Source organism: Kitasatospora sp. NRRL B-11411 (assembly GCF_000721345.1).
Lineage (GTDB): Bacteria > Actinomycetota > Actinomycetes > Streptomycetales > Streptomycetaceae > Kitasatospora > Kitasatospora cineracea.
Map to the genome: position 1 here is coordinate 112,018 of NZ_JOGH01000001.1, position 56,726 is coordinate 168,743.

Annotated in this window: 49 protein-coding genes (2 of these 49 only partly in view); 16 read left to right on the forward strand and 33 right to left on the reverse strand. The window is 74.9% G+C overall.

Translation table 11 applies throughout. The features are described 5' to 3' along the window. A protein-coding gene (locus IH44_RS0100530) for a sensor histidine kinase (RefSeq protein WP_030457341.1) crosses the window boundary here: on the reverse strand, positions 1-381 show its 5' portion. 765 nt of this gene lie to the left of the window's left edge; 381 of the gene's 1,146 nt are visible here — the first part of the coding sequence; its start codon is at positions 379-381; its stop codon lies off the left edge, out of view. Positions 382-569: 188 nt separating this feature from the next. Here IH44_RS0100530 and IH44_RS0100535 point away from each other — a divergent pair, with 188 nt between their 5' ends. Both IH44_RS0100535 and IH44_RS0100540 read left to right on the forward strand, forming a co-directional pair. Then, a complete protein-coding gene (locus IH44_RS0100535; RefSeq protein ID WP_030457342.1) occupies positions 570-1,478 on the forward strand; it encodes an ATP-binding cassette domain-containing protein in 909 nt (302 codons plus the stop codon). Next, complete coding sequence (locus tag IH44_RS0100540) at positions 1,475-2,215, forward strand: ABC transporter permease (RefSeq protein WP_030457343.1); 741 nt, start codon at positions 1,475-1,477, stop codon at positions 2,213-2,215. Before IH44_RS0100535 ends, IH44_RS0100540 begins: the two co-directional genes overlap by 4 nt. A gap of 164 nt (positions 2,216-2,379) precedes the next feature. Here IH44_RS0100540 and IH44_RS0100545 read toward each other — a convergent pair whose 3' ends face one another. After that, positions 2,380-3,651, reverse strand: coding sequence for a DUF6350 family protein (locus tag IH44_RS0100545; RefSeq protein WP_030457344.1), 1,272 nt, complete (start codon positions 3,649-3,651; stop codon positions 2,380-2,382). Positions 3,652-3,777: 126 nt separating this feature from the next. Here IH44_RS0100545 and IH44_RS42285 point away from each other — a divergent pair, with 126 nt between their 5' ends. Then, on the forward strand, positions 3,778-5,280 hold the full coding sequence (locus IH44_RS42285; protein ID WP_051816398.1) for a LuxR C-terminal-related transcriptional regulator: 1,503 nt from the start codon (positions 3,778-3,780) through the stop codon (positions 5,278-5,280). 122 nt (positions 5,281-5,402) lie between these two features. On the opposite strand, the gene sucD is transcribed toward IH44_RS42285, so the two are convergent. The 5 genes from sucD to IH44_RS0100575 form a co-directional block, all read right to left on the reverse strand. Continuing rightward, positions 5,403-6,293 (reverse strand): succinate--CoA ligase subunit alpha, encoded by an 891-nt coding sequence (gene sucD, locus IH44_RS0100555; protein WP_030457346.1) that lies wholly within the window; start codon positions 6,291-6,293, stop codon positions 5,403-5,405. Positions 6,294-6,312: 19 nt separating this feature from the next. Continuing rightward, a complete protein-coding gene (sucC, locus tag IH44_RS0100560; protein WP_030457347.1) occupies positions 6,313-7,485 on the reverse strand; it encodes an ADP-forming succinate--CoA ligase subunit beta in 1,173 nt (390 codons plus the stop codon). 344 nt (positions 7,486-7,829) lie between these two features. Continuing rightward, complete coding sequence (locus IH44_RS0100565; protein ID WP_030457348.1) at positions 7,830-8,963, reverse strand: VWA domain-containing protein; 1,134 nt, start codon at positions 8,961-8,963, stop codon at positions 7,830-7,832. An 80-nt stretch (positions 8,964-9,043) separates the two neighbouring features. After that, the gene (locus IH44_RS0100570) at positions 9,044-11,491 is read right to left on the reverse strand and encodes a DUF5682 family protein (protein WP_030457349.1); all 2,448 of its coding nucleotides are present in this window, start codon (positions 11,489-11,491) and stop codon (positions 9,044-9,046) included. Positions 11,492-11,502: 11 nt separating this feature from the next. Further along, entirely contained in the window at positions 11,503-12,600 is a 1,098-nt protein-coding gene (locus tag IH44_RS0100575) for an AAA family ATPase (RefSeq protein WP_030457350.1), read from the reverse strand. Between the two features lie 254 nt (positions 12,601-12,854). Between IH44_RS0100575 and IH44_RS0100580 the strand changes: the two genes are divergently transcribed. From IH44_RS0100580 to IH44_RS0100610, 7 genes are all read left to right on the forward strand, one after another. Then, positions 12,855-13,535: a hypothetical protein gene (locus IH44_RS0100580; protein WP_030457351.1), complete on the forward strand. Its 681-nt coding sequence runs from the start codon at positions 12,855-12,857 to the stop codon at positions 13,533-13,535. After that, on the forward strand, positions 13,532-14,329 hold the full coding sequence (locus tag IH44_RS0100585) for a hypothetical protein (protein ID WP_030457352.1): 798 nt from the start codon (positions 13,532-13,534) through the stop codon (positions 14,327-14,329). The genes IH44_RS0100580 and IH44_RS0100585 overlap by 4 nt, the downstream gene beginning before the upstream one ends. Next, positions 14,314-14,877: an SMI1/KNR4 family protein gene (locus IH44_RS0100590; protein ID WP_157852044.1), complete on the forward strand. Its 564-nt coding sequence runs from the start codon at positions 14,314-14,316 to the stop codon at positions 14,875-14,877. Before IH44_RS0100585 ends, IH44_RS0100590 begins: the two co-directional genes overlap by 16 nt. Positions 14,878-14,920: 43 nt before the next feature. Further along, positions 14,921-15,451: an SUKH-4 family immunity protein gene (locus IH44_RS0100595; protein ID WP_030457354.1), complete on the forward strand. Its 531-nt coding sequence runs from the start codon at positions 14,921-14,923 to the stop codon at positions 15,449-15,451. Positions 15,452-15,516: 65 nt separating this feature from the next. Then, the gene (locus IH44_RS0100600; protein WP_030457355.1) at positions 15,517-16,830 is read left to right on the forward strand and encodes an SWIM zinc finger family protein; all 1,314 of its coding nucleotides are present in this window, start codon (positions 15,517-15,519) and stop codon (positions 16,828-16,830) included. Between the two features lie 200 nt (positions 16,831-17,030). Then, a complete protein-coding gene (locus tag IH44_RS49025) occupies positions 17,031-17,165 on the forward strand; it encodes a hypothetical protein (RefSeq protein ID WP_255358029.1) in 135 nt (44 codons plus the stop codon). After that, on the forward strand, positions 17,162-18,739 hold the full coding sequence (locus tag IH44_RS0100610) for a DUF5691 domain-containing protein (protein WP_030457356.1): 1,578 nt from the start codon (positions 17,162-17,164) through the stop codon (positions 18,737-18,739). The genes IH44_RS49025 and IH44_RS0100610 overlap by 4 nt, the downstream gene beginning before the upstream one ends. A 102-nt stretch (positions 18,740-18,841) precedes the next feature. On the opposite strand, the gene IH44_RS0100615 is transcribed toward IH44_RS0100610, so the two are convergent. The 6 genes from IH44_RS0100615 to IH44_RS0100640 all read right to left on the reverse strand — a co-directional run bounded on the left by IH44_RS0100615 (position 18,842) and on the right by IH44_RS0100640 (position 27,312). Further along, the gene (locus tag IH44_RS0100615) at positions 18,842-19,246 is read right to left on the reverse strand and encodes a cobalamin B12-binding domain-containing protein (protein ID WP_030457357.1); all 405 of its coding nucleotides are present in this window, start codon (positions 19,244-19,246) and stop codon (positions 18,842-18,844) included. Between the two features lie 169 nt (positions 19,247-19,415). Then, positions 19,416-22,085, reverse strand: a complete 2,670-nt coding sequence (pcrA, locus tag IH44_RS0100620) for a DNA helicase PcrA (protein WP_030457358.1) — start codon at positions 22,083-22,085, stop codon at positions 19,416-19,418. Positions 22,086-22,186: 101 nt separating this feature from the next. Beyond that, complete coding sequence (locus tag IH44_RS0100625; RefSeq protein ID WP_051816400.1) at positions 22,187-23,374, reverse strand: hypothetical protein; 1,188 nt, start codon at positions 23,372-23,374, stop codon at positions 22,187-22,189. 133 nt (positions 23,375-23,507) lie between these two features. After that, the gene (locus IH44_RS47090; protein WP_051816401.1) at positions 23,508-24,806 is read right to left on the reverse strand and encodes a glycosyltransferase family 39 protein; all 1,299 of its coding nucleotides are present in this window, start codon (positions 24,804-24,806) and stop codon (positions 23,508-23,510) included. Positions 24,807-25,262: 456 nt separating this feature from the next. Continuing rightward, entirely contained in the window at positions 25,263-25,940 is a 678-nt protein-coding gene (locus tag IH44_RS0100635) for a response regulator transcription factor (RefSeq protein ID WP_030457361.1), read from the reverse strand. Next, positions 25,933-27,312 carry an ATP-binding protein gene (locus IH44_RS0100640; RefSeq protein WP_030457362.1) on the reverse strand — a complete coding sequence of 460 codons (1,380 nt, stop codon included), beginning with the start codon at positions 27,310-27,312 and terminating at the stop codon, positions 25,933-25,935. The genes IH44_RS0100635 and IH44_RS0100640 overlap by 8 nt, the downstream gene beginning before the upstream one ends. Before the next feature lie 134 nt (positions 27,313-27,446). Between IH44_RS0100640 and IH44_RS0100645 the strand changes: the two genes are divergently transcribed. Both IH44_RS0100645 and IH44_RS0100650 read left to right on the forward strand, forming a co-directional pair. Further along, a complete protein-coding gene (locus IH44_RS0100645) occupies positions 27,447-29,003 on the forward strand; it encodes a PspC domain-containing protein (protein WP_030457363.1) in 1,557 nt (518 codons plus the stop codon). Beyond that, positions 29,003-29,230, forward strand: a complete 228-nt coding sequence (locus tag IH44_RS0100650; RefSeq protein ID WP_030457364.1) for a hypothetical protein — start codon at positions 29,003-29,005, stop codon at positions 29,228-29,230. Before IH44_RS0100645 ends, IH44_RS0100650 begins: the two co-directional genes overlap by 1 nt. A 7-nt stretch (positions 29,231-29,237) precedes the next feature. Here the strand turns inward: IH44_RS0100650 and IH44_RS49610 are convergent, their stop codons facing one another. From IH44_RS49610 to IH44_RS0100710, 12 genes are all read right to left on the reverse strand, one after another. Beyond that, entirely contained in the window at positions 29,238-30,239 is a 1,002-nt protein-coding gene (locus tag IH44_RS49610; RefSeq protein ID WP_063759527.1) for a Rieske 2Fe-2S domain-containing protein, read from the reverse strand. Between the two features lie 139 nt (positions 30,240-30,378). Next, complete coding sequence (gene guaA / locus IH44_RS0100660; RefSeq protein WP_030457366.1) at positions 30,379-31,965, reverse strand: glutamine-hydrolyzing GMP synthase; 1,587 nt, start codon at positions 31,963-31,965, stop codon at positions 30,379-30,381. A gap of 747 nt (positions 31,966-32,712) precedes the next feature. Beyond that, entirely contained in the window at positions 32,713-34,266 is a 1,554-nt protein-coding gene (locus IH44_RS0100665; protein WP_030457367.1) for a zinc ribbon domain-containing protein, read from the reverse strand. A 64-nt stretch (positions 34,267-34,330) separates the two neighbouring features. After that, positions 34,331-36,091, reverse strand: a complete 1,761-nt coding sequence (locus IH44_RS0100670) for a GMC oxidoreductase (protein ID WP_030457368.1) — start codon at positions 36,089-36,091, stop codon at positions 34,331-34,333. Positions 36,092-36,110: 19 nt separating this feature from the next. Then, positions 36,111-37,718, reverse strand: coding sequence for a succinic semialdehyde dehydrogenase (locus IH44_RS0100675; RefSeq protein ID WP_030457369.1), 1,608 nt, complete (start codon positions 37,716-37,718; stop codon positions 36,111-36,113). A 95-nt stretch (positions 37,719-37,813) separates the two neighbouring features. Continuing rightward, positions 37,814-39,520 (reverse strand): serine/threonine-protein kinase, encoded by a 1,707-nt coding sequence (locus IH44_RS0100680; RefSeq protein WP_030457370.1) that lies wholly within the window; start codon positions 39,518-39,520, stop codon positions 37,814-37,816. A gap of 156 nt (positions 39,521-39,676) precedes the next feature. Beyond that, the gene (locus IH44_RS0100685) at positions 39,677-40,759 is read right to left on the reverse strand and encodes a protein kinase (RefSeq protein WP_107066450.1); all 1,083 of its coding nucleotides are present in this window, start codon (positions 40,757-40,759) and stop codon (positions 39,677-39,679) included. 53 nt (positions 40,760-40,812) lie between these two features. Then, a complete protein-coding gene (locus IH44_RS0100690; protein ID WP_030457372.1) occupies positions 40,813-42,492 on the reverse strand; it encodes a serine/threonine-protein kinase in 1,680 nt (559 codons plus the stop codon). A 253-nt stretch (positions 42,493-42,745) separates the two neighbouring features. Beyond that, complete coding sequence (locus tag IH44_RS0100695) at positions 42,746-43,864, reverse strand: GuaB3 family IMP dehydrogenase-related protein (RefSeq protein ID WP_030457373.1); 1,119 nt, start codon at positions 43,862-43,864, stop codon at positions 42,746-42,748. A 163-nt stretch (positions 43,865-44,027) separates the two neighbouring features. Then, on the reverse strand, positions 44,028-45,530 hold the full coding sequence (gene guaB, locus IH44_RS0100700; RefSeq protein WP_030457374.1) for an IMP dehydrogenase: 1,503 nt from the start codon (positions 45,528-45,530) through the stop codon (positions 44,028-44,030). Between the two features lie 240 nt (positions 45,531-45,770). Beyond that, the gene (gene shbA, locus IH44_RS0100705) at positions 45,771-46,493 is read right to left on the reverse strand and encodes an RNA polymerase sigma factor ShbA (RefSeq protein ID WP_081966661.1); all 723 of its coding nucleotides are present in this window, start codon (positions 46,491-46,493) and stop codon (positions 45,771-45,773) included. A 195-nt stretch (positions 46,494-46,688) separates the two neighbouring features. After that, positions 46,689-47,300, reverse strand: a complete 612-nt coding sequence (locus IH44_RS0100710) for a response regulator transcription factor (protein WP_014136228.1) — start codon at positions 47,298-47,300, stop codon at positions 46,689-46,691. A 534-nt stretch (positions 47,301-47,834) separates the two neighbouring features. Here IH44_RS0100710 and IH44_RS0100715 point away from each other — a divergent pair. After that, complete coding sequence (locus IH44_RS0100715; protein ID WP_030457376.1) at positions 47,835-48,161, forward strand: WhiB family transcriptional regulator; 327 nt, start codon at positions 47,835-47,837, stop codon at positions 48,159-48,161. A gap of 85 nt (positions 48,162-48,246) precedes the next feature. Here IH44_RS0100715 and IH44_RS0100720 read toward each other — a convergent pair whose 3' ends face one another. From IH44_RS0100720 to groES, 3 genes are all read right to left on the reverse strand, one after another. Next, positions 48,247-49,248, reverse strand: coding sequence for a LysR family transcriptional regulator (locus IH44_RS0100720; protein ID WP_030457377.1), 1,002 nt, complete (start codon positions 49,246-49,248; stop codon positions 48,247-48,249). A 239-nt stretch (positions 49,249-49,487) separates the two neighbouring features. Further along, entirely contained in the window at positions 49,488-51,122 is a 1,635-nt protein-coding gene (gene groL, locus IH44_RS0100725) for a chaperonin GroEL (RefSeq protein ID WP_030457378.1), read from the reverse strand. A 114-nt stretch (positions 51,123-51,236) separates the two neighbouring features. Continuing rightward, complete coding sequence (gene groES, locus IH44_RS0100730; RefSeq protein WP_014136232.1) at positions 51,237-51,542, reverse strand: co-chaperone GroES; 306 nt, start codon at positions 51,540-51,542, stop codon at positions 51,237-51,239. Positions 51,543-51,835: 293 nt separating this feature from the next. Between groES and IH44_RS0100735 the strand changes: the two genes are divergently transcribed. From IH44_RS0100735 to IH44_RS0100745, 3 genes are all read left to right on the forward strand, one after another. Continuing rightward, the gene (locus IH44_RS0100735) at positions 51,836-52,174 is read left to right on the forward strand and encodes a hypothetical protein (protein ID WP_030457379.1); all 339 of its coding nucleotides are present in this window, start codon (positions 51,836-51,838) and stop codon (positions 52,172-52,174) included. Positions 52,175-52,242: 68 nt separating this feature from the next. Further along, complete coding sequence (locus tag IH44_RS0100740) at positions 52,243-52,566, forward strand: hypothetical protein (protein ID WP_157852045.1); 324 nt, start codon at positions 52,243-52,245, stop codon at positions 52,564-52,566. A gap of 30 nt (positions 52,567-52,596) precedes the next feature. Continuing rightward, positions 52,597-53,775, forward strand: a complete 1,179-nt coding sequence (locus IH44_RS0100745; protein WP_030457381.1) for a class I SAM-dependent methyltransferase — start codon at positions 52,597-52,599, stop codon at positions 53,773-53,775. Here the strand turns inward: IH44_RS0100745 and IH44_RS0100750 are convergent. From IH44_RS0100750 to tsaB, 5 genes are all read right to left on the reverse strand, one after another. Further along, complete coding sequence (locus IH44_RS0100750) at positions 53,751-54,635, reverse strand: polysaccharide deacetylase family protein (protein ID WP_030457382.1); 885 nt, start codon at positions 54,633-54,635, stop codon at positions 53,751-53,753. The genes IH44_RS0100745 and IH44_RS0100750 overlap by 25 nt on opposite strands. 81 nt (positions 54,636-54,716) lie before the next feature. Then, positions 54,717-54,962, reverse strand: coding sequence for a hypothetical protein (locus IH44_RS0100755; protein WP_369794872.1), 246 nt, complete (start codon positions 54,960-54,962; stop codon positions 54,717-54,719). Between the two features lie 11 nt (positions 54,963-54,973). Continuing rightward, positions 54,974-56,059, reverse strand: a complete 1,086-nt coding sequence (gene tsaD, locus IH44_RS0100760) for a tRNA (adenosine(37)-N6)-threonylcarbamoyltransferase complex transferase subunit TsaD (protein ID WP_030457384.1) — start codon at positions 56,057-56,059, stop codon at positions 54,974-54,976. Next, entirely contained in the window at positions 56,052-56,531 is a 480-nt protein-coding gene (rimI, locus tag IH44_RS0100765) for a ribosomal protein S18-alanine N-acetyltransferase (RefSeq protein WP_030457385.1), read from the reverse strand. Before rimI ends, tsaD begins: the two co-directional genes overlap by 8 nt. Positions 56,532-56,585: 54 nt before the next feature. After that, a protein-coding gene (gene tsaB / locus IH44_RS0100770; protein WP_030457386.1) for a tRNA (adenosine(37)-N6)-threonylcarbamoyltransferase complex dimerization subunit type 1 TsaB crosses the window boundary here: on the reverse strand, positions 56,586-56,726 show its final stretch. 507 nt of this gene lie beyond the right edge of the window; only the last 141 of its 648 coding nucleotides appear in the window; its start codon lies off the right edge, out of view — the gene reads right to left on this strand; it ends in the stop codon at positions 56,586-56,588.

The following is a 56,726-nucleotide window of genomic DNA, read 5'->3' on the forward strand; positions in this document are numbered from 1 at the left end:
GTGCACCACCGCCCGGACCGCCGCCACCGTCACCGCCCCGACCGCCACCCCCAGCCCGACCCGGGCCACCAGCCAGCACGCCGTCCGCCCCCGGTCCGCCCAGCCCGCCGACGGCGCGACCCCGATCTCCTCCTCCCGCACGGGCCCCAGCAGCAGCCGCGCCTGCACCCCCTCCCCGCGCCGCATCCCCGGCACCAGCGCCGCCAGGCACAGCAGCGGCACGTCCAGCACCACCCCCCACAGCACCGCGCGCCCCGTCGACACCCCCTCCGTCCCCGGGTACACCAGCAGCACCACCCCGGCGAACACCGTGCCGATCATCAGGTGCAGCCAGCGGGTGTACGTCACGGGACGCAGCAACGGAGCGAACAGGGCGGCCATCCGGCCATCCTGCCGCACCCTCCGGCCCGCACCCCCGCTCCGCTCGGGCCCGGCCACCGAGATCCGCCTTGTAAGGACGGCGCTCGGCGGCTCCCTCCCGGGAGGGAGGCGGACCACTCGCGGGCGGGATCCGGCGGGCCCGGTCCGGGCGGTTGACTCGAACCAGCAGCCGGACGAAGGGAGTTGCCGTGATCGAGATCCGCGACCTGACCAAGGAGTACGACGGGCGGCGGGTGGTCGACGGCCTGGCGTTCCGGGTCGAACCGGGGCGGGTGACCGGCTTCCTGGGGCCGAACGGGGCGGGGAAGTCGACGACGCTGCGGATGGTGCTGGGCCTGGACCGGCCGACGTCCGGGGCGGCGCTGGTGGACGGGCGGCCGTACGCCGCGCTGGAGCGGCCGCTGGACCGGGTCGGCGCACTGCTGGACGCGCAGGCGGTGCACCCGGGCCGGACCGCCACCGGGCAGTTGCGCTGGATCGCCGCCTCGCACGCGCTGCCGGCCCGCCGGGTCCGGGAGGTGCTGGCGCTGGTCGGCCTGGCCGAGGTCGCCGACCGCCGGATCCGGACCTTCTCGCTCGGCATGCGCCAGCGCCTGGGCGTGGCGGCGGCGCTGCTCGGCGACCCGGCCGCGCTGCTGCTGGACGAACCGGTGAACGGCCTGGACGCGGAGGGCATCCGGTGGATCCGGGGCCTGCTGCGCCGGCTCGCGGGCGAGGGCCGGGCGGTGCTGGTCTCCTCGCACCTGATGGCGGAGATGGCGGTGACCGCCGACCACCTGGTGGTGATCGGCCGGGGCCGCCTGCTCGCCGACACCTCCACCGCCGACTTCCTCGCCGTGCACGGCCGCCGCCGGGTCCGGGTCCGCGCCGTGGACCCGGCCGCGCTGGCCGCGCTGCTGTCCGCCGCCCACCCGGACGCGGTGCCGAGCGGCGACGGCGCCTTCGACGTCCCGGACGCCGACCCGGGCCGGCTGGGCGCGCTGGCCGCCGAGCACCGGGTCGCCCTGGTCGAACTCTCCGTCACCCACGACTCCCTGGAGGAGGCCTTCATGCGGATGACCGCGGACGCCGTCGAGTACCGGGCGGTGGCGGCATGAGCGCCCGCACCCGCCCGCTGCGCGCCGAGTGGGCGAAGTTCGCCACCCTGCGCCCGCTCCGGGCGGCCCCGCTGCTCGCGGTGGCGCTCAGCGCCGGGATCACCACGGCCGTCCAGGCCGCGTACGGGCACTCGGACGACTCGCTGCGGGACGACCCGATGGAGGGCCTGTTCTACGGGCTGAACTTCGGCCAGGTCGCGGTCGCCTGCCTGGGCGTCCTGCTGATCGGCCAGGAGTACGCCTCCGGGACGCTGGCCACCTCGCTCGCCGCCGTCCCGGACCGGCTCCGGTTCTACCGCGCCAAGCTCCTGCTCGGCGCGGGCCTGGGCCTGGCCGTCGGCCTGGCCGCCGTCGGCGCCCAACTGGCCGCCACCATCGGCACGGTGGGCCTGGACCCGACCGTCCCCGGCACCGCCCGGGCGCTGGCCGCGGGAGTCCTCTACCACCCGCTGCTGCTCGTCCTGTGCCTGGCGCTCACCACCGCGCTGCGCAACCAGACCGCGGCACTCGGCCTGCTCCCGCCCGCCGTCTTCCTCGGCACCACCGTCCTGGCCGGCATCCCGGGCGTCCGGGAAGCCGCCCAGTTCCTCCCGGACCGGGCCGGCCAGTACGCCCTGCGCCTCGACGACACCCCGGGCATCCACTACGGCCACACCACCGGCCTGCTCCTGATGGCCGCCTGGACGGCGGCGGCAGTCCTCGCCGGCCTGCGCACCCTGCGCCGCAAGGACGCGTGAGCAGCACCGGGCGCCGCCTTCGACGCGCCGCCTTCGACCGGCCACGCACGCACAGCAAGATCGCGAGGTGGCAGCAAGCCGGTGTCGTCGTCGCGGTCTCGCCGGCGCTCCCCTGCCGCTGCGCGCAGTTCCCCGCGCCCCTGCCTGTGCCCTCCCACCCCCGCCTACGCGGCGAGGCGGCACACCAGCCGGTACGCCCCGACCCGGGCCCTGATCACCGGGCCCACGCCGTCGCCGTGGCGGCCGAGCCACCAGCGGTGCAGCAGCGCCCCGGGGAGCGCCACGGCGAGCAGCCAGGCGCTCTGGGCGAGGGCGAACTGCCAGGGCACCGGGCCGAGTTCGGACATCCGTCCGGGGCCGAGCGCGCCGCCCGCGGCGTACCCGGCGAGCAGGCCGGGCCCGGTGGCGGCGAGGGCGGTGGCGGCGGCGACGGCGGCGGTCTGGGCCGGGGTCCAGCGGGTGGCGGCGCGGCCGAGCAGCAGGGCGGTGGCGGTCGCGGCGGCGAGCGGGGCGGCGCAGGCGAGCAGGTGCCAGTCGGGGCCGCGGTCGGCGGGCAGCAGGGTGAGCAGCGGGAAGTCGGGGACGGGGCCGAGCCGGGTGCCGAGCGGTCCGGCATGGCCGCCGGTGCCGACCGCGAAGCCCACCCCGAGGGCGTAACTCGCGCCCCAGATAAGCCCGTTGGGCACCAGTAGCAGGCAGGCCAGCAGCAGTCCGAGCCAGTCGGCCGCCCCGCCGCCGAGCCGCTGCGCGTCCTGTCCGGCGGAGCCGAGCAGCACGGCGACGGCGAACACCGCCCCGCCGCCGGCCGTCAGCGCGAGCAGCCAGCCGGCCAGGGCCCGTCCGACGGCGGCCCCGGCGCCGTCCGGCCAGTACGCGGGCGGCAGCGGCAGCCGGGGCAGGGCCCAGGGTCGGCCGAGGCCGGACCACAGGCCGTGGCCGAGTCCGGCGGCGGCGAGCAGGGCGACGGCGGCGAGGTCGGCGACCGCCCGGGAGTGCAGCAGGGCCCGCGGGTCGGCGCACTGGGCGACGGCGAGGGCCGCGACCAGCAGGTACCCGGCGTACACGGTGAGCGGGGAGCGCCAGCGGACCCATCCGCGCCCCCGGGCGCGCCGGGCCTGGCGGTGTCCGGCCCGGGAGAGCAGCACGGCGGTGACGGCGGTGAGCAGCAGCGGGGCGACGGTCAGCGGGGCGTCCTGCGGGCCGCGGGCCAGGGGGGCGCCGTGGCCGAGCAGCCAGAGCCCGAAGACCGCCCGGGCGGCGTCCTGCGCCGTGTCGTCGCCGTACGGGGCCAGCACCCACAGGCCGAACACCGGAGCGGCGACCACGGACAGGGTGAGCAGCGCGGTGCGGACGCCGGTGAGCAGGTCGGTGAGGGTGGAGCGGCTGTCCAAGTCGCTCGGCAGGCCCAGGATCGGACGGCCCATCAGCTGCGTCATGGCCCTCATGCTGCCAAGGCCACCCGTTGAGGGGTGTCAACGGGCGAACCTTCGCCGTGTCCCGGATTATCAGTACATGTGCCTTTTTCCGGCACGGACCTGCCCCGGACGCCACGGAGGAGACCGGTGACCTCGCCCTCGACCGCCGAGCCCGAGCCGACCACCGGAACCTCGCCCAGGGCCCGCGAGGACGCCGAACTCCTGCTCCGCCGCCTCGCCCCGCACGAGGCCCAGGCCCTGGCCCGGCTGGCCGCCGGCGACGACCTGCGCGCGACGGCCCGGCACCTGGGCGTCGCCCCCAGCACCGCCCGCAACCACCTCAACCGGGCGATCCGCAAACTCGGCGTCCGCGACCGCGAGGAGGCCCTCGCGCTGCTCGCCACCCTCGCCCCGGAAGCACCCCAGGCACCCCAACCCCCCGCGCCTGACGCGCCTGACGCGCCTGACGCACCGTCATCCGATTCCGCCGCCGCCGAGTTCGTCGGCCCCCCGCGCCCGGACGCGCCCGCCGACGCGCCCGCCGCCGAGCCCGCTGCCGGGCCCGCGGCCGAGCCCGCCCCCGCCACCTTCGACGAGTTCGCCGCCCGGGTGCACACCCGCCTGGTCCAGCAGACCTTCCTGCTGACCGGCCACCGCCACCGCGCCGTGCACTGCGTGCACCTGGCGCTGGGCGCGGCCGCCCGCCGGTGGGCGGAGGTGGCGGCGGACCCCGACCCGGAGGGGCGGGTGCGCGGGGCGGCGTTCGACCTGGCGCTGTCGCCCTGGCACCGGGGCGGCCCGCGGCGGGCGCACCTGCTGCGGTGGCCGCGGCGCCGGATCGCGGTCGGCGCGGCGGGCGCGCCCGAACCGCCCGAGCCGCCGCAGAAGCTGACCCGTCGTGACCGGGCGCTGGTGAAGGCCCTGCTGCGGCTGTCTCGGCCGCGGCGGCGGGCGCTGGTGCTGCACGACACGCTGGGCCTACCGGTGGAGCGGGTCGCGGTGGAGGTGGAGTCGAGCACGGCGGCCGCCGCGGGCCGGGTGCGGGCGGCCCGGGCCGCGCTGGCCCGGGAGGTGCCGGCGCTGGTCGGCGCGGACCCGGAGGAGCCGGGGTTCGCGGAGCGGCTGGCGGAGTTGCTGCACCGGGCGGCGGTGCACGGCTGCCCGGGCCCGCGGCTGCCGTCCACGGCGCGGCTGGTGGCGGACAGCCGGCTGCACACCGGCCTGGTGACGGGCGCGGCGGCGGCGCTGACGGCCGTGGTGGGCGGGGCGATCGCGGCCACCCTGCTGGGGGTGGGCCCGTCCGGGCCGGCCCGGCCGGAGCCGGTGCGGCAGACGGCCTGCACCTCGGCCGGTTCGGGCAGCGCCGGCCCGGCGGCCCCGGGCGGCGCGCCGGGGCTGCGGACGCCGTGGTGCGGGCCGACGCCCGGGGTCCCGGTCCGGGTGGCCGGCGGCCCGGTCGGCCCGCTGCCGCCGCCGCTGGCCCCGGCCGCCGCCGCGGACCTGCCAGGCCCGGACGCGCTGCCGCCCGGACCGTTCGCGGCCCGCCGCCCGCTGTTCGCCCCGCCCCCGCCGGAGCGCCGCCCGCTCCCGCCCCCGCTGGCGGGCCCGTGCGGCCCGGTCGAGCACTGCGCCCCGCCGCGCACGCCCTGACCGGGGTCGGCCGGACCCGGCCGGACCCGGGAACGCCGGAGGCGCCGCCCACCGTCACGAACGGTGCGCGGCGCCTCCGCCGTACTGCTACCTGCTACCTGCTACCTGCTACCTGCCACTGCTTACTTCGCGGCTGCGATCAGCTCGCGGGCCAGGCGGGCGGTCTCGGACGGCGTCTTGCCGACCTTGACGCCGGCGGCCTCGAGGGCCTCCTTCTTCGCCTGGGCGGTGCCGGAGGAGCCGGAGACGATGGCGCCGGCGTGGCCCATGGTCTTGCCCTCGGGCGCGGTGAAGCCCGCGACGTAGCCGACGACCGGCTTGGTGACGTGCTCGGCGATGTAGGCCGCGGCCCGCTCCTCGGCGTCGCCGCCGATCTCGCCGATCATGACGATGAGCTCGGTCTCCGGGTCCTCCTGGAACGCCTTGAGGGCGTCGATGTGGGTGGTGCCGATGACGGGGTCGCCACCGATGCCCACCGCGGAGGAGAAGCCGAGGTCACGGAGCTCGTACATGAGCTGGTAGGTCAGGGTGCCGGACTTCGACACCAGACCGATCTTGCCCGAGCCGGTGATGTTGGCCGGGATGATGCCCGCGTTGGACTGTCCGGGGCTGATCAGGCCGGGGCAGTTCGGGCCGATGATGCGGGTCTTGTTGCCCTTGGCGCCGGCGTGGGCCCAGAACGCGGCGGTGTCGTGCACCGGCACGCCCTCGGTGATGACCACGGCGAGGCCGATCTCGGCGTCGATGGCCTCGATCACGGCGGACTTGGTGAACGCCGGCGGGACGAAGATGACGGTGACGTCGGCACCGGTCTTCTCGATCGCCTCGACCACGGTGCCGAACACGGGCACCTCGGTGCCGTCCACGTCCACGGTGGTGCCGGCCTTGCGCGGGTTCACGCCGCCGACGATCTGGGTGCCGGAGGCGAGCATGCGGCGCGTGTGCTTCATGCCCTCGGAGCCGGTCATGCCCTGGACGATGACCTTGCTGTCCTTGGTAAGGAAGATAGCCATGGTGTTGAAGTCCCCTTCCTTACTTGTTGGCCAGCTCGGCGGCGCGGTCAGCGGCGCCGTCCATGGTGTCCACCTGCTCGACCAGCGGGTGGTTGGCGTCGGTCAGGATCTGGCGACCGAGCTCCGCGTTGTTGCCGTCCAGGCGGACGACCAGCGGCTTGGTGACGGCCTCGCCCTTGCTCTCCAGGAGCGCGAGGGCCTGCACGATGCCGTTGGCGACCGCGTCACAGGCGGTGATGCCGCCGAAGACGTTGACGAAGACCGACTTGACGTCGGTGTCGCCCAGGATGATCTCCAGGCCGTTCGCCATCACCTCGGCGGACGCGCCGCCGCCGATGTCGAGGAAGTTGGCCGGCTTCACGCCGCCGTGGTTCTCACCGGCGTACGCGACGACGTCCAGGGTGCTCATGACGAGGCCCGCGCCGTTGCCGATGATGCCGACCTGGCCGTCGAGCTTGACGTAGTTCAGGCCCTTGGCCTTCGCCGCCGCCTCCAGCGGGTTGGCGGCGGCCTTGTCCTCGAGGGCCTCGTGCTCGGGCTGGCGGAACTCGGCGTTCTCGTCCAGGGAGACCTTGCCGTCCAGGGCGATGATCTTGCCGTCGCCGGACTTGATCAGCGGGTTGACCTCGACCAGGAGGGCGTCCTCCTTGACGAAGACCACCCAGAGCTTCTGCAGGACGTCGGCGACCTGGTCGGCGATCTCGGCCGGGAACTTCGCGGCGGCGACGATCTCGGCGGCCTTCTCCGGAGTCACGCCCTCGTTCGCGTCGACCGGGATCTTGGCCAGCGCGTCCGGGTTCTCCTCGGCCACGACCTCGATCTCCACGCCGCCCTCGACGCTGGCCATCGCCAGGAAGGTGCGGTTGGTGCGGTCGAGCAGGAAGGAGACGTAGTACTCCTCCTTGATGTCCGCGGTCTGGGCCAGCATCACCTTGTGGACGGTGTGGCCCTTGATGTCCATGCCGAGGATCGCCTCGGCCTTGGCCACGGCGTCCTGCGGGTCGGACGCGAGCTTCACGCCACCGGCCTTGCCTCGGCCACCCACCTTCACCTGAGCCTTGACGACGGCTCGGCCGCCGAAGCGCTCCGCGATGGCGGCAGCGTCTGCGGCGGTCTCGATGACATCGCCGTCAAGCACGGGTACGCCGTGCTTGGCGAAGAGGTCCCTCGCCTGGTACTCGAACAGGTCCACGTGTTTGTCCTTGTTCGTGGTCGCGGAATGTGTCTCTACGAGCGTGCCACGGCAGGATCTTCGCTGCGGGTCGTCGACACTGAGCGGGTACGCAGATGTACGGCCTTGCGGCCCACGCAGTTGCCGGGCGCATCGTCAATCAACACGCGCGTCACGTCCGCATGGCAGGTTATCCCCGGACGACCGGCGTGTTTCGCCCGGGGCCGGGTCCGCCTTGGTGAGAACCGTCACAACCGCCCCGGTCCGGGCCCCTCACCAGCGGGGGCGCGCAGCGGTGAGGCCCACCACCGCTTCACCCGGACGAGTGGGCGCCGCACCCCTTGACCGGCCCCGGACCGTTCCGCTCACCCCCGGTCGGGCACCGGCAGCGGACGCTTCTCGATCGCCGCCGCCATGATCTCCGGGAACGCGTCCGGCGTGCAGGCGAACGCCGGGGCGCCCAGCTCCGCCAGCGCCTGCGCGTGCGCGTGGTCGTACGCCGGGGCGCCCTCGTCGGACAGCGCCAGCAGCGCGATGAACTGCACCCCCGCGGCCTTCATCGCCGCGACCCGCTTCAGCATCTCGTCGCGGATCCCGCCCTCGTACAGGTCGCTGATCAGCACCACGATCGTCTCGGACGGGCGGCTGATCTTCGACTGGCAGTACGCCAGCGCCCGGTTGATGTCGGTGCCGCCGCCCAGCTGGGTGGCGAACAGCACGTCCACCGGGTCGCTCAGCTGCTCGGTCAGGTCGACCACCGAGGTGTCGAACACCACCAGCCGGGTGTCCAGGCTCGGCATCGACGCCAGCACCGCGCCGAACACCGCCGAGTGCACCACCGACGGCGCCATCGACCCGGACTGGTCGATGCACAGGATGACGTCCTTCTTCACCGCCCGCTGGGCCCGCGCGTAGCCGACCAGCCGCTCCGGGACGACCGTGCGGTACTCGGGCAGGTACTTCGACAGGTTGGCCCGGATGGTGCGGTCCCAGTCGATGTCCCGGTGCCGGGGGCGGTTCACCCGGGCGCTGCGGTCCAGCGCCCCGCCGACCGTCGAACGGGTCTTGTCGGCGAGCCGGCGCTCCAGCTCCGCCACCACCTTGCCGACCACCGTCCGGGCCGTCTCCCGGGTGGTCTCCGGCAGCGCGTGCTTCAGCGACAGCAGCGTCCCCACCAGGTGCACGTCCGGCTCGACGGCGGCCAGCATCTCCGGCTCCAGCAGCAGCCGGTCCAGGCCGAGGCGGGAGATGGCGTCCTGCTGCATCAGCCGCACCACGCTGGTCGGGAAGTACTCCCGGATGTCCCCCAGCCAGCGCGCCACCTTCGGCGCCGACCCCCCGAGCCCCGCCGACCGCTTCCCGTCCTCCCGGTACAGCGCCCCCAGCGCCCCGTCCATCGCCGCGTCCCGCCCGGTCAGCCGCACCCCCGTGCCGTCCCCGTCGCTGCCCAGCACCAGCCGCCAGCGCCGCATCCGCTCGTCGTCCTGACGGACAGTCATTCGAATCACTCCTTAACTCCCGCGCCCCGTCAGGGGCGCGGGGAACTGCGCGAAGCGGAAGGGGGAGAGGGAGGGGGAGGTCAGGCCGTGGCCCGGCGGTCCGTCTGGCGCGGGATGCGCGGCTGCGGGACGTGCACGCCCAGCAGGAGGGCCAGCACCTCCGTGGTCGCGTCGGCGCGCTCCTCGTCGAGCGGGGCGCTCGGGGCGGAGCCCCCCGCGGGAGCCGTGAGCGGGCCGGCCGCGACCCGGGAGCCGATGGTGTGGCGGACGCCCGTCTCCAGCGAGGAGAAGGTCCGGCGCAGCACCGGCAGCAGGTCGGTGAAGGCGTCGGCCGGCACCCCGCAGAGCCAGGCGTCGAGCAGGCCGAGCAGCGTCGGGTCGTGCAGCAGCAGCGCGCCGCCGCCGGAGACGAAGCCCTCGACCCAGCCGCCCGCGTCGGCCGGTTCGGAGGCGGTGGAGAGCACCAGGCCGAGCCGCCGGCCGGCCTCCTCCGCGTCGAGCCGTCCGTCGTCCAGCAGCAGTCGCACGGCGCGGCCGCGCAGCAGGCCGGGGACGCCTGTGGCGGGGCCGCCGTGCGGTTCGCGGGCGGCGAGGGCGGCCAGCGTGCCGGCCCAGCGTTCGGCGGTGTCGCCGCCGAGCAGGGCGATCGCCTGGTGGACGGCGTCGAGTTCGGTGCGGCGGGCGGCCGCGCCGTCCGCGTCGAGGCCGGTGCAGGCGGCGGGCAGGGCGAGGCTGAGGCGTTCGGCGAGGCCGTGCGCGACGGCGGTGAGGGCGCTGGTGTCGGTGGCCCGGACGTCGCCGTAGCGCAGGGTGCGGACCAGGGCGGGGAGCGCGGCGGCCAGGTGCCCGGCGTCGGTGTCGAGCGCGGCGCGGTCGGCGAGGGCCCGCATCACCTCGGGCAGCGCGTCGGGCAGGTCGGCCAGCAGGCACTGCTCGGCGAGCGCGGTCAGGGCGGTGAGTTCGGCGTTCGCGGCGTCGGCGACGGCCTTGCCGGTGGCGGCGGAGCGCACGGTGGTGCCCCACTGGCCGGCCTCGACCAGCCGGACCGAGAACTCCGGCTCCCAGCACAGCTGCCAGGTCTCCCGGAAGGTGCCGGTGGAGTTGACGCCGTCCCGGGACGGGCGGCCCCAGTGCAGGCCGAGCAGCCGCAGCCGGTGCAGCAGCCGGGAGCGTTCGCCGTCGAGGTCCTTGCGCAGGTCGAGGACGAGGTCCCGGGGTTCGGCCTCGGGCTTGAGCCGCAGGGTGCGCTGCAGGCGGGTGAGGTCGCGCTGGAGCGGGACGGCGGGCACCGAGTCGGGGACCTCGCCGAGCGCGTCGCCGACCACCAGGCGCCGGTGCACCAGGGCGAGCGCGACGTCCGAGCCGTCGCACATCACGGCGCGCACCGCGTCCAGGGTCTCGGTGAGGCCGGGCAGCGGGCGGCCGCGCACCGCGGCGAGGGTGTCGGCGAGCCGGACCGCCTCGATGACGTGCGCGGAGGAGACCGGGTGGTCCTCGGCGCGGAGCAGTTCGGCGACCTTGGTCATCCAGCGGGCGACCGGCTGCTCGGGGGAGGTGAACAGGTGGTGGTACCAGCCGGGCGAGTCGATGCCCGCGCCGTAGCCGGTGTGCTGGGACAGCCGGCGGTGCGTCCACGGCACCCAGGTCAGCTCGACCTTGAGCTTCTTGGGCAGCTCGGCGAGCAGGGCCCGGTCGTGCGCGACGGTGGGCATCGCGGCGAGCGCCGGGACGTGCCAGGCGCCGCAGACCACGGCGATCCGCCGGTGCCCGGCCCGGCGGGCGGCCCGGACCTGCTGGCGCATGGCGGCCTCGCGGACCAGGTCGCGCCGCTCGGCGGGGTGGTGCTCGCGCAGCGCGGCCATCGCCTCGGCGAGGGCGGCGAACGGGGCCAGGGGGTCGCCGTCGGGGGTGCGGTGCTCGACCGCGTCCTCCCACCAGGACTCCGGGTCGGGGTGGCCGGCGGCGGCGGCGAGTTCGGCGATCGGGTCGACGGGCGCGGGCCCGGAAGTGCCCCCCGGCACTCCCGACCCCTCCCCTTCTTCTGACGCGCCGTCGCCGCCGGAGGTGTCGCCGTTCCCGGTAACGGTTGGGTCGCCTTCGCCGGGCGCGGCCCCGCCCTGTGCGTCCTCACCGTGTGCGTCCTCGGCGCCGCGCGGGCCGAGCGCGAGGCTCTGCGCGGCGGGCAGGTCGATGAACCGGACGGGCACGCCGGCGTCCAGCGCGTGCCGCAGCGCCACCCATTCGGGCGAGAACTCGGCGAACGGCCAGAACGCGGCCCGCGCCGGGTCGTCGGCGACGTGGGCGAGCAGCGCGACCGGCGGCACCATCTCCTTCTCGGCGGCGGCCGCGACCAGCCCGTCGGCCTCCGGCGGGCCCTCGATCAGCACCGCGTCGGGCTGCAGGGCGGCCAGCGCGGCGGCCACCGCACGGGCCGAGCCGGGGCCGTGGTGGCGCACCCCGAGCAGCGTCACCTCCGCGCCCGCCGCCCTGGCGCCCGCCGTCTCCGCGCCCGCCGCCTTGGCGCTCATGGCCTCGGCACTCACGCGGAGACCTCCCGGGCGGCCCGGTAGAAGTCCTTCCAGCCGTCGCGGTCGCGGACCACGCCCTCCACGTACTCGCGCCACACCTGGCGGTCGGCGACCGGGTCGCGGACCACCGCGCCGACGATGCCGTCCGCGACGTCGCCCGCGCGCAGCACGCCGTCGCCGAAGTGCGCGGCCAGCGCGAGGCCGTTGGTGACCACCGAGATCGCCTCGGCGGTGGAGAGCGTGCCGCTGGGGGTCTTCACCTTCGTCCGGCCGTCGGCCGTCAGTCCGGCCCGCAGCTCGCGGAAGACCGTCACCACCCGGCGGATCTCCTCGGCGCCGCCCGGCAGTTCGGGAAGGTCGAGCGAGCGGCCGAGCTGGCCGACCCGGCGGGTGACGATCTCCACCTCCTCCTCCAGGGTGCCGGGCAGCGGCAGCACCACGGTGTTGAAGCGGCGGCGCAGCGCGGAGGACAGCTCGTTGACGCCGCGGTCGCGGTCGTTGGCGGTGGCGATCACGTTGAAGCCGCGCACCGCCTGCACCTCGGAGCCCAGCTCCGGGACGGGGAGGGTCTTCTCGGACAGGATGGTGATCAGGCTGTCCTGCACGTCCGCCGGGATGCGGGTGAGCTCCTCGACCCGGGCGATCTGCCCGTGCCGCATGGCGCGCATCAGCGGGGAGGGCACCAGCGCGTCCTCGCTGGGGCCGTGGGCCAGCAGCTGGGCGTAGTTCCAGCCGTAGCGGACGGCCTCCTCGGGGGTGCCGGCGGTGCCCTGGACCAGCAGCGTCGAATCGCCGGAGATCGCCGCGGCGAGGTGCTCGGAGACCCAGGTCTTGGCGGTGCCGGGCACGCCGAGCAGCAGCAGCGCCCGGTCGGTGGCCAGCGTGGTCACGGCGACCTCGATCACCCGGCGCGGCCCGATGTACTTCGGCGTGATCACCGTGCCGTCGGCGAGCTCGCCGCCCAGCAGGTAGGTGGCGACCGCCCACGGTGAGAGCCGCCAGCGCTCCGGCCTGGTCCGGTCGTCGTGCCGGGCGAGGGCGGCCAGCTCCTCAGCGAACGCGTCCTCGGCGTGCTGCCGCAGGACCTCGCTGGTCGTCTCGGTGGTCATCGACTGCTCCGATCTCACGGGGATCTCACGGGTCATCAGAACGGTGCGCGCAGCGGGCGCGAGAGGGACGGGCGGCACGGGCGCTGACCTGGGCGGGAGAACTCCCGTTCGCCCCGTGCGAGTTCCACTCTGCCCCCCGCCACTGACAACCGGAGCCGCGGCCGCCGGTCCGCCGGTCCGCCAACTTCCTTGCCCCCCGCGGCGGACGGGCCATATCGTCCGATGGACTGATTAGCGCTCGGGGGGTGCGTGTCATGGGAGTGGTCCTGCCCGACGAGGTCGCCTGGGTCCTCGACCTCATCGGCGTCAACTGGCCGAACGTGGACGAGGACGAGTTCCGCGAGATCGCCGACAGCATGCGGGCGTTCGCCGAGGAGGTCGACGAGGGGCGCACCGACACCATCGCCGCCGTCGCCCGCCTGGTCTCGGAGAACGTCGGCCCGGCCAGCGACGCCTTCAACAACCACTGGACCTCGGTGGCGGGCAAGCACCTGGAGGGCCTCGGCGAGGCCGGCCGGCTGCTCGCCACCGCACTGGACGGCGCCGCCCTGGTGATCACCGGCGCCAAGATCGCCGCGGTCGCCCAACTCGTCGCCCTGGCCGTCGAGGTGATCGCCGCCCAGGCCGCCGCGCCGTTCACCTTCGGCCTCTCCGAGGCCGGGGCGCTGGGCGCCACCCAGGCGACCCGGCTGATCGTCCGCCGCCTGCTCAAGGAGGCCGAGCAGCAGATCGTCCAGCAGCTGCTCTCAGTCGTCGAGGAGCCCGTCCTCAACGCGCTGTCCAACATGGCCGGCGACCTGGTGCTGCAACTCGGCGAGAACGCCCTCGGCATGAAGCAGGGCGTCGACTGGGGCTCCGTCGGCCGCTCCGGCCTGGACGGGGCGAAGCAGTCGCAGCTCGGCTCCGCGGTGACCGGCGGGGAGGCCCGGCAGTGAGCGAGATCCGCCACAACTACGGCGAGACCGACCGAATGGCCCGCCGCCTGATGCAGCACGCCGAACGCCTGCACGGCGCGGCCGGCCCGCACAGCGCGCAGGCCCACAAACAGCTGCTCAAGCACCACGGCACGGACCCGCTGGCCACCGCGGTGTCCAACGGCTCGACCAGGATCCTGGACCTCATCCGCAAGGCGGAGGGCCAACTGCACGAGCACCTGCAGAACATGTCCAAGGGCCTGGAGCGGACCTCCCTCAACCACAAGGAGAACGAGGCGGACCTGGAGAAGGCCCTCAAGAGCCTCCTCAAGGTGGAGTCGAACGCCGAGGAGATCCGCAAGAAGCAGGGCCCCGAGCACCACGGCCCCAATCCCGCCCTGAAGCCGCACACCATCACGCTGGAGTGGAAGCACGGCATGCCCCGGCTGGAGTTCCTGCAGAAGGCCATGGCCCTGCAGCGGCTCGGCAAGCAGGGCAAGCTCTTCAACGCGCCGAAGGTGGACCGTGCGGACGGCATGACCCAGCGCTACAAGAGCGCCCTGGTCAAGGTCCTGCACGACAACCACAAGGGCTCGCCCGACTACAAGGCGATCATGGACCGGGTCGAGGCCATGCAGGCCGACCACGTCAACGAGCTCCAACTGGGCGGTCTCGACTCGTGGAAGAATCTCCGGATGCTGCACGGCCCGACCAACTGGGACGTCGGGACGCAGCAGATCACCAACGATCTGGTGAAGCACAAAGTCCCGGTCGGGACCCCGATCAAGATCAAGGTCAAATGGAAATGGTGGTAGCGGTGCCGAGCGGGGAGACCATGGAGCAGCTCGTTCCGGAGCTGGCACGGGTCCGGGACGAGAACCCCGACCTCCCGTCCGTCAGGTTCCACGAAGGCGCTCCGGCCGAGGAACTGTCAGACGAGCTGCCGGCGGACGTGCGCCGGCTGCTGGCGCTGAGCAACGGGATCCGCTTCGGCGTGCAGGCGTCCATCCACTCCGCTGCGGAGATCTGGTACTTCCAGGGCCCGGAGACGCTGGCCAATGCCACCGGTGCCACGAACCCGGAGGACTACCTGAACATCGGCTTCGTCGGCGAGGAGCCGCTGCTGTTCGACACCAGGGACGGCAGCGTCTGGGTCGCCCGCTCCGAGCCCGGCGGCCTCTGGTACCAGGGGTCCGACCTGCTCCGGATCGCCGACGATCTCGACGGGTTCCTGTCCGAGTGGGTCGCGGGGCCCCGGTACCCCGAACTCGTCCTGTCCAAGGCCCAGGACGAGGAGGACCGCGACCTCGACTGGGACGACTGGTGGCGCCTGCTGCAGGCCGCCGGCCGCGTCCCCGCCTGACGGCGACCGGCCCACCGCACCGCGACGACACTGGAGACCTGACGTGGCCACATACGCCGAACTCGCCGAGCTGTTCAGCCCCGACGGCATCGTCCGGATGCCCCTGGAGGAGGCCCTCGCCAACGGCATCCCGGAGGAGGACGCCCGCCTGCTCGCGGAGGTCGGCGTGCCGGTCTTCGTCGACGTGCTGTTCACGGCCAAGGTGAAGGGCGACCCGCTCGCGTACACCCTGGTGCCGATCAGCGCCGGGGACGACGGCGTCACCGTGCTGGCCCTCGGCGGCCCCACCGACGCCGACCTGATGCGCTACTGCCTGGACCTCGACAACGGGTACGTGATCCTGCTCGGCCTCGGCGAGGAGCCCACCGCCGAGATCGTGAACCGGGACCTGGCCTCCTTCGTCGAGTTCCTCTACCGGTACGCGCTGCGCCTCAAGCACGTCGCCGGGGTGTCCGACCGGCAGGCGGACGAGTACACCGCCAAGCTCCGCGAGTACCTCGCCGCCCGCGACCCGTACGCCTTCGCCGCCCCGGACAGCTGGTGGAACATGGTGTTCGGCGCCCTCACCGACTAGGACGCCCGCCAGGGCCCCGCCAGCGCCCTGAGGGGTTGTCAGTGGGTCCCCCTATCGTCGGTGCCATGGAGGAACGCTGGAGCACCGAACACGTCCTTTCGCTGGCGCCCGACCCGGCTTCCCTGAAGGCCGCGGGCAAGCTCTCCGGGCCCGCCCCGTGGTCGGCCACCGGCACCGGCGGCGGCGCGCTGTGGGGCCTGTGCAAGGGCAGCGGCAGCACGCCCTACCGGACGGCGGTGGAGCTCGGGACGCCCGCGTACAAGTGCAGTTGCCCGAGCCGGAAGTTCCCGTGCAAGCACGCCCTCGGGCTGCTCCTGCTGTGGGCCGCCGGGCCCGGGGCGGTCGCCGACGGGGCCACCCCGCCGGACTGGGTGCAGGAGTGGCTGGACGGCCGCGGCCGGGCCGCCGCCGACAAGGCCGCCAAGCAGCAGGCCAGGGCCGCCGACGCGGACCCGGAGGCCGCCCGCAAGCGGGCCGGGAAGCGCTCCGCCCGGGTCGCCGGCGGCGCCCGCGAGCTGCGGCTGCGACTCGCCGACGGCGTCCGCCGCGGCCTGGCCGACCCGCAGCCGGCCGGCGCCTGGGAGGAGGTCGCCGCCCGGATGGTCGACGCCCAGGCCCCCGGCCTGGCCTCCCGGGTCCGGGCGCTGGCCGGGGCCCCGCAGGACGAACTGCTGGAGGAGTACGCGATGCTGCACCTGCTGGCCGGCGCCTACGGCCGGATCGACACCCTGCCCCAGGCCCTCGCGGCGACCGTCCGCACCCGGGTCGGCTTCACCACCGACACCGCCGAGCTGCTCGCCGGCCCGACCGTCCGGGACCGCTGGCACGTCCTGGGCAGCCGGGACACCGCCGACGACCGGCTGACCACCCGCCGGGTCTGGCTGCGCGGCGCGAAGACCGGACGGCAGGCCCTCCTGCTCGCCTTCGGCCGCCCCGGCCAGGCCCCGGACCTCGCCCTGCCCACCGGCCGCCTGCTGGAGGCCGACCTGGCCTACCACCCCGGCGCCCGCCCGCTGCGCGCCGTCCTCGGCACCCGCTACGGCAGCCCCGAGCCCGCCCCGGCCGCCGCGCCGGCCGGCCTGTCGCCCGCCGCGGCGCTCGCCGAGTACGGCGCCGCCGTCGCCGAGGACCCGTGGCTGGACAGCTGGCCGGCCGTGCTGGCCGACGTGGTGCCGGTCCGCACCCCGGACGGCTGGCAGCTCACCGACGGCACCCACACCCTGCCGGTGCGCCGCGGCGCCCTGCCCGAGCCCGCCCTGTGGCGGCTCGCCGCGGTCTCCGCCGGCCACCCCGTCACCCTGTTCGGCGAGTGCGGCCACCACGGCTTCGCCCCGGTCACCGCCTGGGACGCCGACCACCGGCCGGTCGCCCTCGGCTGACCGGCGCCGCCGCCCCGGACCCACCACGCCCCAACCCAACCCGCACGCAACCCCGCTGACGAGCCGTCGGCCGCCGGGTCAGCCCGGCACGCCCTGACGCGCCGTCACCCACGCTCCCCGCACCGCAAGCCCACCCCCCGACGGAACGGGACGCTCCCCGGCGCCCCCTGACGCACCGCCACCGTCGACCGGAGGAAACCATGACCCGCACCCGGCAGCGCACCGCCGTCCGACGCATCACCCTGCACCACGCCGCCCGCCGCGCCGCCCTGGCCAGCGGCTGGGGCCGCCGCCACCGCACCATCACCCACCGGCCGAACGGAGTCCGGGCATGACCGCCTCCCCCCTCACCGGCACCGGCCCAACCGGCTCCGACGACTGGGCCGACCTGCAGGGCGCCGCCCTGCTCGGCACCGACCGCCGCCCGCTGCCCGAGGCCCGCACCCCGCTGTCCGCCGCCGTCGACCGGGCCGACCCGGCCGGCGCGCTGCTCGACCTGGCCGCCGTCGCCGCCGTCCGCCGCCGGGCCGGCGCGCTGCCCGCGCCCGCCGTCGACACCCCCGAGCCCGCCCCCGCCGACCCCCGGCCCGCGCTGCCCGAGGCCGCCGCCCGCCGACTGGCCGTCCTGCTCGGCACCCGCAGCGGCCACGGCACCACCGCCAACCTCTCCGAACTCCTCCCGCAGTGGCTGACCGCCGCCCGCACCCGCGGCTACCGGCTGCCGCCCGCCCTCGTCCCGGCCCTGCTGGACACCGGCCGGGCCCGCTCCGAACTCCGCTCCGACGCCGTCACCCTGGCCGGCCCGCTCGGCCGCTGGCTGGCCCCGCACAACCCCGACTGGAAGTACGTCACCCGCACCGCCGGCGACCAGGACGCCCTCGACCAGCCCGGTGAACTCCTCTGGCAGGAAGGGCTGTTCGCGGAACGCGTCACCCACCTCACCCGGCTGCGCCGCACCGACCCGGCCGCCGGGCTGGCCCTGCTCGCCTCCACCTGGAGCACCGAGCGGGCCGAGGACCGGGTGCTCTTCCTGGACGCCCTCCAGGACGGGCTCTCCGCCGCCGACGAGGAGTTCCTGGAGGCCGCGCTCTCCGACCGCTCCAAGAACGTCCGGGCCACCGCCGCGGAACTGCTCTCCACCCTGCCCGGCTCCGCCCTGGCCGCCCGGATGGCCGCCCGCGCCCGGAGCGCCGTCCGGCCCGACGGCGACCGGCTGCACATCACCCCGCCCGCCGCCTGCGACGCCGCCATGCAGCGCGACGGCATACCCGTGAAGTCCCCCACCGGGCGCGGCGAGCGCGCCTGGTGGTTCGGCGAGGTCGTCGCCGGGGCGCCGCTCGCCGGCTGGACGGCCGACACCGGCCGCACCCCCGAGCAGCTGCTCGCCCTGCCCACCACCGACTCGCCCGACGGCGGCGGCGCCGAGTGGGCCGAGGACCTGCGCGAGGCCTGGGCCCGGGCCGCCGTCCGGCAGCAGGACGCCGCCTGGGCCCGCGCCCTGCTCGGCACCCCGCCCCGCCCCGGCCGCGACACCCGCGCGCCGGGCGCCCCCGCCAAGCTGCTCGCCGTCCTGCCGCCCGCCGAACGCGCCGCCTGGACGGCCGCGTTCGTCCAGACCCACGGCCTCGGCGACGCCTTCCAACTCCTCGGCGCCTGCGCCACCCCGTGGACGCCCCCGCTCTCCACCGCCGTCGTCGCCGCCCTCAAGCGCGCCGCCGAACTCGGCTCCTACCCCTGGAGCCACAGCGGCGTCCTCGGCATGACCGAACGCGCCCTCGCCCCCGAGACCGCCCCCGCCGTGGAGGCCCTCGCCGCCGACACCTCCCCCGACACCGCCTGGTCCGACACCTTCACCCGCCTCGCCGGCACCCTCCGCTTCCGCCAGGCGATGCTCGCCGAACTCGACTAGGCCCGAACTCGACCAGACCCGGACGCGACCAGACCCGGACGCCGCAGGGGCCGGAAGCGGTGTTTCCGCTCCCGGCCCCTGCCGTGCTGCCCGTCCGGTCCGCTACGCGGAGCGCAGGTTGGACTCGACCCAGCTGACCACGTCCTGGGTGGAGGTGCCCGGGGTGAAGATGTCGGCGACGCCGAGGGCCTTCAGCTCGGTGATGTCGGCGTCCGGGATGATCCCGCCGCAGAAGACCTTGATGTCGGCGGCGTCGCGCTCCTTGAGCAGCTCGATCACCTTGGCGCAGAGGGTCATGTGCGCGCCGGAGAGGATGGACAGGCCGATGCCGTCGGCGTCCTCCTGGATCGCCGTGTCGACGATCTGCTCGGGGGTCTGGTGGAGGCCGGTGTAGATGACCTCCATGCCGGCGTCGCGCAGGGCGCGCGCGATGACCTTGGCTCCCCGGTCGTGCCCGTCGAGTCCGGGCTTGGCGACCACGACTCGGATCGGCCCCGACACCACCATGACTGCCTCCTGGACCACGTTGTCCACCACCCGGCCGCTCTCGGCCGCGGGCTCGGTGTTAACCACTTTTAACAGATCTGAGGGGAGGGTAGCGGCCCGGCGGGGCCGCCGTCCTTCCCCACCTGCCGAGAGGAGGGCAAAATCACAGCGTGCGGGGCCGCCCGGCCCGTCAGAGCTTCTCGACGGGGGCGTAGCGCAGCAGCAGTTCCTTGCGCCCGGCGGAGCCGAAGTCGACCGTGGCGCGGGCCTTGTCGCCGACGCCCTGGGTGGCGACGACGGTGCCGAGGCCGAAGCTGTCGTGGCTGACCCGGTCGCCGACGGCGAGCGCGACGACCTCCCGGTCGGTGACCGTCCGGGCGGACCTGCCCCAGCCGGCCTTCGGCGAGGCGGCCGCCGAGGAGCCGGAGCCCCGCGAGGAGCCCGAGCCGGACGAGCCCGAGGACGAGTAGCCGCGCGAGACCGGCACCGCGGCGGCGCCGGTGCGCTTCCACTCGATCAGCTTCTCCGGGATCTCCTCCAGGAAGCGCGAGGCCGGGTTGTAGGAGGGCTGGCCCCAGGCGCTGCGCAGCACCGAGCGGGTCAGGTAGAGCCGCTGCCGGGCCCGGGTGAGGCCGACGTAGGCGAGGCGGCGCTCCTCCTCCAGTTCCTTGGCCTGGTTGAGGGCCCGCATGTGCGGGAAGATCCCGTCCTCCATGCCAGTGAGGAAGACGACGGGGAACTCCAGGCCCTTGGCGGTGTGCAGGGTCATCATCGTGATGACCCCGGCCCCGTCCTCGTCGTCCGGGCTTCCTTCTGATGTCCCGGACTGCTTCGCATCCGGGATCTGGTCCGAGTCGGCGACCAGCGCGACCCGCTCCAGGAAGTCGGCGAGCGAGCCGACCGGCGGGCCCTCGTCGCCCTCGGGGCGCTCCCCCGGGTCCTTCTCGTACTCGAGGGCGACCGAGGCGAGCTCCTGGAGGTTCTCCACCCGGGTCTCGTCCTGCGGGTCGGTGGAGGACTGCAGTTCGGCGAGGTAGCCGGTCTCCTCCAGCACGGCCTCCAGCACGGCGGCCGGTCCGGCGCCGGACTCGACGACCTGGCGCAGCCCGGCCAGCAGTTCGTTGAACTTCTTCACGGCGTTGGCGGAGCGCGCGGCCATCCCGTACGCCTCGTCGACCCGGCGCAGCGCGGCGGCGAAGGAGATCCGCTCGCGGGAGGCGAGCGCGTCGATCATCGCCTCGGCGCGCTCGCCGATGCCGCGCTTGGGGACGTTGAGGATGCGGCGCAGCGGGACGGTGTCCTCGGGGTTGGAGAGCACCCGCAGGTAGGCCAGGACGTCCTTGACCTCCTTGCGCTCGTAGAAGCGCACGCCGCCGACGACCTTGTAGGGCAGGCCGACCCGGATGAACACCTCTTCGAAGACCCGGGACTGGGCGTTGGTGCGGTAGAAGATCGCCACGTCGCCGGGGCGGGCGTGGCCGGCGTCGGTGAGCCGGTCGATCTCCTCGGCGATGAACTGGGCCTCGCCGTGCTCGTCGTCGGCGACGTAGCCGACGACCTGCTCGCCCTGGTCGCCGGCCGTCCACAGGTTCTTCTTGCGGCGGTTGGTGTTGCGTTCGATGACCGAGTTGGCGGCGGTGAGGATGGTCTGGGTGGAGCGGTAGTTCTGCTCCAGCAGGATCGTCGTCGCGTTCGGGTAGTCCTCCTCGAACTGGAGGATGTTGCGGATGGTCGCGCCGCGGAAGGCGTAGATCGACTGGTCGGCGTCGCCGACCACGCACAGCTCGGCGGGCGGGATCTGCGCGAGCTGCGCGTCGGCGGGGTTCACGTAGTCGCCGTCGGCCGTCATCCGGGGCGCCTGCCCCGCGGAGCCGCCGGAGAGCTCGCGCACCAGCGTGTACTGGGCGTGGTTGGTGTCCTGGTACTCGTCGACCAGGATGTGCCGGAACCGGCGCCGGTAGTGCTCGGCGACGTCGGGGAACGCCTGCAGCAGGTTGACGGTGGTCATGATGATGTCGTCGAAGTCGAGGGCGTTGGCCTCGCGCAGCCGCCGCTGGTAGAGGAAGTACGCCTCGGCGAGCTTCTTCTCCATCGGGTTGGCGGCCTGGTCGGCGTACGTCTCCTCGTCGATCAGCTCGTTCTTGAGGTTGCTGACCTTGGCGGTGAAGGACTTCGGCGGGAACTGCTTGGGGTCGAGGTCGAGGTCCCGGCAGACCAGGGACATCAGGCGCTGCGAGTCCGCCGAGTCGTAGATCGAGAAGCTGGAGTTCATGCCCAGCTGCTTGGCCTCGCGGCGCAGGATCCGCACGCACGCGCTGTGGAAGGTGGAGACCCACATCGCCTTGGCGCGCGGGCCGACCAGCGCCTCGACGCGCTCGCGCATCTCGCCGGCGGCCTTGTTGGTGAAGGTGATCGCCAGGATCTCGCCGGGCTGCACGCCGCGGGCGGCCAGCAGGTGGGCGATCCGGTGGGTGAGCACCCGGGTCTTGCCGGAGCCGGCGCCGGCCACGATCAGCAGCGGCGACCCGGCGTGCAGCACGGCCTCGCGCTGCGGGTCGTTCATGCCCTCCAGCAGCTGCGCCGGGTCGACCACGGTGCGGGCCGCGCCGTTGCGGTGCCAGGCGTCGCGCTCGGCCTCGGCGGCGTGGTCGGTGGCGAACAGCCCGTCGGGGATGTCCTCCCCGTACGGCTCGTCGTAGGGGCCGGCGTCGTACGGCTCGTAGGGCGGTTCGTCGGCGGGCGGTGCCTCCTCCTCCGACCACTGCGGCAGCGGCGCCTGCGGCGCTGCGGGGCGGGGGCTCGACCCGACGGCGGGACGCTCGAAGCCGGGGAGCGGGAGGTCATCGAAGAGGCTACTCATGGCCCTTCGAGTCTATGACCCGCCGCCGACATCCCAGGCCGCTTCCCCGAACGGGGCCGCGGGGACCGCGGGTTCCGGCGGCCCGGCGCCGCAGGGCCGGGTCACGGGGCGTCGGGGTAGACCAGGACGACGTGGCCGCCGTACGCCGCGGAGAGCAGCGCGGCCGCGCCGAGCAGCACCGCGGGCACCGCCCGGCCGCGGGTGCGGGCCAGGGCGGTGGCGAGCGGGAGCAGCAGTCCGAAGGCGGGCAGCAGGAAGCGCGCCCGGGAGGTGAAGTAGGCGGCGTCGCCGAGCGCCAGGGCCAGCATCGCGGCGCTGTACAGCAGCAGCACCGGCGGCTGGCGGCGCAGCGCCGAGAGCGCCAGCAGCAGCACGGCGGCCAGCAGGGTGCCGGCGGCGACCACGTCGGCCAGCCAGACCGGTTCGGCGGCGGTCAGCAGGCGGCGGAAGGCGAGCAGGGTGGAGCGGCCGAGGTCGAACCGGCTCTGCCAGGCGTCCTGGACCCGGAAGTAGCCGTCCCAGCGGCCCTTGCACCACCCCACCCAGGCGACGAAGCCCGCGCAGCCCAGCGGCGCCAGCAGCGCCCCGGCCAGGGCGCGCGGGTCGCGGCGGCCGGCCGCGCCCGGGCCCGGACGCGCCCACTCCAGCAGCGCGGCGACGGCGACCGCCAGGGCGAGCGCGGCCCCGGTCGGGCGGGTCAGCCCGGCGGCGGCGCAGAGCAGCCCGGCGGCCACCCAGCGGCGCCGGAGCGCCGCGTGCACGGCCCAGGCGGCGAAGGCGGTGAACAGCGGCTCCGAGTAGGCGGCGCTCTCCACCACCGCGTACGGCAGGACGCCCCACAGCACGGCGGCGCACACCCCGGCCCGGTCGCCGTACAGCCGGGCGGCGACCGCGAAGATCCCCCCGGCGGCGGCCAGCGACGCCGCCCAGGCCACCGCGAGCGCCGCCGCGCCGACCGGGAGCAGCAGCGCGGCGGCCCGGACCAGGAGCGGGTACCCGGGGAAGAACGCGTACGCCTCGTACGGGCCGTACGGGCCGGGCACCGGCGGGGTGCCCGCGTAGCCGTGCAGGGCGATCTGCCGGTACCAGTGGGCGTCCCACATGCCGTCGAGCCGGTGCGCGGCGCCGACCGGGCCGGCCCAGCCGGCCAGCAGCAGGACTCCGGCGGCCCGGACGGCGAGGTAGCCGAGCAGGGCGGCCCGGACGGCGGGGCGGGGGTAGCGGGGGCGCCGGCGGGCGGCGGGTGCGCGGCCCGGCGCGTCGGCGTCCCCGGTCAGGACCCGGGGCACGGCCCGCCCCGTCCGGCGGGCGCCGGCCGGGCGCGGTCGCGGGGGGTGGCTGGCACGGCGCCCACGCTATGCAGCGGGGTGCGGCGGCCCGCGCAGGCTCGCCGGGCGCGGGAGCGGGCGCGGGCGGCCCGGGTCAGCGTTCCATCAGGGTGACCAGGACGTTGTGCCGGTGGGTGACGGTGCTCTTCGGGAAGGCCTTGCGCAGTGCCGCGGCCTGCGCGGGGTCGAAGCCCTCGAACGGGTCGTCGTGGACGACCGGGGCCCGGCCCGGGGCGGTGTCCTCGTCCGGCAGGACGGTGACCACCCAGACCCGCTGGACGCCGTCCAGGCAGGCCGCCGGGTCGGCGCACAACTGCGGGTAGAGCTCGCCGAGTTCGACCGCGCTGCGTTCGACGAAGACGTCGTCGAGCCGGACCCGTTCGGGCAGGTAGAGGTCGAGCGCGGTGGGGACGGCGGTGAAGATCGCGTTCCCGTAGCGCTGCGGCGCGACGCCGTCGCCGGGCCGGTAGCCGTCGGCGATCACCTTCGCCGCGGCCGCGCCGTCCCACGTGGTGTGCGCGTAGCGCTGGCGCACCACCCGCTGGTCGTGCGCGCCGAGCACCAGGACGGCGGCCAGGCCGATCGCGGTGAGCGCGCGGGGGCGCAGCGCGGCGAGGCCGGCCCCGGCCAGCACGGCCCAGGCGGGCAGCGTGAAGAGCAGGTAGCGGTCGAGGAAGTAGGAGGTGTGCCCCTGCGAGGCGGCCCACAGCAGCGGGATCGGCAGCACGGCGACCAGGCCGGCCTCCACCGCCGGGCGGCGCCCGTGCGGCCAGGCCAGCGGCAGCGCCGCGCAGGCGAGCACCAGCAGGCCGACCCAGGCCGAGCCGTACAGGTTGGGCCACATCCGGGCGACGGCCGGGACGGTGGGCTTGGCCAGCCAGCTGAGCTGCCGGCCGACCTGGTCCTGGCCGAGCGCGATCAGCGGGAGCAGCGGGAGCACCGCGCCGAGGACGGCGAGCGGGTGGCCGACCAGCACGCCGCGCGCGCGGCCGGTCCACCACCGCCCGGCCGCGACCAGGGCGTGCGGGACGATCAGGACCAGCGCGACGACGTGGAACAGTCCGGCGCCGGCCAGCGCGAGCGCGTACAGCACCCAGCGTCCGGCGGTGGGCCGTTCCAGGGCGCGCAGCAGCAGGAAGGTCGCGGCGGCGGCGAAGAGCACCACGAAGGCGTAGCCGCGGACTTCCTGCCCGTACCGGGACACCGACGGGGTCAACGCGAACAGCAGGCCCGCGACCAGGCCGGCGGTGGGCGTGAAGAGCTTGCGGCCGGTCAGCGTGACGAAGGCGGCGGCCCCGGCCATGGCCAGCGCGGAGGGGATCCGGAGCGCGAGGACGGAGTGCCCGAACGCCTCGGTCCAGAAGTGGATCAGCAGGTAGTAGGCGCCGATCACGGCGTCCAGGTTCCCCAGCAGGTGGAAGATCTCGGCCGGGGAGCGGTTCGCCGCGTTCCAGGTGGCGAGTTCGTCGTCCCACGGCAGTGGTCCGCCCGCCCCGTACAGGCAGACCGCGAGGGTCAGCGCGGTGGGCCAGACCCACAGCAGGCGGCCGGCCCGGGCCAGCAGGGCCTGCCCGGCGCGCCGTCAGGGTCCGGTCGGGGTCGGGTCGGTGTCCGGGCCGCGGGCGGGACCGCGGGCCGCTCCGACGCTCATGTGGCGGGGCCGTCGCGGTGTCCGGCCGCGGGGGCCGGCACGGCGGCGGGACGGGAGGGTCGTCGCACCCGGGGGCGACGGGGGCGGGAAGTCGGCACGGCCCTATCCAAACACACCGTCACCTGCCGCCCGTCCGCTGCCCCGCCGCTCCGTCGGCGGGCCGGACGGAAGGGGCGGGGGCAGCGGTGGGCCGGGGTGTCAGACCAGGCGGCGGGCGGTGGCCCAGCGGGTCAGTTCGTGCCGGTTGGAGAGCTGGAGCTTGCGCAGCACCGCGGAGACGTGGCTCTCCACGGTCTTCACCGAGATGAACAGCTGCTTGGCGATCTCCTTGTAGGCGTAGCCGCGGGCGATCAGCCGCAGCACCTCGCGCTCGCGCTGGGTGAGCCGGTCGAGGTCCTCGTCGACCGGCGGGGTGTCGGTGGCGGCGAACGCGTCGAGCACGAAGCCGGCCAGCCGGGGCGAGAACACCGCGTCGCCGTCGGAGATCCGGAAGATCGCGTTGACCAGGTCGGTGCCGGTGATGGTCTTGGTGACGTAGCCGCGGGCGCCGCCGCGGATCACGCCGATCACGTCCTCGGCGGCGTCCGAGACGGACAGCGCGAGGAAGCGCACCCCCTCGACGCCGGCCGAGCGGCGCAGCACCTCGACGCCGCCGCCGCCGGGCAGGTGCACGTCGAGCAGCACCACGTCGGGCCGGGTCTCGGCGACCACCCGGACCGCGGACTCGACGTCGTCGGCCTCGCCGACCACGTCGATGCCGGTCTCGTCGGTGCGCCCGATCTCGGCCCGCACGCCGGTGCGGAACATCCGGTGGTCGTCCACCAGCACCACCCGGGCCCGCCTGCCGGGTGCCTCCGCTGACGCTGCGTCAGTCATCTGCCGCCCTCTCCATCTCCAGCTCGACCTCGGTCCCGCCGTCCGGCGCGGGCCGCACCCGCGCGGTGCCCCCGTTGCGCCGCATCCGGCCGATGATCGATTCGCGTACGCCCATGCGGTCCTCGGGGAGGTCGTCGGGGTCGAAGCCGGGGCCGTGGTCGCGGACGAACACCGACACCGTCCTCCCCTCCACCTCCGCGTAGACCTGGACCGGTCCACCGCCACCGTACTTGGCGGCGTTCACCATGGCTTCCCTGGCCGCCTGCATCTGCGAGGCGATCTTCTCGTCCATCGGGCAGTCGCCGACGCAGACCAGTTCCAGATGGACGCCGTGCCGGTCCTCGACCTCGGCGACGATCTCGCGCAGGTGCTCGGCCAGGGTGTCGGGGGCGGCCTCGGCGGCGGCCTCCGGGCGGTACAGCCACAGGCGCAGTTCGCGCTCCTGGGCGCGGGCCAGGCGCAGCACCTCCTTGGGGTCCTCGGCCCGGCGCTGGATCAGGGTGAGGGTGTGCAGCACCGAGTCGTGCACGTGCGCGGCGATCTCGGCCCGCTCCTGGGCCCGGATCCGGGCGGTGCGCTCGGCGCCGAGGTCCTGCCACATCCGCAGCATGGACGGCCCGCCGAGCACCAGCACGCCCGCCACCACGGCCAGCGAGGACTCCACGACCAGCGCGACCGGGGAGTCCACGCCCTGGGTGACGAAGTAGCCGATGATGCCGGCCACCACCAGCAGCGCCCCGGCCAGCACCCGCAGGTAGGCGCCGCGGCGGCTGCCCGGCGTCGGGCCGAACCAGCTCTGCCAGCGCGAGTCGTCGGCCTGCCGCCACACCAGGGCGACGCCGATGCCGACCGCGAGCAGCGGCCACACGTACGGCTTGGCGGTCTGGATGCCGAGCGCGGACAGCAGCGCCATCACGCCGATCACCAGGGCGACCAGCGCGAACAGCTGGCCCATGCTGCCGCCCCGGCCGGGCCGGGCGCCCGCCGGGGCCGGGCCGTCGCCGGCCGCGGCGGGGGCGTCCTGCTCGCCGTGGAAGGTGCGCTCCAGCAGGTCGCGCAGCCACCCGAAGCGGCCGGGGTCGGCGGCCGGGCGGCGGGCGGGGGCGGCGCCGGGGGCGGCCTGGTTGATGCCCAGCGGCACCACCACCCAGAACGCGGCGTACAGCAGGGCGCCGATGCCCTCGGAGAAGAACAGCACGATGAACGCCAGCCGCACCCAGGTGACGGGCACGCCGAGGTGGGTGGCCAGGCCCTGGCAGACGCCGCCGAGGATCCGGCCGTGCGGACTGCGGTACAGCCGCCGGTAGGGCGTCCCGCCGTCCGGCGGGTCGGTCGGGACGGGCTCGGTGCTTCTGGTCTCGGGTACGGCCACGGCACCGATGGTGGCAGGTGCCGGTGCGGCGGCGCATCAGGGTCCGGCCCCTAGTCCGCCCTCAGGGACAGTTCAGGGTCGCTCCCGGGCCCCGGACGGTTGGGCGGGGCCCGGCGGCCCGGAAGGATGGAGGCATGACGGACGACCAGATCCCGGAGGACCCGCCGGCCGCCCCCGAAGCGGGCCGCCCGGCGCTCACCCGCTCCTCCCGGCACCGGGTGGTGGCGGGCGTGTGCGGCGGCCTCGGCCGCTACCTGGACATCGACCCGGTGGTGTTCCGGGTGGTGATCGCGGTGCTCGGCCTGACCGGCGGACTCGGGCTGTTCCTGTACGGGCTGGCCTGGCTGGTGGTGCCGCGGGAGGCCGCGGACGGCGAGGGCGGCAGCACCGAGCTGCAGCGGGTGCTGACCGGCCGGGTCGACGGCCAGTCGGTGGGCGCGGTGCTGGTGACGGTGATCGGCACCGGGGTGTTCTTCTCCTCGATGGGCGACGGCGGCCAGCTGTTCCCGCTGCTGCTGCTCGCCGCGCTGGTGTTCCTGGCGCTGCGCTACGACCCGGAGCGGCGGCGCCGCTTCGACGGCGAGAACCCGGCCGCGCCGGCCCCCGGGGCCGCCCCGCGCGACCGGCTGGAGGACTCCGGCCCGTTCGCCGACTGGAAGACCTGGAGCGAGTCGGTCGGCCGGGACCTGCGGGTCGAGTGGCGGGCCCGCAGCGCGGAGTTGCACGAGCGGATCCGGGCCCGGCACGCGGAGGCCGGCACGGCCCGCTCCGAGGAGTACGGCGACACCCCGCCGGTCGGCCCGTCCGGCTACCTGTGGGACCCGCGGCACCCGGAGCGCGACCCGTACGGCGGCGGCGCCACGCCGCCGCCGGGGGCGCCCGCCCGGCCGTGGTGGCAGCGCACCGACCTGCCGGAGGGCGACCCGCTGCGCAAGGAGCCGCGCGAGGAGACCTACCAGGACCGGATGGAACGCCGGATGACGGACTTCCGGGAGCGGGCCGACCGGCGCCACGAGGCCCAGCGGCAGGCCATGGAGCGGCACCGGGAGAGCATGGCCCGGCACCGCGAGTGGAAGGCCCGGCGCAAGGCCGAGCGCGGCCGCTCGGTGCTGGGGGCGTCGGCGGTGCTGGTCTCGCTCGGCGCGTCCTGGGCGGTGGGGGCGGCCGGGCACGGCGAGCACCGCTGGTCGACGGTGCTGGCGGTGGCGCTGCTGCCGCTGGGCCTGGCCATGGCGATCAGCTCCCGCTGGGGGCGGACCCGCGGGCTGACCCTGCTGGCGCTGCTGCTGACGGCGGGCCTGGTGCTGGCGGCCGGCACCTCGGCGACGGTCGCCGACTCCACCGGCGACCGCACCTGGACGGCCGCCCAGGACGACCTGCGCTCGCGGTACACGCTGGGCCTGGGCGACGCCCGCCTGGACCTGTCGGCGCTGGACCCGCACGGCGGCACCCTCGCCACCGAGCTGCGGGTCGGCGCGGGCAGCGCCCGGGTGACGGTGCCCGCCGGGGTGGAGCTGCGGCTGAAGCTGCGCGACGGCGCGGGCGGCGTCGACCTGCCGGACGGGCAGCGCTTCGACGGGCCGTTCACCGACGAGGACGTGGTGATCGAGGTCCCGGACGGCCAGCCGTCCAAGGGAGTACTGGAACTGACGGTGACGGTGGGCGCCGGCGACATCGAGGTGGTGCGGTGATGAGGAAGCATCGGTTCGACCTGTACGCGCTGGTCGCGGGCGGGCTGTTCACCGCCCTGGCGGTGCTGTACCTGGTGGCCTCGCTGAACGACCGGGAGGTGAACAGCCGCTTCGTGCTGCCGCTGGCGTGCATCGTGCTCGGCGCGGGCGGCCTGGCCGGCGCCCTGGTGGCGGCCTCCCGCCGCGGCCGGGGCGGGGCCCGCGACGACGACCACAGCCTGGACTGAGCGGGGCTCAGGCCTGCTGCGGGCCGAGCTCCAGCCGGTCGCCGCTCTTGGTGACGGCGTACTTGGGCAGCGGCTTCACGGCCGGGCCGGTGATGACCGCGCCGGTGGCGGCGTCGAAGGTGGAGCCGTGGCAGGGGCAGTACAGCTTGCCGTCCTTGGGCGGGTTGACCGCGCAGCCGGAGTGGGTGCAGACCGAGGACAGCCCGGCGTACTGCCCGGCGGCGGGCTGGACGATGTAGACGGCGTCGCCGCTGGCCGGGTCCTTGACGGTGGCGGAGCCGCCGACCGGGACCTGCGCGGCGGGCACCGCGGGCCCGGGCTGCGGGACGGGGCTGGTGGCGCCGGCGCCGCCCGCGGTCCCGGCCGCGACGGGGGTCTCGTCCCGGCCGAAGCTCGCGGTGAGCGAGCCGGAGAGCAGCCCGGCGCCGCCGAGCGCGACGGCCGCGATGCCGCCGTCCAGCAGGGCGCGGCGGCGCACCGCGTCCTCGGCGAGGCCGCGGGCCCGGTCGCGGGCGGCCCGGGCGGCGAGGTAGCCGTCGACCGACAGGTAGGGGGTGCCGGCCAGCAGCAGCGGCGTCCAGGCCAGCAGGTAGGCCAGGTCGTTGCCGAGGTAGTACGGGGTGGTGTGGAAGCTGACGGTCAGCCAGAGGGTGGCGGACAGCAGTGCGCCGCCGAGCGCGGCGACCCGGCCCCACAGGCCGAACAGGGTGCCGAGGCCGACGGCGAGTTCGCCGAAGGCGATCAGCAGGCCGAAGAAGGTCGGCGCGTGCAGCGCGGGGCCCAGCGCCCAGCCGATCGGGCTGCTGTCCTGGGCGGCCACGGTCTGGGAGTGGAAGGAGGCGGCGTCGCCGGCGCCGGCCAGGTAGTGCGCGTCGGAGAGCTTGTCGAAGGCCGCGTAGACGAAGGTCGCCCCCAGGAACAGCCGCAGCGGCAGCAGCGCGTAGCGCGCGCCCAGGGCCTTCCACTCGGTGGTCCTGGTGCCCGCCGTGCCGCCGGTGCCGGTCGCCATCGTTGCCGCCCTCTCGCTCGCCGCCCGCCGTCCGCCGGCGGGGTCGGGTCCGATTGTGCCCGGTGCCCTTCCCACATGGCCGCGCCGCCACTCCCCTGGCGCGGGAAGCGGCGGCGCGGTCACACGGTTGCCGGTGGGATCACTCCCACTCGATGGTGCCCGGCGGCTTGGAGGTGACGTCCAGGACGACCCGGTTCACGTCCTTGACCTCGTTGGTGATCCGGGTGGAGATCTTCGCCAGCACCTCGTAGGGCAGGCGCGACCAGTCCGCGGTCATGGCGTCCTCGGAGGAGACCGGGCGCAGCACGATCGGGTGGCCGTAGGTGCGGCCGTCGCCCTGGACGCCGACCGAGCGGACGTCGGCCAGCAGCACCACGGGGCACTGCCAGATCTCGGCGTCCAGGCCGGCCAGGGTCAGTTCCTCGCGGGCGATGGCGTCGGCCTCGCGGAGCAGGTCGAGGCGCTCCTTGGTGACCTCGCCGACGATCCGGATGCCGAGGCCGGGGCCGGGGAACGGCTGGCGCTGGACGATCTCGGCGGGCAGGCCGAGCTCCTGGCCGACCATCCGGACCTCGTCCTTGAACAGCTTGCGCAGCGGCTCGACGAGCTGGAACTCGAGGTCCTCGGGGAGGCCGCCGACGTTGTGGTGGGACTTGATGTTGGCGGTGCCGGTGCCGCCGCCGGACTCCACCACGTCCGGGTACAGGGTGCCCTGGACCAGGAACTCCACGGCGGGGCCCTCGTCGGCGACGATCTCGGCCTGGGCCTGCTCGAAGACCCGGATGAACTCGCGGCCGATGATCTTGCGCTTCTGCTCGGGATCGGAGACGCCCTTCAGCGCGGTCAGGAAGCGCTCCTCGGCGTCGACCACGACCAGCTTGACGCCGGTGGCCGCGACGAAGTCCTTCTCGACCTGCTCGGTCTCGCCCTTGCGCATCAGGCCGTGGTCGACGTACACGCAGGTCAGCCGGTCGCCGATGGCGCGGGCCACCAGCGCGGCGGCGACCGCGGAGTCCACGCCGCCGGACAGGCCGCAGACGGCGCGCTTGTCGCCGACCTGCTCGCGGATCAGCGCGACCTGCTCCTCGACCACGTTGGTCGTGGTCCAGTTCGGGGCGATGCCGGCGCCGCGGTACAGGAAGTGCTCCAGCACCTGCTGGCCGTGCTCGGAGTGCATCACCTCGGGGTGGTACTGCACGCCGTACAGCTTGAGGTCGTCGTTCTCGAAGGCGGCGACCGGCACCACGTCGGTGGAGGCGGTGACGGTGAAGCCCTCGGGCGCGGCCGAGCAGGCGTCGCCGTGCGACATCCACACCGACTGCCGGTCCGGGGTGCCCTCGAACAGGGTGGAGCCGGAGCGGGTGACGGTCAGCGCGGTGCGGCCGTACTCGCGGGCGCCGCTGTTGTCGACGGTGCCGCCGAGGGTCTTGGCCATCAGCTGGAAGCCGTAGCACATGCCGAAGACCGGGACGCCGGCCTCGAAGAGCGCGCGGTCGAGCTGCGGGGCGCCTTCCTCGTACACCGACGACGGACCGCCGGAGAGGATGATCGCCTTCGGGTTCTTGGCGAGCATCTCGGCGACCGGCATGGAGCTCGGCACGATCTCGCTGTAGACCCGCGCCTCACGCACCCGACGGGCGATGAGCTGGGCGTACTGGGCACCGAAGTCGACGACCAGGACGGTGTCGTTCTCGGGTGCGGACTGGGCGGGTGTATCAGCGGACACAGACGGCCTTCCGGCGGCGGTACAAGGGGGTGTCGCCCCCGAGTCTACCGGGACGCTTTCACCCGACTGCCCGCACCGCCGCCCGTGACCGGCCGGGCAGGCGAATCGTTGCACCGGGAGACCGCACGAGACGCCGGCACCCTCCAGGTGCGGGCCGCACCGGGCGGCGGAACCACGCGTGGATCATTTCCGGTCCACCGGGTGCGCGTGGCGGGCACGGGCCCGCCGTGGGACCGCGCCCCGGTGCCGCGGTCGGGTCAGCAGGGGACAGCGACCCCGTCCGCGACCGGGCGGACCCGGGGTGTGGCGGCCGGTACCGGTGCCGGCCGCCACACCTCAGTCAGCCGCCCGCTCCGGCGTACGCCCCGGTACGCCCCGCAAGCCGTTATCACGGACGGTGACCGCCTCCTGGCGGTCAGGTCCGGCGCTCCCCCGCGCCGTGTCCTGTTCCGTCCACCCCTTCTTTTACGCCGAATCGGTTGCACGGCAAGGCCCTCGTCCACGACGATGCTGGGAGGCGGGGGCTCACCGTACACCCCCGGCCGCGATGAGGCCGTCGACCCGCACGGCCCCCTTTCACGCTCCGTGAGGCCCGGACGGCCCCGGCGCGTGCCATGACCATCCTTCCCGGACGGCGCTCCTCCCCCGGCGCCGTCTCCCAGCACCGGCGCGGCCCTGACGCCGAGTGCTGCGACAAAGGGCCCCGTTCCCCCGCGGGGCCCTTTGCCCTGTCCGGGGCCCGCGGGCTCAGCCGGCGTCCGGGCGCCGGTACGCGGCGTGCGGGTCGCCGCCCGCATCGGCCGCGACGGCGGCGGTCGGCGGCAGGTCGGCCACCAGCTCGACCGACCCGTGCGCGAGGGTGTCGGCCACGGTCTGCCCGGGCAGCGGCGGCACGGCGGGCATCGGCGGGACGGACGGCGCGGGCGGGACGGCGGGAGCGGCCGGGGCGGCCGGCGGTACGGGGGTGCCGCGCACGGCGTCCAGCACGGCGGGCACCACCAGCGCGCCGAGCAGCGCCCAGAGCGCGCAGGCGACCAGCACCGACGGCAGCGACCAGCCGAGCGCGTCCCGGTCCCGCAGCGAGAACCCGCCGACCCCGGCGGCGCTGCTCCGGCTCTGGGCGGCCCAGATCGAGGTGCCGAGCAGCAGGGCGGCGGTGAGCACCGCGTACAGGCCCGCGAGCACGGCCCGGTCGCGCCGGCCCAGCCGGCCCCGGTGCGCGGACCAGCCGAGCGCCAGCGCGGCGGCCAGCGGCAGCAGCACCGCGCACCACCAGCCGCTGCCGTGGCCGTCCAGGTCGAACAGCGACATCGACCGGTGGCCGAGCCCGAAGGCGCCGGCGGACAGCAGGGTCGCGCCGCTGCCGACGCCGTGGAGCAGCAGGCCGTTGTTGGTGACCAGGCCCAGTGAGCCGCTGTCCGGGAAGACCGTGTCGGAGGAGAGCTGCACCACCAGCGCGACGGCGGTGAGCAGCACCAGCAGGCCGCCGACCACCCGGGAGGCGTGCTGCCAGGCGAGCAGCAGGCTGCCCAGCCACCCGCGCCGGGCGGCCTCGGCGCGCAGCGCGGGCGCGCCGTCCACGGCCAGCACCACGACGGCCGCGGCCAGGCCCGCGGACAGCGCCAGCGGCAGCAGCGCGGGGCCGAGCTCGACCTTCAGCTCGGCGCTCTTCGCGCCGGTGTCCGCGTCGTGGCCGGCCAGCAGGCCCAGCAGCAGCGCGAGGGCGGCGGACAGCGCGCCGGTGCGCAGCGCCTGGAGGCCGGCGGCGGCCGCGGTCGGCTCGGCGGCGGCGCTCCGGCGGCGGGCCCGGGCGGTGAGGTGCTGGCCGCCCCAGAGCGCCAGCAGCCAGCCCAGCGCGACCACGTACATGATCAGGTGGCTGTCGCTGGAGATGGTGTCCGCCCTGGTGCCGGGCGCGCTCATCACCATGCGCAGGGGGGTGCCGAAGGCGGTGAGGACCAGGGCCAGCCAGGTCTGGAAGCCCTCGGCCGACCAGGCGGTGGCGAAGATCTCCGAGCCGGCGCGGCCGTCGTCGCTGCCCGCGCCGATCACGGCGGCCAGCACCAGCAGTCCGGTCGGTGCGATCAGCACCCGGCCCGCGGTCAGCCAGCCGCGGGAGGGGACGGGCAGTTCCCGGGGGTGGTGCACCCGGCCGGCGCCCCACGGGGAGGGGCCGGCCGCGGCGGTGCCGGTGTCCTCGACGACGTCGCCGATGGCGGGCGCGGCGACCGGCCTCCCGCAGTTGGCGCAGGTCACCGCCGGGTCGGGCGAGGCCGCTCCGCAGGACTGGCAGATGGGCATGGTGGTCCCCCCGGGATGGTCCGTGTTCCGAGGGCCCGTTTATCCCACCGCGGCCGAAGGGCTGTCAATCTTCTTCCGGGGCCCGCCGGGGCACCGCCGGGACGGGCAGCAGCGGCAGCCGCAGCGCGCCGAACGCCCCTGCGGGGACGGCGGGTTGGCGCGGTGCGACGGGCGGCACGGGGCGGTAGGCGGTGCCCGGTTCGGGGCGCGGGTCGGCCTCGCCGCGGTTGGGCCACATCGACATGGCGCGCTCGGCCTGCGCGGTGATGGTCAGTGAGGGGTTGACGCCCAGGTTGGCGGAGACCGCGGAGCCGTCGACCACGCTGATCCCGGGGTGCCCGTACAGCCGGTGGTAGGGGTCGACGACGCCGGTCTCGGCGCTGTCGCCGATCGGGCAGCCGCCGAGGAAGTGCGCGGTCAGCGGGATGTCGAAGATCTCGCCGGCGGTGGAGCCGGGGAAGCCGTTGATGGAGGCGGCCAGCGCCCGGGCGCCCTCCTCGGCGGCCGGGATCCAGCTGGGGTTGGGCGCGCCGTGGCCCTGCCGGGAGGTGAGTTTCCCGTTCTTCAGCGAGACGGTCAGCGAGTTGTCCAGGGACTGCATGACCAGGCCGATGATGGTCTTCTCCGACCAGCGGTGCTGGTTCATCGACTGGACGAAGGTCCACGGGTGCCGGGCGGCGGTGCCCAGGTAGCGCAGCCAGCGCGGGCCGCGCCCGGCGCCGGACACCTGCTGGATGGAGAGCGCGCCCATCGCGTTGGAGCCCCGCCCGTAGCGGACCGGCTCGATGTGGGTGTTGGCGTCGGGGTGCACCGAGGAGGTGATGGCCACCCCGCGGGTGAAGTCGGGGCGCTCCCCGTAGCGCCGGGTGGAGGTCTGCGCGCCCACCAGGGCTTCGGAGTTGGTGCGGGTGAGGTGGCCGAGCCGGGCGGAGATCCGGGGCAGCAGCCCGCCCTCGCGCATCCGGTGCAGCAGGCTCTGGGTGCCGTAGGTGCCGGCCGCGACCACGACCCGTTCGGCGGTGATCGTGCGCGCCCCGGCCTTCTGCGCCCGCCGGGTGCGGGCGTCGGTGGGCAGCACGTCGACGGCGTAGCCCTCGCCGTGCGGGCGCAGCCGCTTGACGGTGGTCATCGGCAGGATCTCGGCGCCGGCCCGTTCGGCCAGGTACAGGTAGTTCTCGGTGAGGGTGTTCTTGGCGCCGTGCCGGCAGCCGGTCATGCACTCGCCGCACTCGGTGCACGCCTTGCGGCGGGGCCCGGCGCCGCCGAAGTACGGGTCGTCGACCTCGCCGCCGGGGGCGGCCTTGGCCTCGCCGGTGCCGTCCTGCCCGTCGCCGAAGAACACCCCGACGGGCGCCAGGTGGAAGGTGTCGCCGCAGCCCATCGCCTCGGCGGCGGCCTTCAGGTGCACGTCGGAGGGGGTCATGGTCGGGTTGAGCCGCACGCCGAGCATCCGCTGCGCCTGGTCGTAGAACGGCGCGAGCTCGGCCTGCCAGTCGGTGATGTGCCGCCACTGCCGGTCCTCGAAGAACGCCTTCGGCGGCACGTACAGGGTGTTGGCGTAGTTCAGCGAGCCGCCGCCGACGCCCGCCCCGGCCAGGATCAGCACGTTGCGCAGCAGGTGGATGCGCTGGATGCCGTAGCGGCCGAGGGCGGGTGCCCACAGGTAGTCGCGCAGGTTCCAGGAGGTGCTGGGCAGCTCCTCGCGGCGGAACCTGCGCCCGGCCTCCAGGACGGCGACCCGGTAGCCCTTCTCGGTCAGCCGCAGGGCCGCGACCGACCCTCCGAAGCCCGAACCGACCACCACGACGTCGTAGTCGTACGACACTGCTGCCCCTCCTCCGGTGCTACTTCAGTCGGAACGCCTTCATGGCCTTCAGGCCGGTGGTGAAGAACTCGGCGAACTTCCGGTCGTCCATGCCCATCGACGGGCCGATCGGCAGCAGCCGCTGCACCGCGACGGTCTGCGCCTCGGTGTAGCGCAGGATGCCCTCGGCGCCGTGCCGCCGGCCGAGCCCGGAGTCGCCCATGCCGCCCATCGGGGAGGCCACCGAGCCGTAGGCGGCGGCGTACGCCTCGTTGACGTTGACGGTGCCGGTGCGCAGCCGGGCGGCGACCTTGCGGCCGCGGCGGGTGTCCCTGGTCCAGACGCTGGAGTTCAGGCCGTACGGGGTGGCGTTGGCGGCGGTGACGGCCTCGTCCTCGGTGTCGAAGCGGTAGACCGAGACGACCGGGCCGAAGGTCTCCTCGGCGCAGACCGCCATCTCGGGGGTGACGCCGTCGAGGATGGTGGGCTCGTAGAACAGCGGGCCCAGGTCGGGCCGGGCCTGCCCGCCGGCCAGCACCTTCGCGCCGGCCTTGACGGCCTCCTCGACGTGCCGGGTGACGGTCTCCAGTTGGCGGTGGGAGACCAGCGAGCCCATGTCGGCGCCGTAGGCGAGACCGCCGCCCAGGCGCAGCGCGGCGGTCTTCTCGGCGAACTTCGCCAGGAAGGCGTCGGCGACCGAGCGGTGCACGAAGAGCCGTTCGATGGAGATGCAGAGCTGGCCGGCCGAGGAGAAGCAGGCTCGGACGGCGCCGGCCGCGGCCCGGTCCAGGTCGGCGTCGGCGAGCACCAGCATGGCGTTCTTGCCGCCGAGTTCGAGCGAGGCGCCGACCAGGCGCTCGGCGGCCCGGCGGGCGACGTCGCGGCCGGTGCGGGTGGAGCCGGTGAAGGCGACGTAGTCGGCGCGCTCGACGACCTGCGGGCCGACCACGGGGCCGTCGCCGAGCACGATCTGCCACACCTGCGGGGGCAGTCCGGCCTCGACGAACAGCTCGCGGGCCCACAGCGCGGTCAGCGCGGTCTGGGTGTCCGGCTTGTTGACCACCGCGTTGCCCGCGACGAGCGCGGGCAGCGCGTCGCCGACGGACAGTTCCAGCGGGTAGTTCCACGGCGAGATCTGGCCGACCACGCCCTTGGGGCGGCGGGCCTCGACGGCGCTGGTCAGGCCGGGCACGGCGCCGCCGCGGCGGCGGTCCTTCAGGTAGGAGTGCGCGGTGCGGCCGTAGTGCCGGGCGGCCGAGGCGACGGCCATGACCTCCTCGAAGGCGTGCAGCCGGGCCTTGCCGGTCTCCGCCTGGATGAGGTCCAGCACCTCGTCCTGCCGCCGCAGCAGCAGGTCGTGGAAGCGCAGCAGGACGCCGGCCCGGTGCCGCACCGACAGTGCGGCCCAGGCGGGTTGGGCCCGCCGCGCCCGGTCGAACGCCTGCTCGACGTCCGCCTCCGAGGAGACCGGCAGCGCGGCCAGCGCCTCGCCGGTCAGCGGCGCGAGCGTCTCGGCGCGCTGACCGCCGGTCGCGGTCACGCCCTCGGCCAGCCGCGCCACCAGCGCGGCCGGCACCGCCGAGGCGACGTCGCGCGCCGCCCCCTTCGCCGCGGGGTTGCGCCGGCCCTGGATCGTGCTCTCCGTCATGCGGGCAGCCTAGGCCCTGGAACCCGACTTGTGTACCCGCCGGTAACACCAAAAGGCGGCGGGTCGGATTCCGGTCGGACGGCGGGCGGGTCCGGTCAGATGGTGGGCGTGAAGTTGTTCAGGACGGTGGTGAACTGCCGCAGGCTGTCGCGCCAGTCCTTCTCCGGCCCGGACACGTACACCATGAACGCCGTCCCGTCGGCGCGCCGGAACTCGACCTCCTTGGCGTGGCGGCGGGCGTCCTTGGCGCCGAAGCTGAACTCCCACACCGCCGCCTCCTGCCCCTTGATCTTGGCGGTGTCGAGGCTGGTGCGCTGGTAGTCGGTGAGGCTCTTGCTGAGCGAGCCCTCCATCTGCAGGAAGTGGTCCTCGGGCGCGAGCGGCTGGCCGACCATCACCGCGAACAGCAGGAAGTGCTCCTGCTTGTCGGGCGTGTAGTAGATCTGCCCGCCGTCCTTCTCGGTGCGCACCCAGGTGCCGTTGGTGGGCAGCAGGAAGCGGAACCCGGCCGGGTCGTCCTTCCAGGTGTACCCGGCGGGCGCGGGCGCGCCGCTGGGCAGCGGGCTGTCGCTGGGCAGCGGGTTGTCCCCGGTGGGGAGCGGGGCGGGCGGGGTCGGTTCGGGCGCGACCACCGGCGTCCCGCGGTGCTGGTGCAGGTAGTACGCGCCGCCGCCCGCCCCGGCCAGCAGCAGCGCGCCGACCAGCGTCCACAGCACCGCCCGGCCGCGCCGGCGCCGGGGCGCCGGAACGGGAGCGGCGGCCGGAACGGGAGCGGGCGCGGGCACGGGCACGGGCACGGCCGGCTGCACCGGGGTGCGGACCGGCTCGGTGACCGGCTCGGCCACCGCGGCGGCGGCCGCCGCGGCAGCGGCCTCGGCCGCGGCCGTCTCCGTGGTCCGGTCGACCACCGGGACGACCTGGGTGGGCAGCCGCGGCTCCCCGGCCTGCTCGGGGACCCGGATGCTGACGGTGTGCCCGTCGGCGACCTCGCGCAGCATCCGGCCGGCCTCGTCGGCGCCGGGCCGCTCGGCCGGGTCCTTGGCCATCAGCGCGGCCAGCACCGGTCCGAGCCCGGCGGCCCGGCGCGGTTCGGGCAGCGGCTCGTCGACCACCGCGGTGAGCGTGCTGAGCGGGTTGTCCCGGCGGAACGGCGACTCGCCCTCGACCGCGTGGTACAGCGTCGCGCCGAGCGCCCACAGGTCGGAGGCCGGTCCGGGCCGCTGGCCCTGGGCCCGCTCCGGGGCCAGGTAGTCGGGCGAGCCGACCAGGTCGCCGGGGCGGGTGATGTCCATCGCGCCCTCGAACTTGGCGATGCCGAAGTCGAGCAGCACGGCCCGCCCGGTGCCGTGCTCCAGCAGCACGTTGGCGGGCTTGACGTCGCGGTGCAGCACCCCCAGCTGGTGACCGCGGTGCAGGGCGGCGAGCACCTGGAGGCCGACGCCGGCGGCCTCCCGGGGCGTCAGGGTGCCGTCCTGGTTGATCACGTCGGACAGCGCGCGGCCGTCCACCAGCTCCATCACGATCCACGGCCGGCCGTCCTGCTCCAGCACGTCGTGGATGGTGATCACGCCCGGGTGCTTGATCCGGGCCGCGGCCCGGGCCTCGCGCTTCATCCGGGTCTGGAGCATCTCCAGGTCCTCCTCCGAGAGGTGGCTGACCGTCAGCTCCTTGACGGCCACCTCCCGGTCCAGCATCTCGTCCCTGGCACGCCAGACGGTCCCCATCCCGCCGCGTCCCAGACGCTCGCCGAGCGCGTAACGCCCGGCCAGCAGACGGCCTGTCGACTGGTCCTGTGCGCCCATGACCGTCCCCCCCTTCATTCCCCCACCGCCGGTCGGACGGGGTCCTGGCAGACCGTGTGCCTGCTCGCACCGACGGTTCAGGAGGCAAGCCTAGGCTGCCCGGCGCCCGCCGGGAATCGCGCCCCGGCCTCCGCATCGCACGGTGACCGGGCGCTCTCAGCCCGCGACCGCGACGATCACCCCGATCGCCGCGCACAGCAGCACCAGCACGCCCGCCAGCACCAGCGGCCCGAGCAGTTTCGGCGGCACCCGCGGCGGGCGGGCCGGGCCCTGACGGTCCGTCGGCCGGGCCGGGCGGCGGCCGCCGCGCGGCCGCGGCACCAGCGGACCGGCCTCCGGGCGGGGCACCGGCAGCAGCGGCCCGGGCGGGCCGTCCAGGCCCGGTTCGGGCGCGAACGCCAGCAGGTCGCGCAGTTCCCGCTGCACGGCGGCCGCGTCGGGCCGGGCCGCGGCGTCCGGCCGCAGCAGCCGCTCGACCAGCGGCCGCAGCGGGCCGCAGCCGTCCGCGGGGTGGTGCTGCCCGTCCCGGACGGCCGCCAGCAGCGTCGGCAGGTCGTGCTCCGGGTAGGGGCCGTGGCCGGTCAGCAGCCGGTACAGCAGCACGCCCAGCGCCCAGGTGTCGGCGGGGGCGCCCGCGTCGATCGCCCAGCGCTCGGCGAGCGGTCCGAGCATCAGCGCCCGGGTCTCGTACACCCGGCGCGGCACCTCGCCGCCGAGCGCCGCGCACAGCTCCTCCTCGGCGGCGCCCAGCAGCAGCCCGCCGAGCATCGCCGCGCCGTCCTCGCAGACCAGCACCGTGCGCAGGGTCAGGTTCCCGTGCGTCAGACCGGCCTCGTGCACCGCCCGCAGGGCGCCCGCCAGGTCCGCGCCGATCTCCGCCACCCGGTACGGCGAGACGGGGCCGTTGCCGGCCAGCCGCTCCAGCGGCACCCCGCTCACCGCCTCCTCGGCGACCCACAGCACCTCGTCCTCCGGGCCCGCCGCGAGCCCGCGCAGCAGCCGCGGGTGCGCGGCGGCGGCCGCCGCGACCTGCGCGACCCGGGCGGTCAGCCGCGGCCCGTACGACGGCGCGGGCGCCCCCACCGGGTGCCCGGGCACCAGCAGTTCGGGCAGTTCCAGCCCGAACAGCCGCACCCGCGCCCCGCTCTGGACGTCCACCGCGGGAAGGCCGACCTCCCCCTCCGAACGGTCCGTCACCCGGTACCGCCCGGCCACCACTTGACCCGGCTCCGCTCGCATGCCTGTTCCTCACGCCGTCGTCCCGCCAGCGTACGGCCCCCGGCCGCCGCGACCTACGGCGCGGGCTGGAAGCTCTCGAAGGCGATCCGGCGGGCCAGCGAGCCGTCCGGGGCCGACCAGACCTCCTCGGGCATGGTCCAGTAGATCGCGTACCCGTACTTGCCGTTGCCGGTGACGAAGCCGCGGTTGAGCGAGTGCAGCAGGGTGCCGGTCTTGCCGGTGTAGGTCCACTCCCAGTCGGCGGCGTTGGCCCAGTCCCGGTAGGAGACGGCCTCCACCCGGACCTTGCGGTAGTTGGTCATCCTGGCGTTGCGGTCGGACTCCTGCCAGTCCTTCAGGGCGCTCGCCCCGGCCGGGGACTGCCAGTCGACGACCAGCCGCAGCCCGCGGCCCTCGAAGCGCCGGCTGGTGGCGCGGTAGTCCGGCCCCTGGTCGGACATCCAGTCGGGCAGCGCGATGCTGAACCCGGACTTGTCCTTGTACACCGCGTACCCGGCCGGGAGCTGCCCGGGCGACAGCACCGGCGACGGGTCCGCGGCGGCCGGCGCCGAGGGCGAGCCGTCGGCCGACGGGCTCGCGGACGCCTCCGCCGAGGGCGGGCCGGCCGGCGCGGACGCCGCGGCCGCCGGGGACGCCTGGTCCGCGGCGGCCGCGCCGCCGCCGTGGCCGCGGGGCCAGAACACCACCAGCGCCGCGATCAGCGCGAGCGCCGCGACCGCCGCCGCCCCGGCCAGCAGCGCCCGCCGCCGCGAGCCGAACGGCCCGCCCGCAGGCGGCACTTCGGCCTTCCGCGCGGGCCCGGCGGCCGGCCCGGCGGCCGGTTCCGCGGTCGGCGCCGCGGCCGGTTCCGGCCCGGGCTCCGGCGGCTTCGGGACGGCCACCGTCTCGGCCTCCGGCAGCGGCTTGCCGGCCGCGATCAGTTCGAGCAGCGGCCGGGCGGCGTCGGCGTCCATCCGCTTCGCCGGGTCCTTCTCCAGCAGGCCCTCGATGACGCCGCGCAGCGGCCCGGCGTTGCGCGGCTCCGGCAGCGGCTCGGTCATCACCGCGGTGAGGGTGGCCAGTGCGTCGCCCCGGTCGTACGGCGGGACGCCCTCGACCATCGCGTACAGCGTGCCGCCCAGCGACCACAGGTCGGAGGGCGGTCCGGGCAGCTTGCCGCGGGCCCGCTCGGGGGCGATGTAGGAGGGCGCGCCGACCAGCATGCCGGTGGAGGTGATGGAGGTGTCGCCCTCGACGCTGGCGATGCCGAAGTCGGTGAGCACGGTCCGCCCGTCCTCGCCGATCAGCACGTTGGACGGCTTGACGTCGCGGTGCAGGATGCCCTGGCGGTGCGCGGCGCCGAGCACCCCGAGCAGGTCGAGGGCGATCCTCGCGGCCCGTTCGGGGGCGAGCGGGCCGTCCTCGGCGACCACGTCGGCCAGCGAGCGGCCGGCCACCAGCTCCATCACGATCCACGGCCGGTCGTCCTCCTCGACCACGTCGAAGACGGTGACGGCCGCGGTGTGCCGGATCCGGGCGGTGGCCTTGGCCTCGCGCAGGGTGCGGACCACCAGCCGGTGCTTCTCGATCTCGTCGACGGTGCCGGTCATCCGCAGTTCCTTGACCGCGACGATCCGGCCCAGCATCTCGTCCTCGGCCCGCCAGACGGTGCCCATGCCGCCGCGCCCGAGCACCTCGCCGAGCCGGTAGCGGTCCGCCAGCAGTCGGCCGGTCGGTTCCTGCGGCTGCGTCATCGGTGCGCTCTCCCCATGGTGTTGCGGCCCTCGGCGGGCACCCCGGCCGTGACCTGACGGCATGTCGGACCGCCGGGGGCGGCGGTCGCACGCCGGAGCCCCCATCATCCCCTGTCCCGCCCCGGCCCGGCCACCCGCCCCCGGTCCGACCGGCCGGTGACCTCCGGGTGTCTCCCCGGCGTACGGACGCCGCAGGGCCCCCGCCGGTTGCGGCGGGGGCCCTGCGGCCTGCTGACGGGAGCTCAGCGAGGCGTCACCGGCCGGGGTTGACCGTGACCTCGACCCGCTGGAACTCCTTGAGCTCGGTGTAGCCGGTGGTGGCCATCGCCCGGCGCAGCGCGCCGAACAGGTTCATCGTGCCGTCGGGGGTGTGCGACGGGCCGGCCAGGATCTGCTCGGTGGTGCCGACGGTGCCCAGGTGCACCCGCTTGCCGCGCGGCAGCTCCTCGTGGACGGCCTCCATGCCCCAGTGGTAGCCCCGGCCGGGCGCGTCGGTGGCGCGGGCCAGCGCGGCGCCGATCATCACCGCGTCCGCGCCGCAGGCGACGGCCTTCGGGATGTCACCGCTGTAGCCGACGCCGCCGTCCGCGATCACGTGCACGTACCGGCCGCCGGACTCGTCCATGTAGTCGCGGCGGGCGGCCGCGACGTCCGCGACGGCGGTGGCCATCGGGACCTGGATGCCCAGCACGTTGCGGGTGGTGTGCGCGGCGCCGCCGCCGAAGCCCACCAGCACGCCGGCCGCGCCGGTGCGCATCAGGTGCAGCGCGGCGGTGTAGGTGGCGCAGCCGCCGACGATCACCGGCACGTCCAGCTCGTAGATGAACTGCTTGAGGTTCAGCGGCTCGGCCGCGCCCGACACGTGCTCGGCCGACACCGTGGTGCCGCGGATCACGAACACGTCGACGCCCGCGTCCACCACGGCCTTGGAGAACTCGGCGGTGCGCTGCGGCGAGAGCGCGGCGGCGGTCACGACGCCCGAGTCACGGACCTCCTTGATCCGCTCCTTGATCAGCTCGGCCTTGATCGGCTCCGCGTACACCTCCTGCAGGCGCCGGGTCGCCGCCGCCTCGTCGGTGATCGCGGCGATCTCCTCCAGCAGCGGCCGCGGGTCCTCGTACCGCGTCCACAGCCCCTCCAGGTTCAGCACGCCCAGGCCGCCCAGCTGCCCGATCGCGATGGCCTGCTGCGGCGACACCACGCTGTCCATCGGCGCCGCCAGGAACGGCAGTTCGAACCGGTAGGCGTCGATCTGCCAGGCGATCGAGACCTCCTTCGGGTCACGCGTACGGCGGCTGGGGACGACGGCGATGTCGTCGAAGGAGTACGCCCGGCGGCCGCGCTTGCCTCGCCCGATCTCGATCTCAGTCACTTCGAGCCCTTCTGCTGCTTTCCATCTCCCGACCGGGTCCCCCCGGCCACGCCCTCAAGTATCCCGTACTCGCCCCCACCTGCCCCGCCAGGGGCGCGCCCGGCCCCGGACAGCACGGGACCGCCCGGCCGCGGTCCTCCGCGGCCGGGCGGTCCCGGTGGGCTCAGCGCGCGTTGTAGTTCGGCGCCTCGACCGTCATCTGGATGTCGTGCGGGTGGCTCTCCTTGAGGCCCGCCGAGGTGATCCGGACGAACCGCCCCTTGGTCTGCATCTCCTCGATGCTGGCCGCGCCCACGTACCCCATGGTCTGCCGCAGGCCGCCGACCAGCTGGAACAGCACCGCGGACAGCGGGCCGCGGTAGGGCACCTGGCCCTCGATGCCCTCGGCGATCAGCTTCTCGTCCGAGGAGACCTCGGCCTGGAAGTAGCGGTCCTTGGAGAAGGACTTCGCCTGCCCGCGGGTCTGCATCGCGCCCAGCGAGCCCATGCCGCGGTACGACTTGAACTGCTTGCCGTTGATGAAGAGCAGCTCGCCGGGCGACTCCTCGCAGCCGGCCAGCAGCGAGCCGAGCATCACGGTGTCGGCGCCGGCGCACAGCGCCTTGCCGATGTCGCCGGAGTACTGCAGGCCGCCGTCGCCGATGATCGGGACGCCCGCGTCCTGGCAGGCCTGGGCGGCCTCGTAGATCGCGGTGACCTGCGGGACGCCGACGCCGGCGACGACGCGGGTGGTGCAGATCGAGCCGGGGCCGACGCCGACCTTCACGCCGTCCACGCCGGCGTCGAGCAGCGCCTGGGCGCCGTCCCGGGTGGCGACGTTGCCGCCGACGACGTCCACCGGCACGGCGGCCTTGATCTTGGAGATCCAGGACAGCGCGTTGTGCGAGTGCCCGTGCGAGGTGTCGACGACCAGGAAGTCCACGCCCGCGCCGACCAGCGCCTGGGCGCGGTCGAAGGCCTCGGCGGAGGCGCCGACGGCGGCACCCACCAGCAGCCGGCCCTCGGCGTCCTTGGCGGCGTTCGGGTACTTCTCGGCCTTGACGAAGTCCTTGACGGTGATCAGGCCCTTGATCCGGCCCTCGTCGTCGACCAGCGGCAGCTTCTCGATCTTGTGGCGGCGCAGCAGCGCGACCGCGTCCTCGCCGGAGATGCCGACCTTGCCGGTGATCAGCGGCATCGGCGTCATGATGTCGCCGACCTTGCGGCTGCGGTCGGTCTCGAAGGCCATGTCGCGGTTGGTGACGATGCCCAGCAGCTTGCCCTCGGCCGTGGCCACCGGCACGCCGGAGATCCGGAACCGGGCGCACAGCGCGTCGGCCTCGGCCAGCGTGGCCTCCGGGCCGACCGTGATCGGGTCGGTGACCATGCCGGACTCGGAGCGCTTCACCAGGTCGACCTGGTTGACCTGGTCCTCGATCGACAGGTTCCGGTGCAGGACGCCGACGCCGCCCTGGCGGGCCATCGCGATCGCCATCCGGGACTCGGTGACCTTGTCCATCGCGGCCGACAGCAGCGGGATGTTGACCCGCACGTTCCGGGAGATCCGCGAGGAGGTGTCGACCTGGTTGGGCAGCACCTCGGAGGCCCCGGGCAGCAGCAGGACGTCGTCGTACGTGAGTCCGAGCATGGCGAACTTCTCGGGTACGCCGGCGGCGTTGTAAGACATGGGGAACCTTCCGTGGCGGGCCGTCGTTCTGCGCACGGGCGCCCGGCTGTCATCGGCCGCCAAGGCGCCCGATGCTCTGGAGGAACCTCCAACGGAACCCCGCGCGCACCGGAGAAACTTTGGCGACCCGACCAGGCGCCGATACCCCATGGTACTGGTGACCCGGGGTAGGTCGTCGCGCCCTCTTGACAACACCCGACGGCCCGCGCTTCTTCCGCGGGCCGGACACCCGGGGCCGGGTCAGCCGCTCTCCTCCGCCAGCGCCCGCAGCCGGGACAGCGCCCGGTGCTGGGCGACCCGCACCGCGCCCGGGGACATCCCGAGCACCTCGCCGGTCTCCTCCGCCGACAGCCCGTCCGCCACCCGCAGCAGCACCAGCTCGCGCTGCCGGGCCGGCAGGTAGGACAGCAGCTCCTTGATCCACTCGGCGTCGCTGGACAGCAGCGCCCGCTCCTCCGGGCCGAGCGAGTCGTCCGGGGTCTCCGGCAGGTCGTCCGGCGGGATCACGGTCGAACCGGGCCCGCGCATCGCGGCCCGCTGCAGGTCGGCGATCTTGTGCGCGGCGATCCCGTACACGAAGGCCTCGAACGGGCGCCCGGTGTCCCGGTAGCGGGGCAGCGCGCAGAGCACCGCGACGCACACCTCCTGGGCCACGTCGTCCACGTGGTGCCGGGCCCCGCCGGGCAGCCGCACCAGCCGGCCGCGGCAGTACCGCAGCGCGAGCGGGAGCACGTAGCCGAGCAGCGCCTCGATCGCCGGGCCGTCCCCGCGGACCGCTGCCGCGACCAGTTCGGCCACCTCGGGCGACGTCCCCGCACCGAGGACGGGCGGGCGGACCGCCGCCCCCGACGGACCGTCGGATCCGGTCACCGGACCGCCCGGTGCCGACGACGGATCGGCAGCCGCACCCTCGGGGGCGGGCTGCACCGGGTCGGGCCCGGCGGCCTCCTCGTCGTCACGCATCGGTCCATGGTGCCTGGTCGGGCCGGAAAACGCGGCACCGCGTCCGGACTTGTGCATCGGAACGTTATCCGTCGCCGCGTGCACCGTGCCGCCTCCCCTGCCTGTCCGCTGGTCCCCGAGGTGCTCCACTACTCCATGGTGCAGCCTCGGGACCACAACGTCACACGTCCGAGCGAGCGCAGTTCGCGCGCCCGCTCAGCGGACCAGGCCCCAACGGAAGCCCAGCGCCACCGCGTGCGCGCGGTCCGAGGCGCCCAACTTCTTGAACAGCCGCCTGGCGTGCGTCTTCACGGTGTCCTCGGACAGGAACAGCTCGCGGCCGATCTCGGCGTTGGAGCGGCCGTGGCTCATCCCCTCCAGCACCTGGATCTCACGGGCCGTCAGGGTCGGTGCGGCGCCCATGTCCGGGCTGCGCAGCCGGCGCGGGGCGAGCCGCCAGGTCGGGTCGGCCAGCGCCTGGGTGACGGTGGCCCGCAGCTCGGCGCGCGAGGCGTCCTTGTGCAGGTAGCCGCGGGCCCCGGCGGCGACCGCGAGGGCCACCCCGTCCAGGTCCTCGGCGACGGTGAGCATGATGATCCGGGCGCCCGGGTCGGCCGACAGCAGCCGGCGGACCGTCTCCACCCCGCCGAGGCCGGGCATCCGGACGTCCATCAGAACGAGATCGGAACGGTCGGCCACCCAGCGGCGGAGGACCTCCTCACCGTTCGTCGCAGTGGTCACCCGGTCCACGCCGGGCACGGTCGCCACCGCACGGCGAAGCGCCTCCCGGGCGAGCGGGGAATCGTCGCAGACGAGTACGGATGTCATGACCGTCGTCCTCCGCAGCTGATCCGCGTCACGTTGAGCCTCCTGGCTGGTACGAACCTCTCCGACACGGCCCCCGGACGGACCCGTCCCGATCGCCTCGCTGCGCGACCGTTCCCTGTCCTGCGCCCGCTGACCGCCTCCGTACATCCAACGACCGTCACTCGAATGAGTTACGGCCTCACGTCCATATCCACCACTGTACGTGGCCGACCCATCACAGAAGAGCCACCTCGCGGTGCACACGCCGCACTTTTGTGCAGCTCGCGCGCGGTGCCCGCGCCGCGCACGCCCTCCGCGGAGGGCCCGCGCCCGGTCGGGCACCCGATCGGTGCAGCAATCGGGTTCAAACCTCTTGCCCCGTTTGTCCGTTTTTATAGCTTCTGTCAGGTCATTGACTGATTCGTCGGACTGTGGGTGACTTGTCCGTGTAGTTGGCGTAAGTCATATTTCCAGGTGTCCGTACCGGCCCCGTGCAGCCTCGCCGCAGCAGTCGCAGCCGAGCCGCCAGGTCCCGAGCCATGAAGGGAATGAGCCATGGCAGATTTCTCCCGCCTCCCCGGCCCCAACGCAGACCTCTGGGACTGGCAGCTCTCCGCCGCCTGCCGCGGCGTCGACAGCTCGCTGTTCTTCCACCCCGAGGGCGAGCGCGGCGCGGCCCGAACCTCCCGCGAGACGAGCGCCAAAGAGGTCTGCATGCGCTGCCCGGTCCGCACCCAGTGCGCGGCCCACGCCCTGGCCGTCCGCGAGCCCTACGGGGTCTGGGGCGGCATGACCGAGGACGAACGCGAGGAGCTGCTCGGCCGCTCCCGCAACCGCCTGGCCGAAGTCCCGCTGGCGATGCCGCAGACCATCCGCCGCTGAACCCCCGCCCCGCCGCGGCCGTCCCCGCCGCAGCGGCCCGCACCACGCGGACGCGTCGCCCGCCCGTCCCCGGCCGGCGCCGCGCTCAGCGGGCGGCGGCCGACGCCGCGAGCTGGTCCAGCATCAGCGCCACCGCCGGAACCTCCGCCAGGTCCGGCAGGGTCAGCGCCACCACCTCGCGCCGGGCCGGCTCGCCCGACGCCACCCGCACCGGCACCGCCGCCACCCCGGGGTGCCGCACCGACTCCAGCGCCAGCCCCGGCAGCACCGCCACCCCCAGGCCCGCGCCGACCAGGCCCACCACCGCCGGGTAGTCGTCGGTGGCGAACTCGATCGCCGGCGCGAAGCCCGCGTCCGTGCACAGCTCCACCAGGTGCCCCCGGCACTGCGGACAGCCCGCGATCCACTGCTCCCCCGCCAGCTCCGCCAGGTCCACCGGGTCGCCCTCGCCCCGGCCCGCCAGCGGGTGCCCGGCCGGCACCAGGCCCACCAGCGGATCGTCCAGCAGCGGGCGCACCACCAGTTCCGTCCAGTCGTTCGCGGCCGCCGTCGCCGCCGCCTCCAGCGCCGCCTCGGCCCGCGCCTCGCGCAGCGTCGCGTGCGGGGACGGCAGGCTCAGCCCGCCCTGCGAGTCCGGGTAGCGGAACGCCAGCGCGACCTCGCACTCGCCGCCCCGCAGCATCGCCAGCGCCTGGGTCGGCTCCGCCTCCACCAGCGAGACCCGCACCCCCGGGTGCGCCGCCCGCACCTGCGCCACCGACCGCGGCACCAGCGTCGAACTCGCCGTCGGGAACGAGACCAGCCGCACCCGCCCGGCCCGCAGCCCGGCGATCGCCGCGACCTCCTCCTCGGCCGCCGACAGCCCCGCGAGGATCCCGTCCGCGTGCCGCAGCAGCACCCGCCCGGCCTCGCTCAACTGCATCTCCCGCCCCGACCGCACCACCAGCGGGGTGTCCACCGCCTTCTCCAGCGCCTTCATCTGCTGGCTCACCGCGGGCTGCGTGCACCCCAGTTCGCGCGCCGCGGCGGAGAACGACCCGGTCCGGGCGACGGCGTGCAGGACGCGGAGGTGGCGGGCTTCGATCACGCCGTCAACTGTAAGGGGAGCCGGAAAACACCAGGGCCCGAGAGACTGCGAAAGCGGGGGCGCGGGGAACTGCGCGCCCGGCCCGGCACCGCCCGCGGCCGGCGACGTGCCTCCGGCCTCACCCGCCCCGCTCCACGCGAAGGGGCGCGAGGCCCCGGCGGCCCGAGCCCGGCACCACGGGGGTGCCCGGCCGGTCGCGCAGTTCCTCGCGCCCCTTCAGTGCCTGGCGGCTAGCCGTTTCAGTGGCTGTGGCCGTGGCCGCCGTGCGAGTGGCCGTGGCCCGCGGCCTCCTCCTCTTCCTTCTTCTCCACCACGAGGGTCTCGGTGGTGAGCAGCAGGGAGGCGATGGAGGCGGCGTTCTCCAGGGCGGAGCGGGTGACCTTGACCGGGTCGATGACGCCGGCCTTGACCAGGTCGCCGTACTCGCCGGTGGCGGCGTTGTAGCCCTGGCCGGCCTCCAGCTCGGCGACCTTGGAGGTGATGACGTAGCCCTCCAGGCCGGCGTTCTGGGCGATCCAGCGCAGCGGCTCGGCGAGCGCCTTGCGGACGACGGCGACACCGGTGGCCTCGTCGCCGGACAGGCCGAGGCCGTCCGCCAGGACCTTCGCGGCGTGGACGAGCGAGGCGCCGCCGCCGGCGACGATGCCCTCCTCGACCGCGGCGCGGGTCGCCGAGATGGCGTCCTCCAGGCGGTGCTTGCGCTCCTTGAGCTCGACCTCGGTGGCCGCGCCGACCTTGATCACGCAGACGCCGCCGGCCAGCTTGGCGAGGCGCTCCTGGAGCTTCTCGCGGTCCCAGTCGGAGTCGGTGTTGGCGATCTCGGCCTTGATCTGGGCGACCCGGCCCGCGACCTCGGCGGAGTCGCCGGCGCCGTCGACCACGATGGTCTCGTCCTTGGTGACGGTGATCCGGCGGGCGGTGCCGAGCACGTCCAGGCCGACCTGGTCGAGCTTGAGGCCGACCTCCTCGGAGACGACCTGGCCGCCGGTGAGGGTGGCGATGTCGCCGAGGATCGCCTTGCGGCGGTCGCCGAAGCCGGGGGCCTTGACCGCGACCGCGTTGAAGGTGCCGCGGATCTTGTTGACCACCAGGGTGGAGAGGGCCTCGCCGTCGACGTCCTCGGCGATGATCAGCAGCGGGCGGGAGCCGCCGGCCTGCAGGACCTTCTCCAGCAGCGGCAGGAGCTCCTGGATGGAGGAGATCTTGCCCTGGTTGATCAGGACGTACGGGTCCTCCAGGACGGCTTCCTGGCGCTCCGCGTCGGTGACGAAGTACGGCGACAGGTAGCCCTTGTCGAACTGCATGCCCTCGGTGAACTCGAGCTCGACGCCGAAGGTGTTGGACTCCTCGACGGTGATCACACCGTCCTTGCCGACCTTGTCGATCGCCTCGGCGATCAGCTCGCCGACCTGGGCGTCCTGGGCGGAGAGGGAGGCGACGGCGGCGATGTCGTCCTTGCCCTCGATCTCGCGGGCCACCGAGAGCAGGTGCTCGGAGACGGCGGCGACGGCCTTGTCGATGCCCTTCTTCAGGGCGGCCGGGCCGGCGCCGGCGGCGACGTTGCGCAGGCCCTCGTTGACCAGGGCCTGGGCCAGCACGGTGGCGGTGGTGGTGCCGTCGCCCGCGACGTCGTTGGTCTTGGTGGCGACCTCCTTGACCAGCTGCGCGCCGAGGTTCTCGTACGGGTCGTCGAGCTCGACCTCGCGGGCGATGGTCACACCGTCGTTGGTGATGGTGGGGGCGCCGAACTTCTTGTCGATGACGACGTTGCGGCCCTTGGGGCCGATGGTCACCTTGACGGTGTCGGCCAGCTTGTTGACACCGCGCTCCAGCGAGCGGCGGGCGTCCTCGTCGAACTGCAGGGTCTTCGCCATGGTCCCGTTTCCTCAGGGGTAGGTCTGCGTACGTGGAGCAACAACCGCGCCCCGGGCCCCTGTCGGTGCGACACGGATCCGGGGCGGGCTGGGACGTCTTACTGCGCGGACGTCTTACTTCTCGATGATCGCGAGGACGTCGCGGGCCGAGAGGACGAGGTACTCCTCGCCCTGGTACTTCACCTCGGTGCCGCCGTACTTCGAGTACAGGACGATGTCACCGACGGCGACGTCGAGCGGCAGACGCTGGCCGTCCTCGAAGCGGCCCGGGCCGACGGCCAGGACGACGCCCTCCTGGGGCTTCTCCTTGGCGGTGTCCGGGATCACCAGGCCGGAGGCGGTGGTGGTCTCGGCGTCGAGCGGCTGGACCACGATGCGGTCCTCGAGCGGCTTGATGGCAACCTTGCTGCTGGTGGTCACGTCCGAGCTCCCCTTCGGAGATTACGGGGTTGTCTAACAGGTAGGTGGCGACTTCTGCGCGCCCGCCGTCGCGGGGGTCGGACACGCTTCATCGCGTTAGCACTCTCCCTGGGGGGAGTGCCAGGAACGACCTTAGGACGCCGTTAGCACTCAGTCAACCAGAGTGCCAACGACGTCGTGTCGGATTCGCGCCCGCCACCCGCCGCACGCCCCCCGGGAACGGGTACCCGCGCCGGACGGAGCTGAGCCCGGGTACTCAGGCGGTACACCAACGGCCCGGCCAGGATGGGCACATGACGACGATTCGACGCCCCGCCGGCCGGGACGCGCTGCACGCGACGTGGCTGCTGGCGCTGGAGGTGCTGGCGCTGGCCCAGTTCCCCCAACTGCTGACCATGCTGAGGTTCAGCTACGCGTACGTGGCCGATCCGTCGGTCTTCGGCCTGCCGGGGCAGCTGGTCGGGGGCTTCCTGCTGGTGGGCGGCCTGGGCCTGCTGGGCGCCGTACCGGTGCTGCTGGCGACCGGTGTGCTGGTGTCGCGCCGCCTGGGCCTGCGGCTCGCACCGGCGGCGCTGCTGGCGGGGCTGCCGCTGGGGGTCCTGCTGGCCTTCTCGCCGCTGGCGCCGCGCTGAGCACGGGCCCGCGCGGGTTGAGTAGCGGCACTCAGGCGGTGCGCCGATCCCCTTGCCACGCTGGGCACATGACGACGATTCGACCGTCCGTGCGGCGGGACGCGTTCCACGCGGTGTGGCTGCTGGCCCTGGTGGTGCCGCTGCTGATGGCGGTCCCGTACCTGTTCGTGGTGGGCGTGTTCGGCCTGGCCGTGATGTCCGAGCCGGACGGGACCGGCGACGGGGCGGGCTCGGCGGTGGCGGTGTGCGGGCTGCTCCTGCTGCTGGCGGTGGCCGTGCCGGTGCTGGCGACGGCGCTGACCGCCCGGCGGGGGTACCGGATCGCGCCGCTCTCGCTGTGGACGGCGGGCCCGGTGCTGGCGGTGGCGCTGTCCTCGGTGGTCGGGCTCTGAGCACCGGCGCCGGGCGGGGACAATGGCCCGGTGGAGATCGAGTCGTTCCGGGCGCTGCTGACCGAGCAGGGGCAGGCGCTGCTGGCCGAGTTGCGGGGGTTCACGGCGGCCGGGGAGCTGGCGCTGGCGACCAGGCTGCGGCGGGAGTACCCGGCGGAACTGGTGCGGGCGGCGTTCGAGCAGGCCCGGCTGCGGCAGCGGGCGGAGGCGAAGTTCGGGGCGGACGCCGCTTCGATGTACTTCACCCAGCACGGGGTGGAGCAGGCCACCCGGCGGTCGGTCGCCGAGTGGCGGGCGGGCCGGTTCGCGGCGCTGGGGGTGCGGCGGCTGGCCGACCTGTGCTGCGGGATCGGCGGGGACGCCGTCGCGCTGGCCCGGGCCGGGATCGCGGTGCTGGCGGTCGACCGGGACGGGCTGACCTGCGAGGTGGCCCGGGCGAACGCGGCGGCGCTGGGCGTGGCCGACCTGGTGGAGGTCCGGCAGGCGGACGTCGCGGAGGTCGACACGGCGGGCTTCGACGCGGTGTTCACCGACCCGGCGCGGCGCACCTCGCGCGGCCGGGTGTTCGACCCCGAGGCGTACTCGCCGCCGCTGTCCTGGGCGGTGGAGGCGGCCCGCGGCGCCCCGTTCGGCGCGCTGAAGGTGGCGCCGGGCATCCCGCACGAGCTGGTGCCGGAGGGCGCCGAGGCGGAGTGGGTCTCGGACCGGGGCGAGGTGAAGGAGGCGGTGCTGTGGTTCGGCACGGACGCCGCCGAGCCGTACCGGGCGACGCTGCTGCCGGGCCCGCACTCGCTGTCCGGCGGCGCGCTGCCGGCCCCGCCGGTGGGCCCGGTGGGGCGCTACCTGTACGAGCCGGACGGGGCGGTGATCCGGGGCCGGATGGTGGCGGAGGTGGTGGCCGCGGTGGGCGGGCGGCTGATCGACCCGATGATCGCGTACGTCACCTCGGACGAGCTGCGGCCGACCCCGTACGCGCAGGCGTACGAGCTCACCGACGTGCTGCCGTTCCAGGTGAAGCGGTTGAAGGCGTTGGTGAAGGAGCGCCGGATCGGCACCCTGGTGGTCAAGAAGCGCGGGGCGTCGGTCGTCCCGGAGGAGTTGCGGCGGCAGGTGAAGCCGGCCGGGCCGAACGCGGTGACGGTGATCGTGGCCCGCACCGCGGCCGGCCCGGTGATGATGCTGGGTCAGCCGGTCGGCTTGGCGATGTAGTCGTCGAGGCGGGCGACCGCGAAGCCCTGTTCCTGGATCCGGGAGAGCAGTTCGCCGAACATCTGGGTCATGGTCTCGCCCTTGAGCTCGGACGGGCCGCGGAAGTGGGCGAGGATGATGTCGCCGTTCTTCAGCTTCTTGTCGGCGGCCTGGTACTGCATGTCGTGGATCTGCATGGATTCCCGCCACAGCACGACGGCGCGCGGCCCGCACTCTTGGACGGCGGTGTTCAGGGTGGGGGTGTTGGCGCCGTCGCCGTAGGGCGGGCGGAACAGGTACGGGGCGGTGCCGTACTGCTCGGTGAGGGCCGCCTGGTCGTCGCAGACCTGCGACTTCTGCTGGGCGGCGGTGAGCTTGCTCATCACCGGGTGGCTGACGGTGTGGTTCTGGATGCTGTTGCCGAGCGCCTGCAGCGGCTTGAAGTAGCCGTAGTCGCCCTTCACGATGTCCTTGGTCAGGAACATCGTGATCGGGACCTTGAGTTCGGTGAGCATCTCGACGAACTTCGGGTCCTTCTCGGCCCCGTCGTCGATGGTGATGAACACGACCTTGTCGGAGGTCGGGACTTCGCTGAACACCGGCACCTGGCCGGACTTGGTCAGCTTGATCGGGCGGTCGGCGGGCGGCGCGGGCGCCTTGGGCATCGGCTTGAGGCCCCACTTGGCCCAGGCGGCCTCGGGCACCGCGTCCTGGGCCGGGGAGGCGGACCCGCCGGCGGACGGCGAGCCGGCCGCGGAGGACGCCGCGGCGGGCTTGGCCGGGGCGGCGGACGTCCCGGCCGGGGCCGGGTCGCTCCCGCAGCCGCTCGCCGCCAGCAGCACGGCCAGCGCGCCCGCCCCGTACCCGATCCGCTCCCGCATGCCCACCGGTGCCCCCGTCGCCTCTGCTGCTTCTACACGCGTGTCGATGTTCAGGACGCAGGGTACCGGTTCGGCGGTTGCCTACCCGGCATCCGTGCGGGTGAAGGTCCAGCGGTGCACCGGGCGGGCCAGCAGCTCGGCGGGCGGCTCGGGCACCGGCTGCGGCTCGCCCGTCCACAGCGCGATCAGCAGCACCCGCTCGCCCGGCGCGGTGAACAGCTCGACCCGCTCCAGGCCGGCCGCGCCGCGCACCGCGGGCAGCGCGGACTCCCGGGCCCAGGCGTGCAGTTCGGCGCCCCGGCCGTCCGCCGCCCGGGCCTCCCACATGGCCGCCAGGGTCACTTCAGGGCCTCGTGCGCGTGCGCGTGGAAGCTGCCGTGCTCGCCCGGGACGTGGGTCTCGGTGACCGGCAGCGAGGAGTCCGCCGACAGGTCGAAGGAGGACGGGGTGCGGTTCCGCCAGACCATCTCGGCGCCGAGCGCGGCCACCATCGCGCCGTTGTCGGTGCACAGGCCGGGCCGCGGCACCCGCAGCACGATGCCCGCCTTGTCGCAGCGCTGCTGGGCCATCTCGCGCAACCGCGAGTTGGCGGCCACGCCGCCGCCGATCATCAGGTGGTCGACGTCGTTGTCCTTGCAGGCCCGGACGGCCTTGCGGGTCAGCACGTCGGTGACCGCCTCCTGGAAGGACGCGGCGACGTCCGCCACCGGCACCGGCTCGCCGGCCCGCCGCCTGGCCTCCACCCAGCGCGCCACGGCGGTCTTCAGGCCGGAGAACGAGAAGTCGTACGCCGGGTCCCCGGCGTTGTTCAGCCCGCGCGGGAAGGCGATCGCCTTCCCGTCGCCCTCCCTGGCCATCCGGTCCACCACCGGCCCGCCCGGGAAGCCCAGCCCGAGCACCCGCGCCACCTTGTCGAACGCCTCGCCCGCCGCGTCGTCGATGGTCGCGCCCAGCGGCCGCACGTCGGCGGTGATGTCGCCGCTGAGCAGCAGCGAGGAGTGCCCGCCGGAGACCAGCAGCGCCATCGTCGGCTCGGGCAGCCGGCCGTGCTCCAGCTGGTCCACGCAGATGTGCGAGGCCAGGTGGTTGACGCCGTACAGCGGCTTGTCCAGCGCCCACGCGTACGCCTTGGCGGCGCTGACGCCGACCAGCAGCGCGCCCGCCAGGCCGGGGCCCGCGGTGACGGCGATGCCGTCCAGGTCGCTCGCCTTCACCCCGGCGGTGTCCAGCGCCCGGCGGATGGTCGGGACCATCGCCTCCAGGTGCGCCCGGCTGGCGATCTCCGGGACGACGCCGCCGTAGCGGGCGTGGTCGTTGACGCTGGAGGCGACCGCGTCGGCCAGCAGGGTGGTGCCGCGGACGATGCCGACGCCGGTCTCATCGCAGGAGGTCTCGATGCCGAGGACGAGGGGTTCGTCAGCCATTGTGATGATCCTTCAGATCGCTTGCGTCGCTTGCCAGGTGGTCCAGACGCATCACCAGTGCGTCCACGTTGGCGGGCTGGTAGTAGCCCCGCCGGATCCCGACCGGCTCGAACCCGAACCGCTCGTACAACCGCTGCGCCCGGAGGTTGTCCACCCGCACCTCCAGCAGCAGCTCGGCGCAGCCGCGCCGGACCGACTCCCCGACCAGCTCGGTCAGCAGCATCGTCCCGAGCCCCGCCCCCTGCCGGTCGGCGTCCACCGCGATGGTCTGCACGTCGCTGTCCGGCCCGACCGCCATCAGCCCGGCGTACCCGACGACCGCCCCGCCCCGGTCGACGGCCACCACGTAGTGCCGGCTCCCGCCGGGGAACGCCTCCGCCAGCTCCGACCAGTACATGCCCCGCGACCACGCGTCCTCGGGGAACAGCCGGTGCTCCAGCACCATGACGGCCTCGATGTCCCACCACCGCATGGGCCGCAGCGCGTACTCAGCCACGCCGGCCGCCCGCCCGTCCGGGAGCGCCGGTCACGCCGGAAGCACCGCCTTGTAGCCCGCCGGGACCTGCGCGTCCGGCCGCCGCAGGTACAGCGGCGCGTTCGGCAGCAGCTCCCGGCCGGCGGCCAGCTCGCGGACCGCGAAGTCGGCCAGCGCGCCCGCCGAGACGTG

What these genes read in the sequence shown, in the direction of transcription:
- IH44_RS0100615 (WP_030457357.1), bottom strand. Translation starts at nt 19,246, where the DNA reads ATGGTGGTGTCGGGGCCGATCCGAGTCGTGGTCGCCAAGCCCGGACTC.
- IH44_RS0100675 (WP_030457369.1), bottom strand. Translation starts at nt 37,718, where the DNA reads ATGACGGAGAGCACGATCCAGGGCCGGCGCAACCCCGCGGCGAAGGGG.
- IH44_RS0100750 (WP_030457382.1), bottom strand. Translation starts at nt 54,635, where the DNA reads ATGCGGGAGCGGATCGGGTACGGGGCGGGCGCGCTGGCCGTGCTGCTG.
- IH44_RS0100565 (WP_030457348.1), bottom strand. Translation starts at nt 8,963, where the DNA reads ATGACTGTCCGTCAGGACGACGAGCGGATGCGGCGCTGGCGGCTGGTG.
- IH44_RS0100545 (WP_030457344.1), bottom strand. Translation starts at nt 3,651, where the DNA reads ATGACGCAGCTGATGGGCCGTCCGATCCTGGGCCTGCCGAGCGACTTG.
- groL (WP_030457378.1), bottom strand. Translation starts at nt 51,122, where the DNA reads ATGGCGAAGACCCTGCAGTTCGACGAGGACGCCCGCCGCTCGCTGGAG.
- IH44_RS0100580 (WP_030457351.1), top strand. Translation starts at nt 12,855, where the DNA reads ATGGGAGTGGTCCTGCCCGACGAGGTCGCCTGGGTCCTCGACCTCATC.
- IH44_RS0100690 (WP_030457372.1), bottom strand. Translation starts at nt 42,492, where the DNA reads ATGACGCAGCCGCAGGAACCGACCGGCCGACTGCTGGCGGACCGCTAC.
- IH44_RS0100570 (WP_030457349.1), bottom strand. Translation starts at nt 11,491, where the DNA reads ATGAGCGCCAAGGCGGCGGGCGCGGAGACGGCGGGCGCCAGGGCGGCG.
- tsaD (WP_030457384.1), bottom strand. Translation starts at nt 56,059, where the DNA reads ATGGCTGACGAACCCCTCGTCCTCGGCATCGAGACCTCCTGCGATGAG.
- IH44_RS0100665 (WP_030457367.1), bottom strand. Translation starts at nt 34,266, where the DNA reads ATGCCCATCTGCCAGTCCTGCGGAGCGGCCTCGCCCGACCCGGCGGTG.
- IH44_RS49025 (WP_255358029.1), top strand. Translation starts at nt 17,031, where the DNA reads ATGACCCGCACCCGGCAGCGCACCGCCGTCCGACGCATCACCCTGCAC.
- IH44_RS0100735 (WP_030457379.1), top strand. Translation starts at nt 51,836, where the DNA reads ATGACGACGATTCGACGCCCCGCCGGCCGGGACGCGCTGCACGCGACG.
- IH44_RS0100590 (WP_157852044.1), top strand. Translation starts at nt 14,314, where the DNA reads ATGGAAATGGTGGTAGCGGTGCCGAGCGGGGAGACCATGGAGCAGCTC.
- IH44_RS0100680 (WP_030457370.1), bottom strand. Translation starts at nt 39,520, where the DNA reads ATGGGCGCACAGGACCAGTCGACAGGCCGTCTGCTGGCCGGGCGTTAC.
- IH44_RS0100610 (WP_030457356.1), top strand. Translation starts at nt 17,162, where the DNA reads ATGACCGCCTCCCCCCTCACCGGCACCGGCCCAACCGGCTCCGACGAC.
- IH44_RS49610 (WP_063759527.1), bottom strand. Translation starts at nt 30,239, where the DNA reads ATGGCGACCGGCACCGGCGGCACGGCGGGCACCAGGACCACCGAGTGG.
- IH44_RS0100645 (WP_030457363.1), top strand. Translation starts at nt 27,447, where the DNA reads ATGACGGACGACCAGATCCCGGAGGACCCGCCGGCCGCCCCCGAAGCG.
- guaB (WP_030457374.1), bottom strand. Translation starts at nt 45,530, where the DNA reads ATGTCTTACAACGCCGCCGGCGTACCCGAGAAGTTCGCCATGCTCGGA.
- IH44_RS0100540 (WP_030457343.1), top strand. Translation starts at nt 1,475, where the DNA reads ATGAGCGCCCGCACCCGCCCGCTGCGCGCCGAGTGGGCGAAGTTCGCC.
- sucD (WP_030457346.1), bottom strand. Translation starts at nt 6,293, where the DNA reads ATGGCTATCTTCCTTACCAAGGACAGCAAGGTCATCGTCCAGGGCATG.
- rimI (WP_030457385.1), bottom strand. Translation starts at nt 56,531, where the DNA reads ATGCGGTGGTGGGACATCGAGGCCGTCATGGTGCTGGAGCACCGGCTG.
- IH44_RS0100710 (WP_014136228.1), bottom strand. Translation starts at nt 47,300, where the DNA reads ATGACATCCGTACTCGTCTGCGACGATTCCCCGCTCGCCCGGGAGGCG.
- IH44_RS0100650 (WP_030457364.1), top strand. Translation starts at nt 29,003, where the DNA reads ATGAGGAAGCATCGGTTCGACCTGTACGCGCTGGTCGCGGGCGGGCTG.
- IH44_RS0100635 (WP_030457361.1), bottom strand. Translation starts at nt 25,940, where the DNA reads ATGACTGACGCAGCGTCAGCGGAGGCACCCGGCAGGCGGGCCCGGGTG.
- IH44_RS0100715 (WP_030457376.1), top strand. Translation starts at nt 47,835, where the DNA reads ATGGCAGATTTCTCCCGCCTCCCCGGCCCCAACGCAGACCTCTGGGAC.
- pcrA (WP_030457358.1), bottom strand. Translation starts at nt 22,085, where the DNA reads ATGAGTAGCCTCTTCGATGACCTCCCGCTCCCCGGCTTCGAGCGTCCC.
- IH44_RS0100740 (WP_157852045.1), top strand. Translation starts at nt 52,243, where the DNA reads ATGACGACGATTCGACCGTCCGTGCGGCGGGACGCGTTCCACGCGGTG.
- IH44_RS0100755 (WP_369794872.1), bottom strand. Translation starts at nt 54,962, where the DNA reads ATGTGGGAGGCCCGGGCGGCGGACGGCCGGGGCGCCGAACTGCACGCC.
- shbA (WP_081966661.1), bottom strand. Translation starts at nt 46,493, where the DNA reads ATGCGTGACGACGAGGAGGCCGCCGGGCCCGACCCGGTGCAGCCCGCC.
- IH44_RS0100600 (WP_030457355.1), top strand. Translation starts at nt 15,517, where the DNA reads ATGGAGGAACGCTGGAGCACCGAACACGTCCTTTCGCTGGCGCCCGAC.
- IH44_RS0100685 (WP_107066450.1), bottom strand. Translation starts at nt 40,759, where the DNA reads ATGCGAGCGGAGCCGGGTCAAGTGGTGGCCGGGCGGTACCGGGTGACG.
- IH44_RS0100575 (WP_030457350.1), bottom strand. Translation starts at nt 12,600, where the DNA reads ATGACCACCGAGACGACCAGCGAGGTCCTGCGGCAGCACGCCGAGGAC.